This is a genomic window from Mangrovimonas sp. DI 80 (assembly GCF_001975575.1).
Taxonomy (GTDB): Bacteria; Bacteroidota; Bacteroidia; order Flavobacteriales; family Flavobacteriaceae; genus Mangrovimonas_A; species Mangrovimonas_A xylaniphaga.
This window is the reverse complement of the sequence record NZ_MSDT01000008.1, coordinates 57672-115342: the sequence shown is the minus strand read 5'-3', so window position 1 is coordinate 115342 and position 57671 is coordinate 57672. Positions and strand designations below refer to the sequence as shown.

Genomic DNA, 57671 nt, shown 5'->3' with positions numbered 1-57671 from the left:
CAAGGATGATTCCCGCAATACCCGCCGAAGCAAAGACACTAAGCCCAAATTTTCTAACGCCTTCAAAGAGCATCAATCCAGAGCCTATGGCAATGGTGATAATCACAAAAATGATGATGCGCTCCAAAATGTTGAACTGTGTATAAAGCTTTCGGGCCTGTAGGTTGTCTTCTTGGTTGAGGTCGTAATTTTCAAGATAATTCTTTTTAAAAACCCTTAACAATACAATAATGGTCCATGTTATGGCGATGATGAATAAGATGGAACTAATTTTACGCATTACGTAATGGACATTCTCTGAATTTTGAATAAACGGTAGGTTGAACTTTGGAAGGAATATCGCTAGTAGAATAATTAAAAACGGAGTAATGTAACGTCTTATAAAAGTCATATAGTTGATTTTTAGAAATATAAAATACGGGTAATGTTAGAGAGAGGAAAACTTTTGAATTCCTTTCTTTCCCTTTTTTGAGAATTGATAATTAAATCGTGATATAATTTACTATTTCTAAAATATGTTTGCAAAGGAAGATTGTTTAAGATACGTTTTGAGGTTTAGCATTAAAAGGACAAGCTAATTTTGAAATCATCCCATTGAAAATGAACAAGTGAAAGGGGAGTACGCTGTACCAATACAATCTTCCCGCAAGTCCTCTTGGCCTGAAGGTGGCCGTTTGTTTAAGGATATTGTTTTCAATCTTGAATTCAAGCCAAGCTTCTCCAGGAAGACGCATTTCGGCATAGAGCAATAATTTCATTTTATCTTTATCTGCGAAAATCACACGCCAAAAATCCAAGGCATCGCCAGTATGAAGTTCGTCGGGATTAGTACGCCCTCTTCGAAGACCGATACCTCCCGCTAGTTTATCTAGATATCCTCTGATATTCCATAGAAAACTTCCATAATACCAGCCTGTTTCACCACCAATGGCCCAAATTCTAGACAACGTCAGTGGGATGTTTTGTACTTTACGCTCCTTATAATCTTTAAAGCAGCCAAATTTTGGAACGTTGATATATTTATGTGAATTGCTTTTTAGCTCACCACTGCTTATAAATGAATCTTTCCAACTGGAGAGAATACTGTTTTGTTCAATCTTTTCAAATGCCAGTGTCACCGCTTCTTTGTAGGTAATCGGGTGAATATTTAAAAGCGTGTTGATGTTGCTGGGTTTCCCTATGATGGGCACGCCCATGCTATCCACCAAATTACAGGCAAGTGTGTAGGAGGTGGACGTGACAAAATACAGCCAATAGGAAGACAATTTTGGAGTCATTACCGGAACGGTTAAAATATACCGTTTTAGCTTTCTCACTTCAGCAAACTGCAGCAACATTTCTTTGTAGGTCATGATTTCTGGACCGAAAATGTCATAGGTTTTATTGTATAATTGTGTGTTGCCAAGACTTTTGGACAGGTAAGCCAACACATCCCGAATGGCTAGTGGTTGCGTTTTGGTATGCAGCCATTTTGGGGCTACCATAACCGGTAGTTTTTCCACCAAATCCCTAATGATTTCAAAGGAGGAGCTTCCGGATCCCACAATAATTCCAGCCTTAAAAATAGTTGTAGCGTATTTGTTAGATTTAAGAAGATCTGCCACCTGTTTTCTGGAACGCAAATGTTTTGAGAGATTCTCATCGTTGGAAATTCCACCTAAAAAAATAACTTGTTTAACTTGAGTGGTTTCTAAACGACTTTTGAAATTTATGGCACATTGGGCTTCCAGTTCTTCAAAATCACTTGAAGAATTAGACATGGAATGGATTAAATAATAAGCAGCTTCAATGTTGTTTGGAATATTTGATAAAGTATCAGGTTTAAGGAAGTCTACTTCCACAACTTCTATGTTGGGATCCTCCAAGTAATGTTCATCCACACGATAGCGGTCCCTTACAGCACAAACCAAATGATGCCCCTGTTCCAAAAGGATTGGCATTAAACGTTTGCCTATATAGCCCGTTACGCCGGTTAGCAGAATTTTCATGGGTGTTTTAGTGTTTCAAAATTGGAGATCTTCACATTTTTTGCCTTCAGATCAAACATCAAGCTATAAAGTCCAAAAAAGGTTCTGTTGATATAGATGAAATGTTGGGAGCCTCGGTTGCCATTCATTTTTCGTAAATCAGTGTTTTTGGCATAGGACTCTCCAAGATTGGCAATTTTTCCAAAGAAGTTGGCATCGGAAAAATCGAAGGTTTCAGATTGTAGGGGCTGTGTAAACAATTGCAGAATGTCATGGAACATGGCTGTGAAAAATTCCATTTCTTCTTTCGAATCTTCTGGGCGTAATATTTCAAGTTCCAACATTTTTGCTTTAAAACTTGTGGAATCATTCAATATGTTTGGATCTGCCAATTCAAAATAGGGATTGTAAAAATCTTCTGGAATGGTTTTCATACATCCAAAATCCAAAGCAATCAGTTTTCCGGTTTTGGAAACCAAGAAGTTTCCAGGATGCGGATCGGCATGCACCTTTTTTAGGGTGTGGATTTGAAACATATAGAAGTCCCAGAGTGCTTGCCCAAGGGTGTTTGCCAATTCTTGATTGCTGTTTCCTGAAATGAATTCCGAAAGGTGTTCACCTTCCATATAATCCATGGTGATGATGCGTTCCGAAGAAAGTGCTTCGTAATATTGAGGAAACTGAAGGTTTGGAATATTCTGGCAGGCTTTGGCCACTTCCTTGCTTTGTTGCAATTCAAGGATATAGTTGGTTTCCTCTATCAATTTGCCTTCCACTTCCTTGAAATATTTATCGGAGTCCTTTCCTTTAATGTTGAACATTTTAATGGCAATCGGTTTCACCATGGCCAAATCTGATTGAATACTTTCCGCCACTCCGGGATATTGAATCTTAACGGCCAGTTTTTTACCATCTTTTTCGGCTAAATGTACTTGGCCAATACTGGCAGCGTTTACCGAATTGGGGTTGAACTTATCATAGATCTCGTGAGGTGATTTTTTAAAATAGGTTTTAAAGGTTTTCGTAACCAAGGCAGGGGAGAGCGGCGGTACAGAAAATTGTGCCAATGAAAACTTCTCTACATAGGCCTGTGGCAGGATGCTTTTTTCCATGCTCAACATTTGGGCAACTTTCAGGGCACTTCCTTTAAGTTGCTTTAAACTGTCATAGATGTCCTCGGCATTATTTTGATCCAATCTAGATTTGGCTTCCTGGTCTGTTTTGGTGAGCTTGTCACCATAGTATTTTAGATAGTTTACGCCAACTTTAGCTCCTGTGGCAACCAATTTGGAAGCCCGTTCAATTTTTGATGTTGGAATTTTATCAATGGTCTTCATAGTCTTATTTGGTTTGGAAGCGTTCTTTAAAAATAAATTTCCCAAAATCCATGAGACTGTTTATTGGGGTAGTATCAATGATGTCGAAACTTGTATTGATGGACTTTTCTATATAGATATCAGTTTTACTGAAACTAGCAGAAGTATCTTCCATCCAAAATTTTAAGGTGAGCAATAGCTGCACCCAAGCACCTTCTTTCATGGCTTTGTTTTGAATTTTAAGAAGTTGACCTTTTACCATATCCGGTTTTTGGATGTCAAGTTCGTCTATGTAATGGGTAAACACTTCTTTTAGTGGCTGAAGGTGTTTTAGCTGTTTCAGGTTGGCTTTGTATTTTTCCAAGACATACATTACAAAACTCCTATTGGCTGTAAGGTTTTCAAAAAAGGTAAAGTAGAAACTGAGCAGTTTGTTCTTGGCATCGTAAGTTTCGTATTCTGCACTGTTGTGAAGTGTTTTGATGGTATGCTCAAAAAAGGCCTTGAAAACGTAAGCTTCTATGGCGTCAAAAGAGCTGAAGTGTTCATAGAATGTGCTTTCTTCAAAGCTGTTCAACTTTGAGAATTGATATACGGACTTGGGAGGTGCATTATGTTCTAGGACATAATCCATGTACAAATCCACTAAGTCCATTTTTTTGGGAGTCTTCTTTTTAGCCATAGCTCTATTTTTTATAAAATTACAAAATGTCTAACTATTTAAAATTAAAATTAGACAAAATTAACATTTTATTGAGTTTTTAGATTTTTTGAGGCCTATTTAATTTTGAGAATTTAAGTTAGAAATTATTGTAATTCAAGAAGATAGTTTTGTGTATATTTAACAGGAAGATTAGTTGGCAATTTTAATTTAAGCTTTTGTTAACAAATGCCAGTTTATCTAATTTGTAATTTTAGTTGCACATTTTAAACATTAAATCAATTAAACCATGAAAAAATTATTACTTATTGCGTTGATATTAACGACCTCCTTTCATTTGAGGGCACAGGTTACAACGCCACAATCCAGTCCAGCTTGTAAATTGGAACAAAAGGTAGGTTTGACCGATATTTCCATTCAATATTCCAGACCAGGAGTAAAAGGTAGAACCGTTTTTGGCGATTTGGTGCCATACGACAAACTGTGGAGAACTGGAGCCAACAAAAATACCATTATCACTTTTAGCGATGATGTCACTTTTGGAAACCAAACTGTAAAAGCAGGTTCTTATGCACTTTTTACAAAACCGGGAAAGAGTTTATGGGAAGTTTATTTATACAGCGATACCGAAAATTGGGGAACTCCTCAAAAGTGGGATGAGAGTAAAGTGGCAGCCATAATCAAGGCGAAGGCTTCTCCAATGTCTTTCAATGTGGAATCCTTTAGTTTTGATATCAACAACATTACCAATAGCAGTGCTACTTTGGAAATTTTCTGGGAAAAGACCTATGTGGCAATTCCTTTTGAAGTACCAACAGATACTAAAGTTTTGGCTTCCATTAATGAGGCTTTAGCTGGATCGCCAAAAGCAGAAGATTATTTTGCGGCGTCTGTTTATTACTATCAAGAAGGGAAAGATATCAAGCAAGCTAAAGAATGGATTGATAAATCAATGGCTATGAGCAGTGAACCTGCATTTTGGCAATTAAGACAACAGTCCTTGATTTATGCTAAGGCCGGTGATAAAGATGGTGCAATTGCATTGGCAAAAAAATCTATGGAAGAAGCTAAGGCTGCTGGAAACGACGATTATGTAAAAATGAACATGGACTCACTGAAGGAGTGGGGCGCTATGTAAGATTCAATACTGTGGCGATATAGTTTCTTAAAAGCACAACTTCGGTTGTGCTTTTTTGCTTTTTTATAGGGAAAAAGAGCTTGGCAATTTTTTGTATCTTAGACGTAGTCCCTTTTTTTGAAAGTTTGGGTTTTTTACCAATTAATCGATTTAAAATTAAACGTATGGCTGGTCAGGTATCTATGGATCAGGCTTTTGTTGAAAGGTTGAATAATATCTTAATCTCCAATTTCACGAATGAACATTTTGGTGTTCAGGAATTGGCAGATGAGGTGGGTATGAGCCGTTCGCAAATGCACAGAAAACTCAATACGCTATTAGGAAAATCCTCTAGCCAATTTATAAGGGAATACAGATTGGAAAGGGCTTTGGAAATGCTCCAAAATGAAGAGGCCACCGCCTCAGAGATAGCCTATCGGGTGGGTTTTAATAGTCCAACTTACTTCAATACCTGTTTTAGCGATTTCTATGGCTACACGCCTGGAGAGGTCAAATTCAAAAAAACAGATGAGCTTAAAAACGGCATAGCTCCTAAAATTCCTGCTTCAAAAGCAACAGCAACACCTAAAAAGAAGAAGAAAACATTTACACCCTTGTTTTGGGTTAGTGTAGTGGCTCTGGTAATACTTATAGGCTATTCGTTTTATCATAATTCAAAGGCTGAAATTGACATTGAAGATGTGCCGATACATTTAAGGGAAGACAAAACCATCGCGGTTCTACCCTTTCAAAATTTAAGCGATGACAGTGAAAACCAGTATTTTGCAGATGGGATACGGGAGGACATTATCAATCACTTATCGAAGGTTCAGGAATTTATCGTGAAATCGCGTCAGTCTACAGAAATGTATCGGGATTCGCACCTATCTTCCCAAGACATTGGTTTTGCTTTGGACGCTAATTATATATTGGGAGGAAGTGTTCAAAAACATGGTGATAGAATTCGTGTTAGGGTGCATTTAATCAACTCCAAAACAGATGTGCAGTTGTGGTTTAGGGATTTTGATAGAGAGTATCAAGATATTTTTGAACTTGAAAGTGAGATTTCAAGATTGATAGCTTCCGAATTGAACGTGGTATTGTCTCCTCACGAATTGGAACTTATCGATAAGGTGCCTACAGATAATCTTGAGGCTTATAGTTTATATATTAAGGCATTATATTCCTTGTATTATGATGAAAATGTAGATTTAGCACGACGGTATTTCAATTTATGTATTGAAGAAGACGCTGGTTTTGCTTTGGCGTATTCAGGTTTGGCAGAAAGTTATCTTTGGGAAAATTGGCCAACACCAACCGTAAAAGATGCGGAACAAGTAAAGCAATTAGCCATTAAGGCGATGGAATTAGATAAAAGCTTGTCTGAACCGCATCGGGTAATGGCTTATGTGAGTGAAACCTACGATTGGAATTGGACCAAGGCCGAAAAGGAGTTTCAAGAAGCTATCAAGTTGAATCCCAATAATTATTATGCGATAAGTGAATATGCTATGTATTTGCAGTATGTATTGGGGGATTTTGAAAAGGCTCGTGAAATGATTGAGTTGGCGCAATTGGTGAATCCCAACTCAGCATTTACCGCAGTGTTGAGTGCCGAATTTTACCTGCATGAGGATAACTTCAAAAAGGCTTTGGAGGAAACCAAAAAAGCTAAAGAGTATGCTCCTAAAGGGATGTGGGCATATTGGGTGGATTTTAAAATCTATACGGAATTGGGTAATTATGATCAGGCTGTGAGGCAATTGGAAGAAAGTTGGGGATTTGTTGAGGCCTTCGAGTTGAACATACCTCCAATGTTGGAGGCTTATGAGAAGGACGGAGTTAAAGGTGTTTATAGAATGATCAATGATATGGATATCAATAACGCAAATTCGGAGGGCGTTCAGCATAATGCCTATTGGATTGCTCAAAAATTTGCATTTTTGGATGAACCTGAAAACGCGCTAAAATGGTTGGAAATTGCCTTTAGAAGAAAAAATGCCGAATTATTTATGATCAAATATGATCCTTATTTTGAAAATTTACGATCCAACTCTGACTTTTTGGAAATCTTACAAAAAATGAATCTCGGCAATTACCAAGGTGGTCTCAAACTATAGTCTATTGATAACAAGTAACTTTTGTGAAGTTTTAAGAAAACTGTACTTGTAAGGATTTTTGTATATTAGAGAGAGGGCCTACTTCTAGTTTTTGGTCCTCAACCAATTATTACATTTAATTTCAACAATATGGCTGGTCAATTATCCATGGATCAAAACTTTGTGGAAAGGCTACATATAATTCTAGAATCCAACTTTACCAATGAGCATTTTGGTGTTCAGGAATTGGCTGATGAAGTAGGCGTGAGCCGTTCCCAAATGCATAGAAAGCTCAATACTATCCTAGGAAAATCGTCAAGCCAGTTTATTCGGGAATACAGATTACAAAGGGCTTTGGAAATGCTCCAAAATGAGGAGGCTACAGCCTCCGAAATTGCCTATAGGGTGGGCTTTAACAGTCCTACTTACTTCAATACCTGTTTTAGTGATTTCTATGGTTATACTCCCGGAGAGGTTAAATTCAAAAAAAGTGAAGACTCTAAAAATGATCTTGTACCAAAGCCTTCTTCTGCAAAATCTATAAAGACAAATCTTCCTAAGAAGCGAAAATTTACAACTTTGTTTTGGGTTAGCGGTTTTATTTTTGCTTCTATTTTGGGCTATTTCATTTATCATAATTTGGAAGCTAAAAACGAAGAGTTTAAGGAACTTCCCTCGACCGAATTGGATAAAACCGTTGCCGTACTTCCATTTAAAAATTTAAGTGATGATTTAGAAAACGTCTATTTTGCAGATGCCATTAGAGAGGATATTATCAATAATCTCTCGAAAATTGAACAGATTATTGTAAAGTCTCGTCAATCTACAGAAAAGTATAGAGATTCAAAGCTTTCTGCTAAAGAGATAGGTGAAGCTCTTGATGCGAATTATATTTTGGGAGGAAGTGTTCAAAAGTATGATGACAGGATTAGGGTTAGGGTTCATTTGGTTAATGCCAAGACAGATGAACAGCTATGGTCTCAGGATTTTGATAGGGACTATAAAGATCTTTTTGAATTGGAAAGTGAAATTTCCAAACAAATAGTAGCGGAATTGAATTTAGTATTGTCCCCCTTTGAGTTGGAGCTTATTGACAAGGCTCCAACAGATAATCTTGAGGTGTATAATTTGTACATGAAGGCAGTTTATTATGGGGTTTATGCAGGAGATATACATTTGGCCAGAAGTTATTTGAATTCATGTTTGGAAATAGACCCTAATTTTGCAGTTGCTTATTCAGGGCTTGCTATTAGTTATTTATGGGAGAATTGGCCTAATCCTACTGAAAATGATATCTTACGAGCCAAGGACTATGCTGAAAGAGCTATCAGTTTAGATAAGAATTTATCAGAGCCGCACAGGGTGTTGGGGTGGATACATATGACCTATTATTGGGACTGGGAAAAGACTGAAGGTCAATTTGAAGAAGCAATTAGCATAAATCCAAACAACTATATTGCGCTTTACATGTATGCGCAATATTTGCAATATACTTTAGGAGATTTAGAGAGTGCTCGGAAAATGCTAAATAGAGCGCAGTTGATTGCTCCTGATTCATTCCATGTTTCAATTTTGAGTTCAGAGTTATATTTACAACAAGGTGATTTTAATAATGCTATGAGGCAAGCAGAAAGGGCGGAAGAGCTAGAGCCAAAAGATGCTTGGCCATTTTGGATTAAATTTAAAATATATTCCGCTCAAGGTAAAAATGATTTAGCATTTAAACAGTTGGAAATTAGTTGGTCATTTGAAGAGGAAGGAAAAGAGCGGGTGCCAGTGTTGTTGGAGGTCTATAAAGAATCTGGGATAAATGGAATTTATGCATGGATTAATGATATGGATATTGAGCATCTAAAATCACAGGGAACCTTATATAATAATGCGTATTGGATAGCTCAAAAATTCTCTTATTTAGAGGAAGGCGAAAAGGCTATAGGTTGGCTTTATATTGCTTATGAGCGCAAAAATGCCGAGCTCTTCAAGGTGAAGTATGATCCGTATTTTGAAAAATTACATGACAATCCCCGGTTTTTGGAATTTTTGGAAAAAATGAATCTCGGTTCCTATAAAATCAAGTTGTAGGATTGAAAACACTATAAACACTGGGGTTTTACGATATGGTCTCAACATAATTTCAATCCTTTAAATCATTTTTTAAACACATTCCCATAGAAGTTAAATCAATTACAACATGGCTGTTAAGCCTTGCATGGCATCTATGATGATCTTTGTATTGCAATCAATCATTAACTGTAATACAAGTAATTATGAAAACTTTAATCTTTTGGGTTTTATGTATAGCCCTCGGTAATTTAGGCTTTTCTCAAACGGGCCTAATAGAAATTGATCTAGCGGAAATGAATGTAGTTTCCAACAAAACCATTCACATGGATTATCTTAAGGAAATCACTTATGACAATACCGCAAAATATATTGTCGATCTGGAAAGTAAGGTGGCAAAATTTAATATTAACACTTACGATGAATTTGAAAGACCTTCAGAAGACAATACTTATGACGTGAATTTTAAATCTGAAAAAGGAAGCATAATTGTGTCTTATGATAAAGATGGCAATATTGTTTCTACAGATGAACATTTTGAAGACATTAAGTTGCCTCAAGAAGTAAGAGAAACAGTATTTAAATCACATCCGGGATGGTTCCTTTTGGAAACAGACTATTACGTAAACTACGACTACAACGAGCCTACTCACAAATATTATAAAGTGAAAATAGGCAACGGAGAAGACAGGTTAAGCGTAAAAGTAGATCCAAGCGGGGTTCTTCATCATCATTAAAATCTAGTATTCCAATCCAATTATCGAAGCGACTTTATCCAAAGTACCAATGAGCTGTTTGCTGAACTCATAGGTCATAAGGTCGCTTTCTTTTTTGCGTTGTCTTATCAATTCATTAAAGTGGATTGTTTCAAAATTATAACCAATGGTATTGTAATTGAAATCTAAGGTTTCAGTTTCTCCTTCATTTGGAATTAAGGTAACAGTAGAAGGCGCATGAAATTGACCGTTGATTTTAATGAGGCCTTTTTCACAATGGAATTCCGCAACGGTTGGGGTTGCTTCCAAAAGGGTACTTTTTAAATGGGCTTCTACACCATCCTCATAATGAAACACCATAGAGCAGGAAGAGTCGGCACCATTTTCAAAAAAAGTAGCAGAAGCGTCAATCGATTTTGGTGCCCCTAAAGTAGTCAAGGCCGAAAAGATAGGGTAGATGCCAATGTCCAACAAACTACCTCCACCAAGCGATTTTCTAAACAATCGGGATTCATTGTCAAAATCTCTATGGAATCCAAAATCGGCATTCATTTTTAGCAGTTTGCCATAGGTGTTTTCCTTAAGCATTTTCAAAACATGTTGGTAATGCGGTAGAAAATAGGTCCAAAGGGCTTCCATCAACAAAGTATCGTTGGCCTTTGCCGTAGCAATCATTTCCATGACTTCTTTAGAATTCATTGCAAAAGGCTTTTCGCAAAGCACCGCTTTTTGATGTGTTAGGCACAAGATACTGTGTTCTTTATGGTAGCTATGTGGTGTGGCAATATACACCGCATCAACATTAGGATCCTCGGCAAGTAGTTCGTAGCTATCATAGGCTTTTTGTGCTCCGTAGGTTGCTGCAAAGGCATCAGAGCGTTCTTGGTAACGAGAAGCAACCGCTACAAGTTCGCAGTTTTCCACAGTTAGTAAATCTTGAGCAAATTTGTTGGCAATTTTACCAAGGCCTATAATACCCCATTTGATGACTTTATCGGACTGATTCATTGATGTTTCGTGTGTTTTGAATGAAAAAAGCAATTAGGATGACTAAAATACAACCAAATAAATTGAGCCACAAGTACGGCATCCATTCATACCACCAGCCTATGATCACGATTCCTTGCGTGATTAGGGCGGCGATAAATACGGCATGGCCTTTAACGTATTTAAAGAAAAATGCCAAAAGGAAAATACCGAGCACATTTCCGTAGAAAATTGAGCCGATGATGTTTACTAATTGGATAAGGTTGTCCGCTAGATAAGCTACACAAGCAATGAGAATGGCTAAAATTCCCCAACCAAGGGTAAACCATTTGGTAGCCTTTAGGTAGTGGGTTTCATCCTTGTCATTGGCGAAATTTCGTTTGTAAATATCCAAAGCGGTGGTAGAGGCCAAGGCATTGAGTTCTCCAGCGGTGCTGGACATGGCAGCACTAAGAATAACGGCCAAAAGCAGGCCAATAAGACCTCTGGGAAGGTTATTCAAAATGAAATGAATAAACACATAATCCTTATCATTGGTTTCAATACTGATATCATTGTCTTTGGCGGCCTTTTGAATCAATACTTTGGCAGCATCACGGTTTTCACGGTCCTTTATATTTAGTTTTTGAAGTTCTTCAGAATAGGTGTCGTTTCCTGTGGCCACATAGTTTTCAAGAACCGATTGTTTGGCATTGAAAATATCAAGTTGGTCTTCTTCCAAGCGTTGGTAATCATTTGCATATGCCGAATTGCTTACCGTATTATGGGCAGCAGGATTAAAGTTGATAGGCGAATTGTGAAACTGATAAAAAACAAATACCATTACCCCGACCAAAAGGATGGAGAACTGCATAGGCACTTTTAAAAGTCCGTTAAAGATGAGCCCCATTTGCATTTCTTTAACCGATTTTCCTGAAAGGTAGCGCTGTACTTGACTTTGGTCGGTGCCAAAGTAGGAGAGGGCCAAAACGGAGCCCCCTATCAAGCCACTCCAAAGGGTGTATCGGTTTTCGAAATCAAAATCGAAATTGAGGATATTCATTTTGCCACTGGCACCAGCAATATCCAAGGCTTTTGTAAAGGTGATATTCTCTGGCAGATAGCTGATAATTAAACAAAATGCAATGAACATCCCTAAAAAGATAACGCCCATTTGGTGCTTTTGAGTAATGCTTACCGCCTTGGTACCTCCCGAAACCGTGTAAATAATCACCAAAGTTCCTATGATGATGTTAAGGTAGGTAAGGTTCCAATGTAAAATAGCCGAAAGTATGATGGCAGGAGCATAAATAGTAATTCCGGCCGATAATCCACGTTGGATAAGAAATAAGGAGGCGGTTAAGGTTCTTGTTTTGCCATCAAACCTGTTCTCCAAAAATTCATAGGCTGTGTAAACTTTAAGTTTGTCATACAATGGAATAAATACCATACAAATGACAATTATGGCAATAGGCACTCCAAAATAAAACTGAACAAAGCCCATACCGTCGTGAAATGCCTGTCCTGGAGTTGATAAAAACGTGATGGCGCTGGCTTGGGTTGCCATTACCGAAAGGCCAACCGTCCACCAAGGTGCCGAATTACCTCCCTTTACAAAGTCCTGTACATTTTTGCTACCTCTTGTTTTCCAAGTTCCGTAACCAACAATGGTCAATAATGTTGTGGCCAAAACAGCCCAATCCAACCAATTCAATACCCCCATACTAAAATGCTTTCATGATAAGGTAAAACGCAATAATGTAGATGACGTTGGCCACTAATACCAGTGTGTAGGATTTTAACCAAGGCTGTTTTTGTGGTGAATGTTCTGTCATGTTAGTCGTTCAGAGGGTTATCGGTTTTAATATCTTCCTTGCCAATAGATAGCATGTTGGCAAATAAACGGTAGGCTCCAGGAACTCCCGCCGGAAATTCCCTGAAGAAACTAAGGCCCGTATAGATATAATAGCCTTTGCCATACTTGGCTACCAATAAACTTCCCTTTTTCTTGGAGTCACCTTTATCATGCATTTCAAGGATAGGGGTGAATTCTTTACTCCAACTGTTTGGGAAATAAAGACCGCGTTCCTGTGTCCAACCTTCAAAATCGTGTTCATTGATTTTATTTGGGAAGTTCAGTAGTTCGTGTTTAGGCTCCAAAAAGGCAACTTCGGCCAATTCATCCGTTACACGATCTCTTGATAATTCCAATTTATATGGCGCCAAATGATCTGTTTTTAGGCGGTGGTTGGTATTGTATTGTACAATCATATTGCCACCATTGGCAACATAATCAAATAATAATTGTTGTTTGAACTTTAAAGCATCTACAGTGTTGTAGGCTCTTACGCCAACGACAATAGCATCGAAATATCTCAAAGTTTCTTCTGAAATATTCTCAGGGTTGATGGTAATGACATTATAACCTATTTGTTGTAAACTTTCAGGAATTACATCGCCAGCACCTTCAATATAGCCAATGTTCTGTCCTATTTTTTTAATATCCAATCTCACAATTTTACTTTCACTAGGAAGTAACACGGTTTGAAAAGGAATATGGTCGTAATCTATTTCAATCAATTCTCTGGTGTAGATTTGATCTCCAACATGCACCATAGGCGTAATTAATCCTTCATCTTGATGTTTTGGAGGAATGATGGTGAAAACCACCGTTTGCTCTGCTCCTTTATGCTGAATGTTTACTGTTTGTTTTTCTGGGAAAACCGTCCAGCCTTTTGGATGTGCCAATTGAACCTGGCCTTTTAAATTGTTGATGCCAGATTTCACAATTACCGAAACTTGTTTTTCTTCATCATTGTCAAAAATGATAACTTTTTCGGCCACCTTGGCAGAAGCCTCCGGAATAATTTCAAACGGTTTGTACACTTCTCCCTTTACAGGATCGTTAGTTTTATAAATCACAGGACGCGTAAAAGAAATAGGTGTTCCTTCGATAGTTAAATTAAAGGTGACGTTGAAGGCTCTTGGTGTTTCAGGCTTTCCTATTAAAGATTTGTCATCCACTTGATACATGCCCAAAGTCCCTTTGCTGGTAAGCCAATATGGGGTAGTGGGCTGTTGTAGGTTGTCTATGGTTAGTGACTCTTGGAATTTCTGGTTAACGTTGTTCGCTAACTCAACATTTTTATCAGTTTTTGTATTGTTGATGTTGAAGCTTTGAAGATTTATGTTGGCATTACTGCGATTGATGGCTTCAATATTCAACTGAACAGAACTTCCGGCAGTGGCATGATTGGTGTCTGCAGCAGCTTCAAGATACAAACCTGCACAGGCAGCAATAATTTGTTTGATTTCTTCTGTTTTGATGGTTTTCCAATGGGTGTCTTCTAGGTTTTGGATGAGTTTGTAAGCTTCCATTAATTGAGGAATCGAGGCCGAAGGATTTTGAAAATTGTAGTGCTCTTCTACGTTTTTCAAGATATCTCCAATGGCTTCGCCTCCTTTTACCCGTGTCCAAGAGGTATTGATACCTTCAAAAATGTTGTTTACATCGTTGGGCATATCGCCTTTAATGAGTTCAATGTATTCCATTTGGGACCCTCGGGTTCCTGTGTTTCCAAAGCCTTGCGATTTGTGCTGGCTACGGCTAAGGGAGGCAATTTCGGTATTGCTCAATCCTTTGGATGGGTAATAGGTTCCAATATCAAAGGACAACAAATTGCTTTTATTGGCTTTTTCAAACTTTTCTTCACTCCCGTAAAACCACCAAGAGGTGTTAAAAAATAAACGTTTGGGTTGCCAAACGGTTGTAGAATTCAATTGCTCCTGATATTTGGAAGAATCATTTACCAAATCAAAAGCTTCAACGCTCAAGATGGCAGAACTTGTGTGGTGACCATGGGTACTGCCCGGGCTGCGATGGTCAAATCTGTTGATGATGACGTCGGGTTTGAATTGTCGAATGGCCAAAACCACATCGCTCAATACTTCGTCTTTATTCCAAATTTGCAAGGTTTCATCTGGGTGCTTGGAATAGCCAAAATCGTTGGCTCTGGTAAAGCGTTGTTCGCCACCGTCTATTTGCCTTGCAGTAAGTAATTCCTGTGTACGGATAACTCCCAATAGTTCCCTTATTTCAGGGCCAATTAAGTTTTGACCGCCATCGCCTCTGGTCAAAGAAAGATAGGCTGTGCGTGCTTTTACTTCATTGGACATATAGGAGATGAGACGTGTATTTTCGTCATCTGGATGCGCTGCTACATATAAAACCGATCCCAAAAAGTTGAGCTTTTTGATGGATTCATAAATTTCGGAGGCATTGGGCTTTTTGGGTTGTTGGGCGTATAGGCCAAGACAGGTGGCCAATGTGAGAAAAAATGCAAGTAATTGTTTCTTCATGGTTTGTTTTAATTGCCCATAAATATAAAAATAAAACCAGCCAAAGGGCTGGATTTAGAATTTCTTTAACGGTTGAGGGGTGAATGAATCACAACCACTTTTTCCGTTTAAAATAAATCACCATGGCAATGAACACCGCAATCATCACAATCCAAACAGTGTAATAGCCATATTTAAGGTGAAGCTCAGGCATATGGTCGAAATTCATTCCGTAAATCCCGGCAATGAAGGTCAAGGGAATAAAAATGGTAGCGATTATGGTTAGGACTTTCATGACTTCGTTCATACGGTTGCTGATGGTAGTCATGTACATGTCCATTAAACTCCATATCATCTCCCTGAAAATATCAATATTATCAGAGAGCTGGATGACGTGGTCATAAATATCTCTGTAGAATTGAATGGATTTTTTATCTATAAGAGGACTTTCGCTTTTTTCGATACGGCTGATGATTTCCCTTAAAGGAAAAATAGCGCGTCTTACTTTTAGTAGTTCCTTTTTCAGCATCAATATTTGAACACTCATGCTGTCCTTCATACTGCCTTCAAACAAGGAGTCTTCAATGTCTTCAATTTTATTGCCCAGCATTTCGCTTACCACATAATAATGGTCTACCACAGCATCTACAAGGGCATATAGCAGATAGTCGGCTCCCATGCCTCTAATACGGCCTTTTCCGGAACGGATACGTTCCCTTACATTGTCAAAAACATCACCTTCGGCTTCCTGAAATGTCAAGACATAACGGTCTCCCATCACAAAACTCACCTGCTCAATGATGACATTTTCGTCGGCATCAAGGTGGAGCATTTTAAGGGAAATAAAGATGTATTCGTCGTACTCGTCGATTTTTGGACGCTGCGAAGTATTTACAATATCTTCAAGAATCAAAGGGTGCAGGCCATAATGGTCACCGGCCTTTTCAATAGCTTCAATATGGTTAAGTCCGTTGATGTTAACCCAAGTGATGGATTCTGTGGTTTTGTAGCCAAAGACATCCTCAATATTTTTAAGTTCCTTTTCGGTGACGCCCTCAAGATTGTAATCGAAAGATTCAATAAAAAGTTGTTGGCTGTTTTTTTCACCAGTATAGATAAGGGTTCCCGGTGCTTTGGCGATGTGCTTTTTATACTTTGAGGTTCGTTTCTTTCCCATACATAAAAGTTGACCTTATAAATATAGGCAATATTTATAAAGCGTCATGACCATCGTCGATGGCATCTTTTTTTATAAGTGTTACTGGTTTTTGAAGAATGAGGTTGTTTGGGTAGGTGATAAGGTCGCCATTGTCCAAACGCAAATGTAACTGAAAGGCCCTAATGTCTTCGATAATGGCTTCAATGGGAAAATCCTTATCGTGAATTTGAATTTTATCTCCAACTTTATACGGAAAGGAGAAAAACATAATCACCCCTGAAGTGATATTGCTCAAAATAGACCAAATGGCAAATAGAGCGATACCAATTACGGCAAACACCGAGGAAAATACCAAAGCCATATCCTTGAATTCCACTCCAAAGATAAACGCCCCAAACAGCAAGCTTATCAATACCAATGATACCGTAGTGTAGCGATTGATAAGGTGGATTCTAGCCTCATTAATACCACTGTTTCTACCAATTTTGGTAATGCCAGTTTTCAGGGCAGCCCTAATAATCAACAGGATGATGAGGAGAATAAAAACCTTAATTAATTTGTCTTGGTAAGCTTCAAAAAACATAGTGTTAAGCAATGAAATTTCTTAAACAAAGATAGATGAGAAATTGAAATAATTACCTAAAAGAACCGCCTATTTCTATGCTATTAAACTAAGCAGCGTTTTGTAAACAAGATGGGTTGGGAGGCCTACTACATTAAAATAGGAACCTTCAATTTTAGTGATGCCAATTTGTCCAATCCACTCCTGGATACCGTAGGCGCCTGCTTTGTCAAAAGGTTGACAGGTGTTGATGTAATAACGTATTTCTTCTTCGGAAAGCTCTTTGAAAGTAACTTTGGTAATAGCGTTTACTGTTTTTTGAACAGTAGGAGTAGTAAAGCATACTGAGGTGATGACTTCATGGGTTTGACCACTCATGGAGCTTAACATCTCAAAAGCTTCCTGTTTATCTTTTGGTTTACCCAAAGCCTCATCGTTGTGCCAAACAATGGTGTCACTGGTAATAAGGATGGTATTGTCTTTAAGATCTTCCTTAAAGGGAATGGCTTTCAGTTGGGCCAAATAATCACTGATTTCATAGTGTCTTAAGCGCAGCGGATATTCTTCTTTTACAGGCTTTAGAATGATTTCAAAATCCAATCCAAGATCCTTGAAAAACTGCTGGCGTCTGGGAGAACCAGAAGCCAAAACAATATGGTATGGTTTTAATTGGTCGTTCAGCATTAATCGAGAAGGCTGTATTTGTAAATAATCAAGGATAACATTCCCAGTAGCATGACCAATTTAATCATATTGCTGATAAAATGAAACTCCTTTTTGGTTTCTGCCATAAAGATCTTGATAACAATATAAAGCATTGGAGCAATGATGGCTACAAGGAAATACACAACAGCAACCATATTTCCGTACAAATAGTTGATTAAATAATAAATAGCGCCTCCAAGCGGAATAAAAGAAACAGCAAAGGCTATTTTTTTTGCACGCTCACGGCCAATGGCAATAGGCAAGGTGTTCATTCCTGCCTTGTGGTCGCCATCAATATCTTCAATATCTTTGATCATTTCACGCAATAAATTCAAGATAAATGCGAAAAGGGCATAGTCCCATAAAATGGTAAAAAAGGTTAGCTGGGTTTCTTGGTTGCCAGGGGTAATGGCCGGAATTAATTCAAATAAACCAACAATTATAATGCTTAAAGCCACCATAGCCGAAATTACCAAATTGCCAATCAAGGGCATGGGTTTTAAATAGGAAGCATATACATACAGTAATCCCGATACGATGATGAAGGTTGCAAAAAAAGCACTTTTACCAACCAAGTGCGACAGATAGAAACCAATACCAACTCCAATCACATTAAAAGCAATAAAAAGGTTGTTGGCGGCTTGTTCCGAAATGGTTTTGCCAACAATTACTTGATCTGGTTTGTTAATCAAATCGGTTTCCACATCATAAATATCGTTGATTACATAACCTCCGGCAGCAATACACAAAGTAGCCAATACCAAAAGAGAAAACCCAAATAGGTTTAAAGTGATGTTGACTCCAAACGGCTCAAAAAAAGCATATTTAATAAGGTATTGCGTCAAGGCAATCATTAGGAGGTTCTTCCAGCGAATCAATTTTAATATTTCCAAGTTAGTGTTGTTTAGTTAGTTGGGATTTGTTGGTGTTAATCGTATTTAGCGCTAAAATTACTGTTCCATTTGCCCTGTACCTTCAAGACTTGCTCAATCACATCGCGAACGGCTCCTTTACCTCCCTTTTTATGGGATACATATTTGGAAATGGCCTTTATTTCCGGTACGGCATCCTGAGGACAACACGGTAAGCCTGCCAAAGACATCACTGGGTAATCTGGGATATCGTCTCCCATATACAACACATTTTCTATGTTGATATTGTTCTTTTCAAGGTATTCGTGGAGCTTTTCAATTTTATCATGAGTTCCCAAATACACATCTTTAATGCCCAATCCGTTCAATCGTACACGAACCCCTTCGTTAGACCCTCCTGAAATAATACAAATATGAAAACCCGCATCTATGGCCGTTTTCAAAGCGAACCCATCTTTAATATTCATGGTTCTTAGCATTTCGCCAGAAGTAGTTACGGTAATGGTACCATCGGTAAGCACACCGTCAACGTCAAAAATAAAGGTGGTGATGTGTTCTAGGTATTCTTTATAGCTTTTATCTTCCATGGGTTTTCTTTATTGAACTGGTAAGCAGTTTGTAGATGGCTTCGTGCTGCGGATTCTCCAGTAATTTTAAATGTTTTTGAATTGTTTTTTTGTCGTTGCGCTTGGCAGGACCTGTTTGTGCCATATATGGGGACATGTCCTGAACTTTTTTGGCTGTTTCTATAATAAGCGGTTTCAGGATTTCAAACTCCACACCTTGGCTTTCGGTGATTTCATGGGCAACACGATACAGTTGATTGGTGAAATTGTTCACAAAAACAGCGGCTAAATGCAAAGCTCTTCGTTGATCGCTATTCACTTTATAAACATTGGAGCCAATAGCTTCGCCTAGTTTTTGTAAAAGGGGAAGGTTTTCTCTCTCCAAAACTTCAATACAAATGGGCACATCGGCAAAATCTACGTCAGCCCCTTTGGTGAAGGTCTGTAAAGGATAAAAGACGCCTCTTTGATGTTTTTTGTCCAAATCGTGGATGCCCACACTTCCTGAAGTATGCACGACCAATCTGCCTTCAAAAGGTAAGTTGGAAGACAATTTTGCCACGGCATCGTCACTTACGGCTATAATGTAGACATCACTTTTGGTAAGCTGCGAAAGGTCATCGGTTATGGAGACTTCATTTCTGTAGGTTTCCAATGGCGCCAAATGCCTATTGTACCATTGGTTTACAGATACTGATTTTGACTTTTCAAAAGCCTTGTATAAATGTGTGGCCACATTGCCGGCACCGAGTATGCTAACTGAAATCATGCTGCTAAATTAAATAAGTCTAGCATGATAAAAAAGAGATATGGTCTATCTTTGTTTCATGTCCAAAAAAGATATTCAAAACAGAGCCGATATTCATTTATTGGTCTCGACGTTTTACAAAAAAGTAAGAACCGATGAGGTTTTAGGGCCTTTTTTCAATCCAATCATCAAAGATTGGGAGGCTCATTTTGAACACTTGACTAGTTTTTGGGAGTCGAGTTTGTTTCTAAAGACCAAATATTATGGCAATCCGTTGGAGGTCCATGTAAAAGTTGACCGAGAAACCAACCACAGTATTACCGAATTACATTTTGGACTATGGCTCAATTTGTGGGTGCAAACCATAGACGAACTGTTTCAAGGCGATTATGCCGAAAACGCCAAGCATAGAGCCCGAAAAATGGGCACCTTTCTCTACCTGAATATTTTTCAGGCCAGACAAGCACCATAAAAGTTTCAGGTATTTTAACATAAGTAAGTAAAGTAAATACCTTAAATTTGCGCGAGCTAAAATAAGAGTCTCATATTATGCAAAATAAACTTGCCAAAATTCTATTTTCAACACGACTTACCGCTATTTTATTTATTGTTTTTGCCGCAGCCATGATTACGGGGACCTTTATGGACCGGAACATGGGGACTTCGCCAACACCGTATTCTAGACAGTTGATCTATAATGCGTGGTGGTTTGAGGCCATTATGGGGGTGTTCGTGATTAACTTTATCGGGAACATTTTTAGATACAGACTTCTTTCAAAGGAAAAATGGGATACTCTGTTGTTGCATTTGGCGTTTATCTTTATTCTTTTAGGTGCTTTTGTAACGCGTTATATTGGGTATGAAGGGATGATGCCTATTAGGGAAGGTGCTACCGAAGATACGTTTCTATCTCAAAAAACATATGTCACGGCCTATATTGATGGCGACATGGTTGTTGATGGGCAAGCACAGCGCAGGGTTATTCAAAAGGAAGTGGATTTTTCACCACGTTTAACCAATAGTTTTAGTGTAAATACCGATTATGACGGACAGCCGGTTTCCATAGAATTGGAGAAATTTGTGGCTGGAGCTGAACAAGATATTGTACCCGATGAATCTGGTGAAGAATATTTAAAGGTGGTTGAGTCTGGTGGCGGTGCGCCACACAATCATTTCTTGAAGAGTGGGGAAGTACAAAGCATCCACAATACGCTGTTTTCACTGAACAAATTTGTTGATGGTGCTGTGAACATCACTTATAATAATGGAGAGCTTTTAATTCAATCGCCATTTGAAGGGGAGTATTTAACCATGGCCACTGGTGCCCAAGGAACATTGGTTAAGGATAGCATTCAACCTCTGGCTTTGCGTTCGCGTTACATTATTGGAAACATGCAAATGGTGTTTCCAAAGCCGGTAATTAAGGGAGTATTTGATATTGTTGAAAAACCTCAAATGCTGAAAGGAGATGCCGATGGTTTGGTATTAAAAGTTACAACAAACGGTGAAACCGAACGTGTGAGAGTTTTGGGAGGAAAAGGAAGTGACAATTCTTTTGAACAAATAAAAGTAGGCGGTTTGGACGTAGCTGTAAAATACGGTTCCAAAAGAATTAAATTGCCATTCAGCATCAAGTTGAACGATTTTATTGCAGAACGTTATCCGGGTACTGAAAACAATTATTCATCTTATGCTAGCGAAATTACCGTTTTGGATAAAGAAAATGGCGATTTCAATTACCGTGTTTTTATGAACAATATTTTGGATCACGAAGGATATCGTTTCTTCCAAGCTAGTTTTGATCCAGATGAAAAAGGAACCGTGTTGTCTGTAAACCATGATTTCTGGGGAACTTGGATTACTTATATCGGGTATTTTTTATTGTATTTCGGGCTATTGGCCATCTTGTTTACTAAAGGGACCCGTTTTGCCGATTTAAGAAGAATGTTGGATAAGGTGAAAACCAAAAAAGCAGCATTAACGGTTGCGATTTTGTTATTTGGTCTACAAGGATTTTCACAAGAACATTCTGAAGGGGATGGGCATGACCATGAGCGTCCAACCAAAGCACAGATAGATTCTGTGTTACGTGCCAATATCACGCCAAAAGAAGAGGCTGCTAAGTTTGGAAGAATGGTCATTCAGGATTACAGTGGGCGTATGATGCCTATGAATACCTATGCTTCGGAAATGTTGCGTAAGTTGAGTAAGCATGATACTTATGAGGAGTTTGATGCCAACCAAGTGCTGTTGTCTATTCAGGAGAGCCCAATGCTGTGGTACAATGTGCCTGTGATCTTTTTAAAGCCTAGAAAGGCGGATTCCATCAGAAGTATTATTGGAGTACCAAAGGACCAAAAATATGCGGCCTTGGTGGACTTTTTCAATGAAGTTGGAAGCTTTAAGCTGCAACCGTATTTGGATAAAATGACCAATGTAAATGAGTTGAATGCCTATGAAAAGGAGTTTAAGGAAGCCGAGCAACGTGTGTATTTGTTGTACAATGCCATAGAAGGGCGTTCCATGAAGATATTCCCGGTGCCTAACGATCCTAATAATAAATGGATTTCCTCTTTGGAATTCAGGGAAGAAGGCTACCGACAAAAAATTGAAGATTCCTTATATGGAAACTTTATCAACGTAGGGTTCAGTGCCTATTTAATGAATTTGCATCAGGCCAAACAAACCGGCGACTTTTCCAAAGCGGATGAAATGTTAGGGGCTTTCAAGAAGACACAACATCGTTTAGGGGAAAATGTGATGCTTTCTGAAAAGAAAATTGATGCCGAAATTACCTATAACAAATACGACATCTTTAAGAAATTGTTCAGCTGGTACATGTATGCGGGTACTTTCTTGTTCATAGTAATTATTGTGCAGATTTTTAATGAAAAGAGCAAAGCTTTGTCTGTATTGGCAAATGTGTTTAAGGTGTCTATCATCGTGCTTTTTGTACTGCATACTTTGGGGTTGGTAGTACGTTGGTATATTTCTGGCCATGCGCCTTGGAGTGACGCCTACGAATCCATGATTTATGTGGCATGGGCAACCATGTTGTTTGGATTGATTTTCGGTAGAAAAAGTGATTTGACCTTTGCGGCCACAGCCTTTGTGACCTCCATGATTTTAATGGTAGCCCACTGGAACTGGATGGATCCGGCCATTGCCAACCTGCAACCTGTTTTGAACTCTTATTGGTTGATGATTCATGTGGCAGTAATCGTGGCTAGTTATGGTCCGTTTACCCTTGGAATGATATTGGGAGTGGTGTCTCTTTTATTGATGATTTTCACCACGGAAAAGAATAAATCCAAAATGTCTTTAAATATTCAAGAGCTGACCATCATTAATGAAATGGCTTTAACGGTTGGTCTTGTGATGCTTACCATAGGGAACTTCCTTGGAGGAATGTGGGCCAACGAAAGTTGGGGACGCTACTGGGGATGGGATCCAAAAGAAACTTGGGCCTTGATCAGTATCATGATTTATGGATTTGTCATCCACATGCGTTTAGTACCAGGGTTACGTGGTAGATATGGGTTTAATCTAGCATCAATCGTTGCCTTTTCAAGTATTTTGTTTACCTATTTTGGTGTGAATTTCTACCTGTCAGGGTTACATTCCTACCAATCGGGACAGCAAATTGCCAGTTTGAACATTATTGCTATCGCAGTTGGGATTGTAGCGCTTTTGGGTGCTTTGGCTTATAGAAAATATGCAAAGTATTATAAGAAATAAGATTCCTGGATTTATAAATAAATAAAAGGCGCCAACTTAGTTGGCGCCTTTTATTTTTACAAAGAGTATGCTTACAACAATGTTAGAGCAAATTTATAGGCCATACTGAACATAATGGCTAGACCAAAGCTTAAGAGGGTGCCTATTAAGATATATTCAGTCAATTTTCGGTCTTTGGCTTTGGAAAGGTCTCCAAATCGGAATACGGACTTGGCAGCAATTAAAAAGCCAATGCCGGCCCAATAACCCATTAATATAAAGGCAAACACAAACAGACGCTCCAATATGCCAATATAGGCACCGGCATTTTCCAAGGATTCGTCTATGGTGTCTTCTTCCAGTTGCCATTTGGCGGTCACCGTTTTCATGATAACGGAAGAGACAGAGGTTATTCCCAATAAGCAGGAAATAAAGAGAAGTACTTTACTATTGAATAAGTCACTAAGGTCAAACGGAACAGGGGCGTAGGCGTAGGCTACCACTGTAATTACTGCAATGTGTGCCAATTGGTCCAAAACAAATAGGAGGCGGTTGTTCTTTTCATTTCTGAATTGCAGTTTTAACAAATCGATGAGGTAATGGGATATGGTAATACTTAAAATACCTATCCAGTAAGAGCTATTGGCTTTCAATAATAGGATGAGCAGTGCAAAATGAATGGCAATATGCCAATAAAGGTATTTAGATTTATAGGTTTTGCTTTCCTTGTCGGCCACCCATTTGGCAGGTTGCAATACAAAATCCCCAAGAATATGGGCAAGCATTAATTTGATAAATAAGTGAATCATAGTTGTGTGATTTGGGACTTGTAGTAATTTATGAGTTTTGTGATTTCGTCATGTCCAGCGCGTTTTAATCCTTGACTGATATTGCCTTGCGTGGTACTAAAAATCTCGGCCAATTCTATTTGGTTCATGTTAGGGTGTTCTAATGCGGCCCTTAACAATCTGGCAGAAGTTGGCGTCCAATTGTTCATGGTCAGCAATGCTAAGTCAAACATGATATTCAAGGTGTTGTCCAACTCAGGAAATGTCGATTGGATAGCCAAGGTGTTTTTCTTTAATTGCTCAAAACACTTTCCGGAATTGATAAAGGCAGTACCATTGGATTCGGTGATTTTATTAGCAGTATAGTTCTTTTCACCGATACCAATGGCCAACCTGGCATCCATTTTTTTAAATTGTTTTAAGGAAGCTTTAATTAAAATGGCGGCTTCAAGTGCTTTTTCAGGAGTAACTTCCAGTTGAAAGCTATCCCCTCTGTAAACTTCCCATTGTTGTGGTGCTTTTCCGTATAGATTCAACACTTCCTTGAGTGAAGGCATCCACTCGTTGGGCTCTAGGCTTCTTGAATTGATAATATCGCCGGTGATGATACTGGTCATGATTGTTGTTTTGGATATTGGTATATCACTTTAAAAGCTAATATACGAAGATATCATCTTAAAAACTAATAGTATTCAATATAATGTTTGTAGCAAATATTCTTATACATTTATATTGTGCAATATGAGCAAGGAAAAGTATATTCTTCAACTAAAAAATGTAGCAAATGAAATTAATAAAAGAATTTAAGGAATTTGCCGTAAAGGGAAATATGATCGATATGGCTGTAGGTATTATCATAGGGGCCTCCTTCAACAAAGTCGTGGATGTTTTGGTTAAAAAGGTGTTCATGCCGCCATTGTCTCTGCTTTCACATGGTATCAATTTTGAAGACAAACGGTTGGTGTTACGGGACGCCATAATTGATGCTTCAGGCAAGATAGTTTCTGAAGAAGTAGCCATAGGTTATGGGGCATTCTTGGAAACACTGTTGGATTTTTTAATTGTTGGATTTACTGTGTTTATTGTGGTGAAATTTATGAACCGTCTCCGCAACCGCGCTCAAAACACTGCCGATAAAACTGTGGCAACTCCTAAGGATATAGAGCTGTTGTCTCAGTTAAATACACTCATGGAAGAGCAGAACAGTCTTTTAAAATCGCGATTGAAAGATTGACGACAAATAAAGGTTTTAAGTAAAAATAACTACTTTTAAATCATGAGAAAACTAATAGTATTGATGTTGGCAGTTATGCTTATGAACTGCAAGCATACCGCAGAGCAGCAGGAAGCTGTAACTGCTTCAGTAGAAGAAAACCAAGTTGAAACTCCTATGGAAAAAGAACAGATTTACCAGTTTAAGGTTGAAGATTTATATGGCAAGCCATTTGATTTTGCCTCTTTAAAAGGGAAGAAGATCATGATTGTCAATACGGCTAGTGAGTGTGGTTTGACGCCTCAATATGCCCAATTACAGGAGTTGTATAATGAGTTTAAGGATGAAAACTTCATCATTGTAGGTTTTCCAGCTAATAACTTTGGAGGTCAAGAACCAGGAAGTAACAATCAGATTGCTACCTTTTGTAAAGAGAATTATGGGGTGACGTTTCCTATGATGGGGAAAATTTCGGTGAAGGGAGATGACATGCATGAGGTGTACCAATTTTTGACCCAAAAGTCCAGAAATGGCTTGGAAGATTCGGAAGTGCAATGGAATTTCCAAAAGTATCTTTTGGATGAACAAGGCTATTTGGTAAAGGTGGTTTCTCCTCAAACTTTGCCTGTAGATGAATCCATTATCAATTGGATTCAGGGACAGTAGGGTAACATAAAATTAATGAAAACTTAAACACTTTAGCCCTTAAAAATCAAGGGCTAAAGTGTTGGTTGTGTGTTTTGTTTTGTAATTTTAGATTCTAAAATTCAGAATAATATGTCACACGATAATTTAGGACTCAACACAACTTGTGTTCATATAGGAGAAGTCAAGGACGAGCAATTTAAAAGTGCCATTTCACCTATTTATGTATCTACATCCTATGCGTTTCAAGATGTAGATCAAAAGCGTTATCCGCGTAGTTTTAACACGCCTAATCAGGAGGCATTGTCCAAAAAGTTGGCAGCTTTAGAGCATACCGATAGGGCCCTGATTTTTGGTTCTGGGATGGCTGCGGTAAGTAGTATGTTGTTTGCTCTGTTGGAAGCAGGGGACCATTTGGTGGTTCAAAACACTATTTATGGAGGCACCAGTAATTTTATTAGGGAAGAATTCCCAAAACGTGGCATTGAGTATACTTTCACCGAAGGTTATGAAGTAGCCGATTTTGAAAAGGCTATACAATCCAATACCAAAGTTATTTATATAGAAACACCTTCCAATCCCTTATTGACCATTACCGATGTAAGAGGCGTGGCCCAATTGGGAAAATCCAAAGGCATCATCACAGCCATTGATAACACCTTTGCAAGTCCCGTAAACCAAAACCCCATAGATTTTGGAATTGATTTGGTGATGCATTCGGCAACCAAATATTTGGGAGGCCATAGTGATATTCTGGCAGGAGTTGTTGTAGGCCCTAATGATCTTATGGAAAAAGTATGGAGAGTGGGTAGAAATTTTGGAGGAAACCTTAGCGATTTTACTGTATGGATGTTGGAGCGCAGTATTAAAACCTTGGGATTGCGTGTAAAGGCACAAAATAGAAATGCCAAAAAGATTGCCAAGTTTTTGGAAGCTCATGAGGATGTGAAACAGGTTTACTATCCAGGCTTGAAAAGCCATCCGCAATATGCCTTGGCAAAATCCCAAATGAAAGGTTTTGGCGGTATGCTTTCTTTTGAATTGGCAGATGGTTTGGATGCTTTGGAATTCCAGCAAGCCTTACAACTTATAAAGCCTTCGTTAAGTCTAGCAGGGGTGGAGACCACAACCCTTTCTCCTCATTTAACGTCACATTCTCTTATGACTGCTGAAGAGCGTGCAGCTATTGGCATTAGTGATAACCTTATCAGATTTTCAACGGGTATTGAATGTAAAGAGGATTTGATCAAGGATTTGAAACAGGCATTAGCCAAAGTAAAAGGAGAAAACGTGATGGCTTGATATTTTTGAGTAATAAAGAGGCTAGGATTGGGTTTTGTAAAAGAGAAACAATTCGTAATTTGTCCTCTTAAAACAAAGCTTCATGAAACTAGATATACTTGCTATTGGGGCGCATCCCGATGATGTGGAATTGGGATGCGGTGCCACTATAGCCAAAGAAATAGCCAATGGGAAATTGGTGGGAATTATTGATTTGACCCGAGGCGAATTGGGGACTCGAGGCACAGCCGAAACTCGAAAGGAGGAAGCTCGCGTTTCTGCCGAGATTTTAAGGGTGTCCCTACGCGAAAATCTTGGCTTTGCCGATGGCTTTTTTGTAAATGATAAAGAGCATCAACTAAAGCTTATTGAAGCCATTAGGAAATATCAGCCAGAAGTGGTGCTTTGCAATGCTATTGACGATCGGCATATAGACCACGGAAAAGGGAGTAAATTGGTGAGCGATGCTTGTTTTTTAAGCGGCTTGATGAAAATTGAAACCGAGGCCTTTGGAGAAAAGCAGGAACCATGGCGTCCTAAGTTTGTCTACCATTATATTCAGTGGAAAAACATTGAACCAGACTTAATTGTGGATGTTACTGGTTATATCGATGTTAAAATAGATGCGGTAATGGCTTATAAAACACAGTTTTATGACCCTAAGGCCAAAGGGCCGCAAACGCCAATTTCCAGCAAGAACTTTACCGATAGTATTGAATACCGTGCTAGGGACCTAGGTCGTTTGATTGGTGCAGAACATGGGGAAGGTTTTACTGTAGAGCGTTGTATAGCAGTAGATAGCATTTTTGATGTAAAATAAATTGAAAAAAAGTTTTGCAGTAATGATGAAATCGTTTACATTTGCAAACCAATTAAAACGGTGGTTGTAGCTCAGTTGGTTAGAGCGCCTGATTGTGGTTCAGGAGGTCGTCGGTTCGAGACCGATCTTCCACCCAAAATTACCAAGCCTTTCTTTTTTAAGAAAGGCTTTTTTTGTGTTTTGAAGTTTGTTAGTGTTTTTTTAGATTTTGAAATTTTAGAAGAATAATAACTTTACTCAATGACTTGGTAGATGGTTACGGGTTCACTTTTATTTTTTAGGGAAATGCTTCCTATTTTTTCACAGATAAAGGACTCTTTTACTTTTTCGTAGCAATCTTCGCTAATGATGATTTGGTTTTCTTTGGCGATATCTTGTAATCGGGCGGCAGTGTTTACGGCATCTCCAATAACGGTATAGTCCAAACGTTTTAAACTAGCCGATCCAATATTCCCTGAAATCACTTCCCCGCTTTTAATCCCTATGGATACTTTAGGTGTAAAGGTAAGATCGTTGCTCATCTGTGGTAGACTGTTGATTTTATTTCTTACCGCCAAGGCGGCATCTATAGCGCGATCTAAATGATATTCCCCTCTAAATACAGCCATAATAGCATCCCCAATAAATTTATCGATATAGCCATTTTGTGCCATGATTTCCTTTACCATTTCATCAAAATAGGCGTTTATTAGTGACACTACCGTGTTGGCTTTTGCATTTTCGCTAATAGCTGTAAAGCCACAGATATCAATAAAAATGGTAGTGGCTTCAATGGTTTCGTTATCCATGATGGTGACTTCAAATTCACGGCTATTCATAAAGTTGAGGACACTTTCATCCACGTACATTTTTAAGATGTTGTTTTCCTTGACGGCTTGTATGGTTTGTTTAATGTAGCGGGCATGGTCAAGGGTTTTCTCCATGGTTAGCGTGAGATCTTCGAAGTTGATAGGCTTGGTGACAAAGTCAAATGCACCACGGTTCATGGCGGTACGGATGTTTTCCATATCACCATAGGCCGAAACAATCACAGCTTTAAGAAGTGGTTTTTGTTCGCTTAATCTTGAAAGCAGGGTAAGACCATCCATTTCAGGCATGTTGATATCACTCAATACAATATCCAAATCCGGTAAATCGCCTATTTTTTCAAGGGCATGATTGCCGTTTTGCGCAAAGTAAAATTCATATTCCTTTTGCCTAATTTGCTTTCTGAATTTTTGCTTTATCAGAACTTCTAAATCCGGTTCGTCATCTACTACCAATATTTTTGACATAACTAATTAGGTTTAAATCCGTAACTTTTAATTGGTTGTTCTACAGTTGATATCATGATATTATTTTTATAATGTTCCATCTACTTAATGAAGATCTTCCCTCGTTTTGATAGTATACCTCTTATTTTTGGACTGTATCTTCATTGTTTATAGGTAAAAGAATGGTGAACATGGTTCCCTTGCCTAGATCTTTTTCTGATACATTGTTAATGTTTATCGGTTTACCGTCACTGGTTTTAACAGTTAAGGTGCCGCCATGGGTTTTAATGATATCATAGGATAATGATAATCCTAATCCTGTTCCTTGACCACTAGGTTTTGTGGTGAAAAAGGGCTGGAAAATTTTATCCACCACCTCCGCCGGGATTCCATGACCATTATCGATAATATTGATTTCAATTTGGTCGCCCACTTGTTTGGTTGCAACAGTAACCTTTGGTTTATAATCGGGAGGGGCTGTTTTTTTCTTTTCATTTACGGCATAAAAAGCGTTGTTGATGAGGTTTAATAATACGCGACCAATATCTTGGGGAGCGACCATTATTTTGGGGATTGCGTCGTCCAAATCCATGTGCATACCAGCCACAAAGGACTTGTCGCGAGCCCTAAGACCATGATAGGAAAGACGCATGTATTCATCTGCCAATTTGTTGATGTCTGTCAATTCTTTGTCCGAACTACTGTTGCGGCTATGCTGTAGCATGCCTTTTACAATGGCATCGGCTCTTGTGCCATGGTGCCTAATTTTTTCCTCATTGGCGGCGATGTCCCTCATGAGTTCTTCTTCCAGTTCAAGGTCTCTTTCCATTTCCGGTTTTTGCCTTTCGGCTTGGAGTTCTTCTATAAGTTCGGTGTTGATTTCCGAAAAATTGTTGACAAAATTGAGAGGATTTTGTATCTCGTGGGCAATACCCGCAGTTAACTCTCCTAGACTTGCCATTTTTTCGGATTGGATAAGTTGGGTTTGGGTGGCTTCAAGGTCGTGAAGGCTTTTCTCCAATTGGGAGGTGCGATGTTTTACGCGCTCTTCAAGGATACGGTTTTCCTTTTTTAACCATTGGGAACGGTAATTGCTAATGCTGTAAAGGATCAAAGCAAACAAGGTTATATAGGCCAAATAGGCCCACCAGGTTTTCCACCAAGGAGGAATAATGCTGAAACTTAATTTTACAGGCTTACTCCATACATTGTTATAACCCTTCGCAATGACTTTAAAAGTATAATCCCCAGGGGGAAGGTCTCTGTAATTTTCACTTTTTGCTTCGCTGATGATATTGCTCCAGTTTTTGTCGATGCCCTCCAAAAAATAACGATAAACTACTGAGTTTGGATTAGAATAGGCCAACGCATTAAAATTAAAACTGATGTAATTTTGATTATAGTGCAGTTGTAATTCTAAAGGTAAATTATAAGGCCCTTCAATATCGTTGTATTCAATATTGGGATCTAAAGTGCTGGAGGGGCTATTGCTATTTAAGGAATTACTTTGATCCAAGGGTGTTGGTAAACCTTGTTTTTCGCTGTCAAGAATTTGGGAGTCACTTTTAAAGTTAATGGTTGTGTCGTAGAGGTTGATGCCAGTAATATAGGTTTTTACAGGAATAGTGTCCAGTTTCATTTCATCCATTATAGAAAGAATCTTGCTTTCAATCCCGATCCATAACCTACCCTGATTATCAATCATAGAGCTACCCATGCTCACATCCAAATATTGTAAGCCTTGTTCCTCTGCTATAGTGGTGACCTGCCATTGTTCATTTAAAGAATTGCCCCTTTCCATTTCTTCCAAAATGTTGATTCCTCTGAGGGTGCCAACATAGATTTTGTTGTTATGACTGTTAATATCGAAAATTTCATTGGATACCAAACCTTGTTCTTTCTGGAAAATTTTAACTGAGCCGTTGCTGGGATTAAAGAGATAAACACCGCGATCTGATGAAATCCAAAGTTGGTTTGAATTTGTAATATGGATGAAGTTTAAGTTATCTGTTAAAAATCCATTTTCAGAGGTAAAGTGTTCAATTGTGTGTTTTTTAGGGGCAATTCTATAAATACCTTGACCGTATGTAGCAACCCAAATGTTATTATTGGCATCTTTGCTTAAAGAAAAAATATTAGTATTACTTCCAACCGTATCTAATTGAATTGTTTTTGTCTCTGTTAATTCTTTATTTAGAAAGGTAATATTGCCATCAATGCCACCTAACCAATAATTACCATTTTCATCTTCAATAAATCTGAGATAGTTATGATTTAAACCTTCTTTTTTGGTAAGATATTTAATGTTTTGGTTGCTTGGGTCGATAATGGAGATTCCTTGAATTCCCAAAGACCAAATTCGATTCTTAGAGTCTTTACGTAAAATATGATTGCTGGTCTGTAATAAATTGTCTTTAATGCCAAGGTTTTTAATAGTCTTTGTTTTAGGATTGTAAAAGTCTATTCCTCCTCTTGAGCCAATCCAAATACTTTTATCATCGAGCATCACGTTACTCCATATACTATCATTTGATAAGCCATCAGTTGAGGAGTAATTACTAGCTCTTCCTTGTAGTGTGTTTAATTTGAATATTCCACCGGTAGCCACAAATTTTTTGGTGGACCATATATTGCCTTGATAGTCTTCCACAATGGATGCGATCGGTCGGCGCCCCTTAGAATTATCTAAAATAAATTTTTCAATAGTCTGGTTGGATGGATCGTATTTTAAAATGGAGCCAATTCCTGTACCTAGCCACATATTTTTATGTTTGTCTTCATATGTGGTGGCGATGCCAACCCAATCTTCTATAAATTTAGAAACAGGTAGTCTGTTGTAAGTTTTATTTTTTTTGTCGATAAAAGCAACGCCATCCAGTCCTCCTATCCATAGGTTGCCTTTGGAGTCTTCTTCAATAGAAATGATTTTATTTCGTAAGCTATCTTTCTCTTTTTTAAATACTATAAATTGATTTGTACCTTTCTTAAGATTAAGGATATTCATGCCATTAAACGAGGAAAGCCATACAAGACCTTCTTTATCAGTTAAAGGTGAAATATAAACCGAAGGAGTAGATTTCATTAATCCTTCTTTTGGAGTGATATTTTTTATGGTTTGGTTTTCCAGATTTATTACATGGTAGCCAAAATTAATAATGGAGTACCAAATATTTCCATACTTATCTTCTGTAAAGCCATATCCATCTCTTAGAGGAATGTCAGTAATAATTCTATAAGCTAATTTATGTGATGGGTCTAAAATCCAAAGACCACTGTTACATTGTATCCAGATACGGTCCTTAGAATCGATAAACTGGCAAAAGGCATAAGATAAATCCAGACCTAGGTCAATTCCATAAAACTCAAATTTATGGGAGTCATAGCGAGCAATCCCTACTTGGGTGCCAACCCACAAAAAGCCATTGTTGTCTTTTATAATATTGTTTGGCGAGCCCGTTAAACCAAATGCTTGACCTCCCGATTGAACCCCTCTAGAGGTACCACTTATATTTGCTAAAGGCCCTGCCTCGATGATGTCAGGCTCCCCTAAGGTTATGGTATCCAATTCAAAGGTGAACGTGGGGAGGGAATCCAAACTGAAAGGAGTAGAGGGGAGTTCGTTTAAATCAAGGTGTTCAGACTCTATTTGCCCCTCAATGTTGGTAATGTCATCTATTACAAAAGGTTTGGAAGGGATGCTCTCTAAGTCTAATTTCTTTGTAGGTAAGGGAGCAAGTTTAATGGTGGGGATGGAGTCCCAATTGATGGTGTCCTTTTTTGGAAAGGTTATTTTTTTCTCTATCGGGGGAAGGTATTCCATGTCCCATTTTGGTAATGGAGGCGCAGGAACTTTTTGTTGGCATGAAAAGAGCATCAAGCTTATGATCACGCAATAGAATCCGATTAAGAATATTGGTTTTTGCTTATACATGGTCAGCTGTTCTGGATATTGAATGTTATAACATTTGATGGATTTCTTTTCTTAGGGATTCAAAGTCGATTGGTTTTGTGAAGAATTCCTTGGCACCGGATTGTATGGCTCTATTGAAATTGTCACTGTCGCCGTAGGCTGAAATCATGCTTACGGTGATGTTTGGGAATTGTGATTTAATCTTGTCCAGTAATTCCAAGCCAGTCATTCCCGGCATGTTGATATCGGAAAACACATAAACCACTTTGGGAGGGTTTTCCCGTTCCAATATGTCCAAGGCTTCAGAACCAGAAAAGGCGAATAACAATTCTAGATTTTGGTTTCTTACTTCTCTTCTGAATTTTTGACGAAACAAGGTTTCAATATCTCTTTCGTCATCTACAATCAATACTTCCATAAGGCTGTTATTTGTTGGTTACATATTCATATACAGGATAAGTGGCATCTGCTTTTCCCTACTTTTTAGGCAGTGAATAGAAATGTTTTTTATGGTTGTGATGTTTGGGGTTTCAGCTTGAATAGCTTTTGTTCTTAGGGAACAGTCGGTTTTATTTTGGGAGGAATTGGGGATTATGATGAAATCTTATTTCGTAAAAAACGAAATTTCTTCATTAAGCCTTACTAAATACGATGTAAAGACTTCATAACTAATATACAATAAAAATGATAATGAAGTGAGGCTAAGTGAAATAAGTTGGAGTTGTGATGCTTCTTAGTGGGTAAAAGAAAGGGAGAATACGCTTCTCAAAAGGAAGGGAACCTAGTTTTAATTGTGTTCAATTATTCTTGGTTCCCTTGATAATGGAACATGTGGTCAAGTAAAGTTTTTAATAAACTCCACGAATAAACTCATGTACGTTTGATTTGTAAATTTCAGCAAGGGTTGCGTGTAGTTCTTTTGATAACGGAGGTAGTTCAGATGCCAAGACATTGGCTTGTGCTTGATTTGGGGAACTGGCCCCAGGAATGATGGTCGAAACTGCTTTATGATCTAAAATCCATCTCAATGCCAATTGCACCATTGTCATGCCTTCAGGTACTAAAGGCTTTAGGACATCAGCCAATTCCACACCCTTTTCAAACGGTAATCCGGCAAAGGTTTCACCTACATTAAAGGCATTACCATCCTTATTGTAGTTTCTGTGGTCTTCTTTTTCAAAGGTGGTGGTTTTAGTGAATTTACCAGCCAGCAAACCACTGGCTAAAGGTAGACGGACAATAATGCCCACCTCTTTGGCTTCGGCTTGAGGCAATAATTCATTCACCAATTTTTGTCTGAAAATATTAAAAATTACTTGTAAAGATTGAATGCCTTCTTGCTCTAAACACAACAGTCCTTCTTCAATAGACTCGACACTGGCTCCAAAGGTTTTGATGAGTCCTTCCCTTTTAAAATCACGTAACCAATTGAAAACGTCTCCCTTTTGCATTTCAGCAGTTGGGATGCAGTGCAATTGTAACAAATCTAAGGCATTTACACCCAAGTGATCTAGGGAATGCTCGATGGCCTTTCGCATGGCATCTTTGGTATAGGAGGCTGGATAGACATCGCCGCCGCGGCCAAATTTGGTAGCCACTTTAATGTCTTTATTGGTTTGTTTTAAAAACTCCCCGATAAAGCTTTCGCTTTGTCCATTGCCATAGACATCGGCAGTATCAAAAAAGGTGATGCCGTTTTGTACCGCTGTATTTAAAATATCCAATGCCTTATCTGTAGAAAATTGCTTTCCCCAATCGGCACCAATTTGCCAAGTTCCCAAGCCTATTTCACTGACTTCAAATCCGTTTTTTCCTAAGTGTCTTGTTTTCATTCCAATTGTTTTAAGCTTGTTTGCTTCCAAAATTACGTGCTTTTATTGAACAGCTTTATCTGCCACAATACGTTGCTCTTGGTTGGCCAATTGCCATGCAGTGTAGAAAACCAAACGAGTTCTGGTTTCCAATAAATCGTAGGCTATTTTGTCTGGTGTATCTGTTGGTTTATGGTAATCAGCATGGGAACCGTTGAAATAGAAAATTGACGGAACATTATGCTTTGCAAAGTTGTAGTGATCTGATCTGAAATAGAAACGGTTGGGATCGTTCTCTGCATTATAAGTGTAATCAAGATCTATTTTGGTGTATTTTTCATTGGTAGCTTCAGAAATTTGGTGCAGTTCTGTGCTCAAGCGATCTGCTCCAATCAAGTACACATAGTTTGGGTTATCTGTATGTTTATCATCTACACGGCCAATCATGTCGATGTTTAAATCGGCTATAGTGTTTTCCAAAGGAAATACAGGATTGAAATCGGTGTAATACTTAGAGCCCAATAGGCCTTTTTCTTCTCCAGTTACATGCAAAAATAAAATGGAGCGCTTAGGTCCTTTCCCTTCTTTTACGGCTGTTTTAAAGGCTTCTGCAATTTCCAAAAGGGCCACTGTCCCTGAACCGTCATCATCGGCACCATTGTAAATCTGTCCATTTTTGATACCCTCATGGTCTAGGTGGGAAGAAATTACCAAAATTTCTTCTGGTTTTTCGGAACCTTTGATAAATGCCAGTACATTTTCGGAATTAATGTTGTTTGATTCCGTGGTAATATCTATTGTTACAGGTGCTTCGATAGTTTTGGAGTGATTGTCTGTAAGGATGTTGGTGTAAATTTCTTTACCAACCATGTCGTTGATAATGAAATGCGGAACATTTATCCCGTCTCCTTGAACCGCCATGGTGCCATGGTTACTTTTGGTTGCTTGCTTTTGATAGTAATTGACCACACGATCAAAGGATTCACTATCCATATAGATAACGGCTTTGGCTCCTTTCGTAATGGCAACGTCCCTTTTTAAGTTTCTTGCACCGCGACCAGAGGTCCAAATGGTAGGTTTTTCGGTTCCCGAGGTGATATAGGTGCCGTCCTCGTTTTGTGGTTCCCCAGATTTCATAAGCACAATCTTGTCCTTTACATCGAGGTTGTTGTAGTTGGAGTATTTTTCTGATTCAATACCGTAAGCCACATATACAATGTCTTGCCCATCTATATGCTGAGTAGAGGACGTTCCTAAAGGAGCGTAGTCAACAAAACAGGTCAAGGTTTTTCCGTTTATCGAGATGTTGGTTTGGGATGTTCCCTTTATTTCCAAAGGAACATTTTGAAAGTAAGTGTCTCCCATAGGTGAAGGCACTTCCATGTCTTGATATTGTTGGGCCAAGAATGCTACGGCTTTCTTTTGTCCTTCAGTACCAGTTTCCCTTCCTTGAAATTCGTCAGAGGCATAGGTGTAAAGTAATTCTTTGAGTTCTGCGGATGTAATCGTATTGGCATAAACCGTGGGATCTGTAGAGGTAGGGGTTAGGTTGAAATGTTCGTTTTTCTTGGAACTGCTACAGCTAGATATTAGCAACGCAAGGCTGCAAAGGGTAATCAGGTTTTTCATTAAGCGCAAAATTAAAGCTATACTGAATTAAAATTAGAAAAATTATCCTGCGAATGTAATAATTAAGTTAAACAGAATGGTTTAAAATAAAAGGCTTTAACACAGTTTTATTCCTGGTCTAGAGTCAATTTATGTTTGGAATTGGCCAAATACCAGGCCGTGGCAAAGATTAATTGGGTGCGTTTCGCCAAAAGGGGATAGTTCAGTTTTTCTGCGGTATCTGTTGGTTTGTGGTAATCTTCGTGTTCTCCATTAAAATAAAAGATGACAGGAATTCCGGCTTGGGCAAAGTTGTATTGATCGGATCTGGAGAAGTAATGGTTGGTGTCATTTTTGTCGTTGAATCTGTAATCCAAATCCAATTGGGAAAAGGTAGTATTGGCGGTTTCCGAAATAAAGTATAGCTCCTTACTGAGTCTATCAGCTCCTATAACGTACACATAATTTGGGGTGTTCATGTGTGTTTCATCAACTCGACCAATCATATCAATATTCAGGTTGGCAATGGTTTTTTTTAGGGGAACAATTGGGTGTTCTACATAGAATTTTGATCCGATCAGGCCTTCTTCTTCCCCAGTAAGGTGAAGGAACAGGATACTTCGTTTAGGCCCATTTCCATTTTTTTTGGCTTCGTTAAAGGCTTCTGCCATTTCCATTAGGGCAGCAGTTCCAGAGGCATTGTCATCGGCGCCGTTGTAGATTTCACCGTTTTCCTCACCTTCATGATCTAGATGCGCAGTAATGATGATGGTTTCCTTGGGGTGTTTGCTGCCTTCAATATAAGCAACCACATTTTGGGAGCTGTTAAGGCTATCTGTAAAAAAAGATTTGGGAACCGGTTGAAAATAATTTTGATTGCCGAAAGGGGATGGAATGCCTTGGGCGATATAGTAATCTTTAAGATAATTGGCTGCTTCCTTTAGGCCTGTTTCGCCGGTTTTTCGACCTTGGTATTGGTCTGAGGACAATTCGTAAACATAGTCCATCAATTCTTGCGAGGTAATGGTACTGGCGTACTGTTCTACAGTCTGTCGGTCTTCAAAAACAATGCTGTTCTTTAGGTCCTCAATGCGCTCACTATACTTTTTTGTGGCACAGGATCCAACAATGGAAAGAACAGAAGTGAAAATGAAAAGCTTCATTGTACTGTGTTAATTGTCAGTCAAATAAAGCGAAAAAAAAAGGAATACCGAAGTATTCCTTAAAATTTGTGGGAAGTGAATTATTCAAATTCTATATCGTCAACTTCTTCGATATCAATTTCTTCAGTATCTAGATCGATGTCTTCTATTTCCAGATCCTCTTCGTCAATGTCCAATTCTTCCAGAATTTCCTTAGAATTTTCTTCCGATTCTTTCGCACGTTCCTGCAATTCTTCGGTATTGCCAACTTCTACCGTATGGAATACCGATTTGTAGATGGAGATACCCAAAGTGATGATGGTTAACAGGAAAATATACTGCACCACTTTTTTGGACTTGTTCTGTTTTTTGGAAACAAAAAAGATGGAAAGTCCCAATAAAAAAGCCAATATAGCAGGGATAAACGCTAGATTGGATAGTGGGGTCAAGGCTAGAATAACAGCCAATAGACTAGTGATAAATCCTAAAATGATCAATACTTTTCTCATGCTCTTAGTTTTTAAGGCCTGTGGCCGATTTTATTTTTAACTCACCATTACCTACTGCAATCTTAAATTTGGCATATACCGGAATTTTAGTGGCATCGGCTGTCAACCATAATAAGTTGTCGTTGGTACCTTTTAGGACATCGCTGTTGTTGATGGAAATAGCCAATTTGTAGCAGGTTTTTTGCCCAAGGCTAGTGTTGATAGTTTCGGTACCCAAATATTTAAAATTGACAATGTTTTCTTTGTTGTCAAACAATACTTTGAACGATTTGGTTGCCCCTGTTGATAGACTAGCAAGATCCAAAGTACGCAGCTTGTAAAGTGTGCTTACCAAATCCCGGGTAGTACTGCTAATGGAGACCGTGGTATTTTCTTCGTTAAAACCGCCGCCTTTCTTTTTCTTCTTTTTAAGGCTTTTTACAGTGTTGGTTTTATGGCTGTATTTGTATTGCATAAACTTGTAATAGCCACCTTCGTCTATTTCTCTTTTGTATAGGTAAGGGGAAAGGGTTTTAGGGCTTACATAGCTTTCATATAGGTCTCTAATTTTAAAGAAATTGTCCCATTTGCTATAGGTTGCCGCTGTACATTTTAAGCGAAGTAAGGTCGCTTTGGAAGTGTTCACTTCACTGGTTTCCATTTTTACTTGGGCAAGCTCCGTTAGGATTCCAGACATATTGTAAGAAGCTGAAAAAATAAGGGTTTCCCCGGCACCAACGGCATTGTTTTGGGCAAAAGACAATACTGAAACCAAAAAAGAAAAGGCCAGTGCTAAGCGAATTTTGTTCATAGGGCTTTATTTAAACTTTAAATGCTTTTAACATTTATTGTGCCAAATGTATTATTAAGTTTTTAGATTGAAAAAAGAATTTTTGGAAGCTATTTGAGTTCTTAAAATATAATTGGTTTTAGATAAATTCCTTTTGATTTTGAAAAAACGATCTTTTTGTTATCACTTTGGTTTATTTTTGGAGAGCACCATATTTGCATGTTATGATCACAACTATTGCATTTTTGTTACTGTTGGCTTTTGGAGTATATGCCCTGTCCAAACTAAAGCGTAAACCCGTAGAGCCTTTTCCGAAGCATTGGCACAAATTGCTCATGGAGCATGTGGAATTTTATGAAGGTCTGCCTCCAAAGGAACAGCAACGTTTTCAAAAACGGATGATGGAGTTTTTAAGTGAGGTGTATTTGGAAGGTGTTAAAGTAGAACTCGAAGAATTGGACAAAATCCTGATTGCCGCCAGCGCCGTGATTCCAGTTTTTGGATTTCCAGAGTGGCATTACACTAATTTAAGTGGGGTATTGCTATATCCCGATAACTTTAATGAAGATTTCGAGTTTGAAGACAAAAAGGGCAACCGCATTATTGCAGGAGTTGTTGGCACCGGCCGATTGGAAAAACAAATGATCCTTTCCAAAAAAGCGTTGCGACATGGGTTTTCAAAAAGCTCTTCCAAAACCAATACGGGCATCCATGAGTTTGTGCACCTCATTGATAAAATGGATGGAGTGACAGATGGGGTTCCGGAGCGTTTGATACAGCACGCTTATGTGATTCCTTGGTTAAAAATGATTCATAAGGAAATGGAAGCCATCAATGACAATAAATCGGATATTAGAAATTATGGAGGCACCAATGAGGCAGAATTTTTCGCTGTGGCTTCTGAGTATTTTTTCGAAAATCCCGAGCACATGAAAAAAAAGCATACGGAATTGTACAAGATGCTAGAAAGTTGTTTTTACGGATCTTCAACTGCAGAGAAGTAAGGTACTTTAGCTATCGTGGTCGTCTCTCTGTTTGCCGTTAATGGCGTCTATTTTGATGACATAAACTACGGGAACATCGCCAAGATGGATTTTACTGGAAAACTCACTAAGGAAGTCTACATCCTTGTGCTCTTTCATCATAATCAAATCTTTTACTCCTAAAGAGAAACTGTGCAATTGAGCTTTGGCGTAGCTACCTGTAAGCTCCTCATAGGTCCCATGAACCAACACAGATTTCCATTCGTTTACCGAGTTTACTTCTTCTACCTGTAGGGCCACGTCTCTGTGTTTTCGCATGGCATTGATTTTATGACCTTCGGCCGCATATGCCAAAATCCAATGGTTGGCTGTGTCATAAAAATACGTAATCGGAGCAATGAAGGGTTGGTGGTAAAACATATAAGCCAAATGACCAATGTAGTTCCTCTCAAGCACCATATAGCATTCCTTTTGGTTTAATGTCTTGATCATGGCTGTGATGTTAAAACGTTGGTAATGAGTAAATTTATTTAAAATTAAACTAAAATGGAATGATATTTATCATTAATGCTTATTTTAAATTAATCTTGTTAATATATTGATAGTCAGTGTTTGTGGCTGTTTTTGCGGTGTGTTAGAGATTTTTGATGTTCAATATAAGTTTTTGGAATGTAAAAATCTCTTGTTCAGTATTTTGTGGGTGATTTTTGTCATAGTTTAAATGCGCTAATTGTCTTAAATTTAGGGGAAATATCCTTAAAGGGTTTGATCATGGAATATCATGTATTAATACCGACAGACTTTTCTGATAACGCATGGAATGCAACCGTCTACGCCATGAACCTTTTGGCCGAAGAAGCGTGCACATTTTATTTCCTAAATGCCATGAATGCCAAGATTTCGGCCATGTCAAATATGTCCAAAAAATTTAATGAGGCCATGAGCGAAAGTGCCATTAAGGAACTGAGGGATTTAAAAGCGATGGCGGAAGCGGCCCATCCCAAGGAGAAACACCGTTTTGAGATCATTTTTAGTAGCGAAAGCCTAAATGACGCCATTGCCACCAGTATTAAAAAATACAAGCTCAATTTGGTGGTTATGGGCACCAAAGGGGCAACCGGTGCCAAGGAAGTCTTTTTTGGAAGCAATACGGTGGGCTTGATTTCCAAATTGTCATTATGCCCATTGATTATTGTTCCAGAAGATTGCCAATTTAAAATTCCGAAGCAAATAGCCTTTCCAACAAACTTTATAAGACCTTATCGTGCGGAAGATTTGCAGCCGTTGTTTACCATGTCCCAACAATTTGGTACAAGAATTAGGGTAGTACACATACAGGAAAAAAGTAGGTTGAGTGCCGAACAAAGAAATCATTATACATTGTTAAAAGAACTTTTGGAAACCTATGAGCACAGTTTTCATTGGATGCCCATTTACGCCAGTAAAACTCACGAAATCTTTGATTTTATAGAAGAATTGGAGATTGATATGTTGGTGATGATTAATTATAAACACAGCCTTTTGGAACGATTTACGAGGGAACCTGTCATTAAGAAAATAGGATACCATCCTGCGGTTCCTTTTATGGTAATCCCAGATTGAGCCCACAAACGTCTTGGTCTGTCAACTAACAACACAAATAATAACTTTTAAATTTAGAAGTCATGAGAAAAAAAATATTGTTACCAACAGACTTCTCCAAGAACGCTTGGCAAGCTATGAACTATGCCATTGAACTCTACCAAAACGACCATTGCGATTTCTATGTGCTTAATGTGTTTACGGCCACTAGCAATATTTTGAAAAGTTTGTTGAACATGGAACCCGGAAGCGAACTCTACGAAACGGCAAAGTCCAATTCGGAAGAAGGCTTGGCGGAGGTGATGGATAAATTGGCATTTAAGTATGATCACAATCCAAAGCACCATTTTGAGACCATTTCAACCTTTAACAATCCAATAGAAGCCATTAAGGAAATTGTGGAACAAAAGGATATCGATATGATTGTCATGGGCACCAAAGGCGAAACAGGCTCCGAGCATGTAGCCTATGGAAGTACCGCAGTTTACGTAATGGAAAAGGTACGCAATTGCCCTGTAATTGTGGTGCCTGAAGCTAGTAAGCTGGCTATGCCCAAGGAGATTGTGTTTCCTACCAGTTTTAAAACCCATTACAAAAAACGGGAACTTGCCTATTTGGTAGAATTGGCTCAAAAGTGTCAGGCGACAGTCAGTATTCTGTATGTTTCAGATGATGACTTATTGGACGTGAAACAGGCCGAGCATAAGCAAATGTTGGAAGAGCAGTTGGAAGATGTATCTTACGAATATCACACCTTGCATTACAAGGCAGTCGAACCCGCAGTGAATATGTTTGTAGAAAGTAGGGATAGTGATATGGTGGCCTTCATCAATAAGAAACACTCTTTTTTCGGAAGTATTTTGAGCAATCCCATGGTGAAAAATATCGGGTTCCATTCAAGGGTTCCTATTTTGGTCATGCACGATTTAAGGAATTGATTTGCATTGGGTCTAAAATAATCAAGCATGGTAAATCACAATTTGGATATTACAAAGTCTTCAGGGGAGCGGGTGAGTTTTTCAATGCCCAAATTGAAGGCCTCGCTAAGACGCGTAGGGGCTAGTGATGAGGTGGTCAGCCAAATTATTGATAAGGTTCGGGATGAACTCTACCAAGGAATTTCTACTAAGGAAATATACAATAGAGCCTTTGCCTTGCTCAAAAAGAAAAGTAGGTATTGGGCCTCCAAATACAAGTTGAAGCGGGCCATCTATGAACTGGGGCCAACGGGGTATCCATTCGAGAAATTTGTAGGTGCTATTTTAAAATACTCTGGTTATGATACAGAAGTGAGCCAGATTGTACAGGGAAAGTGCGTGTCACATGAAATTGATGTGGTAGCCCATAAAAATAACGAAACCACCATAGTAGAATGTAAGTTCCATAGCGAGCAGGGACAAAATTGTAATGTCAAGATTCCTCTGTACATCCATTCCCGATATCAAGATGTGAAAGCACATTGGAATACCAATGTAAACAACAACTCCATTTTAACCGATGGCTGGTTGGTTACCAATACGCGTTTTACCTCAGATGCTTTGCAATTTGGAAAATGCTGTGGATTGTATCTGCTTAGTTGGGATCATCCAGATGGCAATGGCTTAAGGGATAGGATTGACCGTTTGGGACTGTACCCAATTACGGTGTCCTCATTGCTTACCAATCGAGAAAAACAATTTCTGTTGAGTAGGGATGTGGTTTTGTGTCGGGACCTAATGGGAGATTCCTTTTACTTGGATCACCTAGGTGTTTCCGAATCCCGAAAGGAGCGCATTTTAAAGGAAATTGAACAACTATGTAATTTACCGCATGAAGAATGAAAAATTATGCAAACATCCATTTTTTGGGAGCCTCAGGTGTGGTAACCGGCTCTAAATACTTTTTGGAAACTTCCGAAGCTAACATATTGGTAGATTGTGGTATGTTTCAAGGGCTAAAGGAATTGAGGCAGCTCAACTGGGAAGAATTGCCCATTGATGTAGAAACAATAGATGTGGTGCTGTTAACCCACGGCCATTTGGATCACGTAGGCTATTTGCCTAAGTTGATTCAGAAGGGGTTTTCGGGAAAAATTATTGGAACGGCGCCAACCTTGGCTATTGCGGAAATCATTTTAAAAGACAGTGCCAAGATTCAGGAAGAAGAAGCCGAAAAAGCCAATAAAGAGCATTATACAAAACACCATCCCGCCTTACCTTTTTATACAGAGAAAGATGTGGAGAGAACCTTGCGATTTTTTCAAGTAGGGATTCAGGATATCTGGTTGAACCTTTCGGAACATATTACCTATAGGTTTCGGTACAACGGGCATATCATAGGGGCAACTTTTATTGAATTGGACATTAATGGGAAACGCTTTGTGTTTTCTGGTGATATAGGGCGTTGGGATGATTATTTGTTGAACGATCCTAAAACTCCGGAATGGGCCGATTATTTGTTTGTGGAAAGCACCTATGGGAACAAATTGCATCCAGAGGAAGATGTAGAAGACATCCTGGCCCAATTGGTCTTGGATACTATAGAAAAACAAGGGAATCTCATCATTCCCAGTTTTGCTGTGGAACGTTTGCAGACCCTGATTTACATTCTTTGGAAACTTTACAAAAGCAACAAAATTCCCAATATTCCCATATTTATTGACAGCCCAATGGGCAACAATGTGTTGGAAGTTTTTAAACGCTTTCCAAAATGGCACAAATTGCCCATGCAGGAATATGATGCCATGTGCAATCATGTCAACATTGTGCAATCCTTTGGTGAAACTTGGGAAACCATTGATGATCCAAGGCCAAAAATAATTATTGCGGGCAGTGGGATGGTAACCGGAGGACGGGTGTTGACCTATTTGCAACAATTTATAGATGTGCCCAGTACCAATGTATTGTTGGTGGGATATCAGGCGGAAGGGACCCGTGGGCGCCAACTGAAGGATGGGGCCCATGAAATTAAGTTTTATGGTAGGTATTATCCTGTAAAGGCTACTGTAAAATGTTTGGATAGTCTTTCTGCCCATGCCGATCAGGATGATTTGCTTCATTGGTTGCGCACCATTAAAAACATTCCAGAGAAGGTGTATTTGGTGCATGGAGAACCACCGGCCTTGGACGCCTTTAGGTTGAAAATAGAAAGTGAATTTGGCTGGAAGGTCACTATTCCAAAATTATTGGATACCGAAAAAGTGATGTTGTAATCTTCAAAAATAAGGTCGATTTTTTGAAAGGAAATTCCTTTAAAATTAGGTTGCAAATATTGTAACTAACTGATATATATCATTTTATTTTTCGTGTGATATCCTTACATTGGGGTTGGTAAGTTTAACCATTAAAATTAAGGTCATGTCACTTATTAAATTTAACAAAAGAAACCGATTACTCCCATTTTGGGATGATGAGGGTTTAAAATCGCTGTTGGGCTCTGATGCTTTTTTCAACAACGATTTATTTGACGAGGACAATTCAATGCCTGCGATGAATGTTACCGAACATGACAAAGACTTTGAAATTGAATTTGCGGCTCCTGGGTTCTCTAAAAAGGACTTCGAAGTGACTATTGATGACAATGTGCTACGTGTTTGTGGCAAGAAGGAAAATGAAGTAGAGGAAAATGAAGAACACGGCTACAAGCGTAGAGAATTCAACTATAATTACTTTGAACGCTCTTTGAAATTACCAAAATCTGTTGCTATGGACCAAGAGGTTAAAGCAAAATACAAAGATGGTATTTTAAAGTTGAACCTTCTAAAAAGAGAAAACGCCAGCGAGTCTCTAAAAAAAGTTATTGAGGTTAATTGATAGTGAAAAAGGCAGAAAGTAAGGGATAACCGCTTTCTGCTTTTTTTTGTTTGTAAAAGTCCGTAACTTCAAATAGTTAAAGCCCCTAAACCCAATGCTATTGTTTTTTTAATGTTGACCAAATACCTCCCAATTTTTGTATTGCTTTCTCTGCTTGCCGAAGTTTTAGGGACTATTGGTGGGTTTGGATCTTCGGTGTACTTTGTGCCTATTGCCAATTTTTTCTTCGACTTTCAATCTGTTCTCGGGCTTACCGCCTTGTACCATTTGGCAAGTAATACCAGTAAAATTGTTTTGTTCAAAAAAGGGTTTGACAAAAAGCTGGTTTTAACATTGGGTATTCCAGCGGTTATTTTTGTGTCCGTGGGGGCATATTTTAGTAAATATTTTAATCCTAGGGTATTAACGTATGTGTTGGGGGCATTTTTAATGCTCATGAGTTTAATTTTTTTAATCTTCAGCAAACTTCGTGTCATTCCCAATAAGAGAAATGCCATTGTAGGAGGTTCCCTTTCTGGATTGAGTGCAGGCCTTCTAGGGACCGGTGGCGCTATTAGAGGAATTACCATGGCAGCCTTTAAAATGGATAAGGATAAATTTATTGCCACTTCTGCGGTAATCGATTTAGCGGTGGATTTTAGCCGTACCATTGTGTACTATTTCAATGGGTATATGCGCAAGGACTTTATGTATTTGATTCCAATTTTGATTGTGATAAGTGTTGTAGGGACTTGGATAGGCAAAAAAATCTTGGAGCGCGTATCTCAAGAGCAGTTTCGGAATTTCGTTTTAATTCTCATCTTTCTTATTGGTATTGTAAGTGTGGTGGCCAATAAATAAGGCTGCTTAATGACTATGGAATATCAATAATGGCAGGGTAAGATTGTTGCTAATTCTTGCTGTAGATGAGGTGGATAAATAGCGCTCAAAAAAGCGTTCCCTATGTGTGATTAGCGTCACCAGATCGATAGGGTTGGTCTGTATGTAACTATGGGAAGCATAATACACGGGAACATTGTTTATTACATGATATTGATAATTGATAGGACTATCAAGTGTTTGGAGTACTTTGAGATCTTCTTCTTTTTTTAAATCTATCCGTTTTGGATTGTGGGGGTGGATTCTTAAAACATGTAGGGAGCTCTCAAAGGTTGATGCAAAGCTTAAAATACCCTTTTTGAAAGCGGGATCATTCATAGAAGTGTCTTCGTCCAAAGGAAGAATGGTGTTTTTGGGAGGACGGTATTCAAAGCCTTCGGGGATCACCAAAGTGGGGCAGTCCACTTTTCTGATAACATTAATGGTGTTACTTCCAAAAATGACTTCTTGGGCACCTGTAGCTCCGTTGGTACCCATAACTACCATATCGATATTTTTAGAGGCAATGACCTGTTGTATGGCATTGGTGAGAATATCAAAATCAACCAAATATTCTATACTGTTGTCGCTAAGCTCAAATTCGCGTTGAAGAGTATCCACTAAGGCAGCAAGGCGTTTTTTGGCGGGGCTTATCAGGGCTTGGTAAATGGGCTGCCCGCCAGCCACCATTAAATCGTCCGAGGTGAAAGCGGTCGCACTTTTCACATGTAACAAATAATACTGTATGTTTTTGCCTTTGAATAAATTTAAGGCGTAACGAATAGCATTGATAGAGTTCTGCGAAAAGTCTGTTAACAGTAATATGGTTTTCATTGCAGGATTATTTGTTATTTATAAAGATACCCAAGAATTATGATAAAGCTTATGATATTTCTCATAAAGACTTGATTTTGAGTATTGATTTAGGAGTGTTAGACAAGCATAATATTAATCAACAAAACCATTTGTGAGAGATGGCTGATAAATGTCATTGTATAGCGAACTAAATTGTTTTAATTTTATAGGGTAAATTGACATACATCAACACTACTAAGATCATGAAATACCAGATATTATTGCCGACTGATTTCTCTGATAATGCGTGGAATGCCACAGTTTATGCGCTTAAATTATTAGCTGAAGAAGAATGTACTTTCTATTTGCTGCATTGCAAGAATGAAAAGATTTCTGCCATGGCCAATATGTCCAAAAAGTATAATGATGTGATGCGGGAGAGCAACCTCAAGGAATTGACCAAGTTAAAAGAAACTGTGGAGGCTGCCAACACAAATCCAAATCATTCATTTGAAATCATTTTAAGTGCAGGAAACCTGGGAGAATCTGTTGAGGCCTACATAAGAAAATATCACATCAACTTAATTGTGATGGGAACCACAGGTGCTACAGGTGCCAAAGGCATGTTGTTTGGCAGTAATACGGTAGGCATTATTGGTAGAATAAAGAATTGTCCAATTTTGGCTATTCCGGATAAAAGTGAATTTGTGCCCCCAAAACAAATTGCTTTTCCAACCGATTACAACCGTTTTTACAGTCCAACCGAAATGGGAGCAATCAAGAATATTGCCGAGTTGTTCAACTCCAAAATAAATGTGGTACACATCAATACTGAATCGAAGCTTACTGAAATACAAACCTATAATGTGAACGCTGTTAAAGAGTATATGCAGGACTTAGACCATAGCTTCCATTGGATGCCGCATTATGCCAAAAAAGCTACTGAAATTAATGATTTTGTGGACGAGCACAACATAGATATGTTGGCTATGGTGAGTTACCAGCATAGTTTATATGAAAGTTTAACAAGAGAGCCTGTAATTAAAAAAATAGGGAGCCAATTAAAGGTGCCTTTCCTGATCATACCTGAAAGTAAGGATTAAGAAATTGTATGCTGTTTCTCGTCTGTATTTATAGGATGAATCAGAAGTTTGCAAGACCTTTTTTACTGGCAATCTAGAGATAAGGTAATATTAACGTTCACTTTGAATTGGCTAAATTTAAAAGCTTTAAATTTAGCTTGTTAATCAAAAATAATGAGCATTATGGACAGCCTTAAAAATCTTCAGGACGAATTATTGGAGGAATATCACATCACCCAAAAGTTTTTCAAATTGTACCCCAACGATAAGAACGACTATGCCCCTCATGAAAAGAGCATGAAAATGGGACATTTAAGTACCCATATAGCAGAAATATTTGGATGGCCAGAAGTAGTGTTGACTACGGATGAATTGGACTTTAAAGAAGGGGACGGACCAAAATTGAAGGAAAACGCCCAGGAGTTGGAGCAGACCCTTAATGAGAAGTATGAAAAAAACATAGCCGCGCTTAGAGCGGCCAACGAAGCCGATTTAAGTGATGTCTGGGCATTGAAGATGAAGGGACACACCATAAAGGAATGGTCTAAATATGGAGCCATAAGGCATTCCCTCAATCAAATAACCCATCATAGAGCGCAATTGGGTGTGTATTACCGTTTGTTGGGAATTCCAGTTCCAGCTAGCTATGGACCTTCTGCCGATGAACAGAATTTTTAAAACCAGGAGCCTATGTTTGCCGTAATTTATTCATTTAAAGTAAAAGAAGGTTTGGAAGCTACTTTTGTAAATGGTTGGAAAGAACTTACCGAACTTGTCCATCAGTACGAGGGTGGTTTGGGGTCTCGACTGCATAAAAAAAACGATTCGCATTATATCGCTTATGCCCAATGGCCCGATTATGAAACATGGCAATCGGCAGGCAAGAACCTTCCGGAGAGCGCCAATAAAATTAGAAAATTCCTTAGGGATTCCTGCGATGAATTTGAAACCCTGTTTGAATTGGATGTAGTTGAAGATTTGCTAAAGGATCAACCTTACGAGGTTTAGTCCTTATGAAACTTATAATAGAGCGCTCACTGTACAGTGGGCGCTTTTGCGTTAAAAACTAAGCATGTGACAAAAAGGCTTGGTAACCTAAGTTACTGACAACCCTTTTTTTCAAATGTATTTTTGTCCCAACATTTAAGAATACATTATGAAGCATCGTTTATATATTTTTGTAATAACGCTGATAGGCTTACAGTTTTCAGGGAATGCCCAAACCGAAGTGCCTATTGCTAAATCGGAGGTTTTGGATGCCGTGGTTGAATCCAATCACAGCCTTAAAATTTCCGAAGAACAGTTCAATGCCGCTAGGGCAGATTTTAGGCAGACCAATGCTGTCTTTTTGCCAAACATTACGGCTTCGCACACAGGGATCTCTACAACAAATCCTTTAATGGCCTTTGGTTCTAAATTGAACCAAGAAATAGTAACGGCCGCCGATTTCAATCCAGATCTTTTAAACGATCCACAGCAAATTCAAAATTTTGCTACCAAGTTCGAGATTCAACAACCCTTGATCAATGTGGATGGTTTTTACCAACGTAAGGCTGCTAAATCCAAAATGGAAGCCACGGCACTACAAAGTGAACGTACCAAAGACTATCTCACGTTTGAAGTGGACAAGGCCTATATGCAATTGCAATTGGCTTATAAAGGCGTAGAGGTGTTGGAGCAGGCTTTGGAAGCTGCTTTGGCCAACAAGCAATTGGCAGACAACAGTTATGCCCAAGGCTACTTGCAAAAATCGGATGTGTTGGCCGTTGAGGTTCGTGTAACCGAAGTGAGAAACCAATTGCAAACCGCCAAGAGTCAAGTGCAAAATGCCTCAAACTACATTTCTTTTTTAATGAATACCAGTCAGGATGTGGTGTATCTTCCAACAGATGCGCTTGAAGCGGAGATGTTTACGGAAGAGAATGCCTTGATGATTTCCAAAGAACGTTCGGATATCAAGGCGATGGAGTTGGCAAGCAATGCCTATGAAACCCAATACAAGGCTGATAAAATGACCTTTTTACCACGTCTAAACGCTTTTGGTAGTTATGAGTTATATGACGATCAAATTTTCCATGCCGATGCCGGTGGGTATCTGTTTGGGGCCTCTTTGAGCTGGAATATATTGGAAGGAACCAAACGTTTTGGAAAAGCTCAAAAAAGTAGAGCTGAGTTTGAAACTTCCAAACTTCAGTATGAACAATATGTCTCACAAAGTCAAATGGAACTCAACAAAGCCAAGCGCATGTTGAATGATGCCAAAAACAGATTGCAACTGTCCAAATTGGCCTTGGATCAATCAGAAGAATCTTTGCGCATCAGAACCAATCGTTTTGAGGAAGGCCTAGAGAAAACCACCGATTTGTTGATGTCTGAGACACTATACGCCCAAAAGCAATTGGAATATTACCAAACTATTTTCGAATATAACTATGCACAGGCTTATGTGCAGTTTCTAACCAAATAAATTACTAAGCAAGACAGATATACATATGAAAACATTATACACATTATCAATCGTAGCTGTAACAGCATTGTTTATGAGCTGCGGAAGCAAGGACGCCAAACAGGAAGCGCAAAAGGGACCGGCAGTTGCTGTATCCGTAAGTCCTGTTAAGGCAAATGGAAATAGTACTTTTTTAAGTGTTAGCGGGAAAGTACAGGCCGTAAACAGTGCCGATTTGAGCACCCGTTTTATGGGGTATGTAAACAGTGTCCCTGTAAAAGTGGGAGACCAAGTTAGAAAAGGGCAATTGTTGGTGGCAATTAATAACAGTGACCTTGAGGCTAAGCGCGCACAAATCAATGCGGGAATTACCCAAGCCACTGCAGCGTTTAAAAATGCCGAAAAGGATTATAACCGCTACAAAAACCTATTTGCACAAAACAGCGCAACCCAAAAGGAATTTGATGATATCACGGCCAGATATGATATGGCAGCGGCCAATCTAGAGGCTGCTAAACAGCAAAAAAATGAAATCAATGCCCAAATGGCTTATACCAATATTACAGCGCCTTTTAATGGAGTGGTAACAGCTACTACAGTAAAGGCAGGAGATATGGCGAATCCAGGAATGCCATTGGTATCCGTGGAAGGTCCTGGGAACTTTGAGGTTATTGCCATGGTGCCAGAGTCGGATATTTCAAAAGTGGCCAAAAATCAAAAAGTAGAGGTATTGGTAAAAGCAACCAATAAAACCTATGAAGGGAATGTAACGGAAGTAAGTACTTCAGCAAAACATACCGGAGGGCAATATGTGGTAAAGATAGCCTTGCCTAAAGCAGATGATAAGATTCTGTCGGGCATGTTTGCCACAGTACAGTTCCCTATGGAAGGCACTACCCAAAAACAAATGGTTTTGTTGCCAACTTCAGCAATTGTTACCAAGGGACAATTAACAGGCGTCTATACGGTAAGCCAAAATAACACAGCAGTATTACGTTGGTTACGATTGGGCCGTACCTATGGAGATCAAGTAGAAGTATTGTCCGGTTTGGATAGCAGCGAAACTTATATTGTTTCAGCTGAAGGTAAATTATACAACGGAGCTTCAATAACCATTAAATAAGCAGAACAGATGAAAGAAGGTTTAGCAGGAAAAATAGCCAAGAGCTTTATAGGCTCTAAGCTTACAGTGCTCCTTATGATTGTGTTTATGGTCATTGGGGTCTATAGTTCATTTTTAATTCCTAGGGAAGAAGAGCCACAAATTGATGTGCCTATGGCCGATATTTTTGTGGGATACCCAGGCGCTAGCCCAACAGAGGTTGAGTCGCGTGTGATCAAGCCCTTGGAAAAATTGATTAGCAATATCAAAGGGGTAGAATATGTGTATTCTACGTCTATGAAGGAACAGGGAATGGTGATCGTTCAGTTTTATGTGGGCGAAGACATAGAGCGTTCTTTTGTAAAGCTGTACAATGAGATCAATAAGCATATGGATCAAATGCCGCAGGGAGTAACCATGCCTTTGGTGAAAACGCGTGCCATAGACGATGTGCCTATGTTGGGATTGACCTTGTGGAGCGAAACCTATGATGATTACCAATTGGGGCAAATGGCCCAAGAGCTTCGAAATGAAATTGAAAAGGTAGGCGATGTTGCCATTACCCATAAAATTGGAGGGCGAGACAGACAGCTTCGAGTGGTCTTGGATAAAGATAAGTTGGCTGCTAGTGGATTGGACTTTTTGGAAGTATCCAAAATGATTCAGGCCAATAATGCCCAAATGGGAGCAGGAAGCTTTGATAAGAACGATGCCGAGTTTTTGGTGAGCTCTGGAGATTTCCTAAAAACCGTGAGCGATGTTGAGAACTTGGTAGTAGGTGTTCAGGATAACAAACCTATTTACCTAAAGCAGGTTTCTAAAATTATAGACGGGCCAGAAGTACCCGTAAACTATGTGAGTTTGGGATTTGGGCAAGGAAGTGAAAAAGCAGCTGAGTTTCCTTCGGAATATTCAGCGGTAACTATTTCGGTGGCCAAAAGAAAAGGTGCCGATGCCATGAAAATTGCTGATGTGATCCTTGACAAAGTATCGCATTTGGAAAGAACCTTGATTCCAGACGATGTGCATGTGGAAGTCACCCGTAACTATGGAGAAACCGCTTCACATAAAGTATCGGAATTGTTATTGCACCTTATTGGTTCTATTATTGCAGTAACCTTTGTGGTAATGTTGGCCATGGGATGGCGTGGTGGTTTGGTAGTATTTTTATCGGTGCCTATCACTTTTGCCTTGACCTTGTTGAGCTACTACATGCTGGATTACACATTGAATAGAATTACGCTTTTTGCCTTAGTATTCGTAACAGGTATCGTGGTGGATGACTCCATTATTATAGCAGAAAACATGCATAGGCATTTCAAAATGAAACGCTTGCCGTTTAAGCAGGCAGCCTTGTATGCGATCAATGAAGTTGGAAACCCTACTATTCTAGCGACTTTTACGGTAATTGCTTCGGTATTGCCAATGGCCTTTGTATCTGGATTGATGGGGCCTTATATGGCACCAATGCCAATTGGGGCGTCTATAGCGATGATTCTGTCTCTATTTGTAGCCTTGACCATCACACCTTATTTAGGGTACATATTTTTACGTGAAAAGGATAACAAACAGCATAAAGAGAAAACAGAGAAGCCTCTGGAAGATACCTTTATCTACAGAATGTATAACAAATTTGAGCGTCCTTTATTGGAAAACCGTTTCAAACGTTGGTTGTTCTTAGGGTTTACATTTGCGTTGTTGCTAGGGTCTATGGGATTGTTTATGACGAATTCCGTAGCGGTGAAAATGTTGCCTTTTGATAACAAAAATGAATTTCAGGTAGTAATTGACATGCCGGAAGGCACCACATTGGAGCGTACCGCTATAGTGGCTCAGGAAATTTCACAATACCTTTCTACAAGACCGGAAGTGGTGAGTTACCAAAATTATATTGGGACTTCAGCGCCAATTACCTTCAACGGATTGGTAAGACACTATGATTTGCGTGGTGGTAGTAATATGGCTGATATTCAGGTGAACCTTATCGATAAAGGGGAGCGTAGTGCACAGAGTCATGATATTGCCAAGTTATTGCGTCCGGATATTCAAAAGATTGCCGCTAAGTACAATGCTAATGTAAAATTGGTGGAAGTACCGCCAGGACCTCCAGTATTGTCTACCATTGTAGCTGAGGTGTACGGTCCAGATTATGATGAGCAAATTGCCATTGCCGACAGCATTCAGACCATTCTCAAAAATACCGATGATGTGGTGGATATCGATTGGATGGTTGAGGCAGATCAGGTGGAGTATGAGTTTGTGATCAATAAGGAAAAGGCCATGTTGTATGGTGTGGCTCCTCAACAAATTACCTATACCTTGAATTTGGCCTTGTCCAATCGTGCGATTACCAATTTGTACGATGAGGATGCCTTCCGTCAAGTTGGTTTGGTGTTGAGTTTGGATGAAAAGGAGAAGTCCACCATTCAGGATATTGCCCAATTGCAGGTGAAATCTCAAATGGGAAATATGGTATCCATTAGTGATTTGGTAGACATCAATCCGGTAACCCGAGCTAAGAGTATCTATAGAAAGAACCAAAAGCGTGTGGTATATGTATTGGCCGATATGGCTGGAACTTTGGAAAGCCCTGCCTATGCCATTTTGGGTATGGAAAAGAAACTGAAAGAGATTGATTTACCTGAAGGCTATGCTTTGGAGGAATTATACATCAACCAACCCGAGTTTGAAGATGACTATACCGTAAAATGGGATGGTGAATGGCAAATTACCTTGGAAGTATTTAGGGATTTGGGAATTGCCTTTATGGGAGCTATCATCTTGATATACATTCTAATCGTAGGATGGTTCCAAAACTTTAAAGCACCTGTGGTAATGATGGTGGCCATTCCATTGTCATTGATCGGGATTATTTTAGGACACTGGATTATGGGAGCATTTTTCACCGCGACCTCATTTATCGGAATGATTGCCCTAGCAGGAATCATGGTACGGAACTCGGTATTGTTGATTGATTTTATCAACCTAAGAGTAGCCGAAGGCGTGCCATTGAAACAGGCGGCTATTGAAGCGGGAGCCGTGCGTACCACACCAATTTTGTTAACGGCAGGAACGGTAGTAATTGGAGCCTTTGTGATCTTATTCGACCCTATTTTCCAAGGGTTGGCAATCTCCCTAATGGGAGGAACCATTGTGTCCACAGTATTTACATTGTTGGTAGTGCCATTGGTATATTATATGATTGAGCGTAAAAAGCATAATTAAAAAACACAGGAAATGAAATTAGTAATAGTTACGGCTGTAGAAGACTTTCAAAAAGACGTCTTAAAGCTCTTTAGGCAAGCCAATATTGAGAGTTTTAGTAGTTCGGATATCGATGGCTATAAAAACGTACCCGCTGTATTGGCTACCAGCAGTTGGTTTCCGGGGGAAGCCAGTGGAAATGAGTCCATTTTGTTCTTCTCTTTTACAGAAGAGGCCAATATAGATCTATTGTTTAAGATGATTCAGGAATTCAACAGTAATATGGAAACCAATAACCCAATAAGGGCGATTGTTATTCCTATAGAAAAGAGTATTTAACACTAAAAATATAAAGTTATGATGAATAGATATATCCGTGTTATTGCAGGGACGTTTATAATTATTAGCGTATTGCTTGGCATGTTTGTAAACGAAAATTGGTTATGGTTTACCTTATTTGTAGGGGCTAACTTGTTGCAGTCTGGAATTACCAAATGGTGTTTGATGGAGGACATCCTCTCTAAGTTTGGAGTAAAGAAAGAAGGCGATTGTTGCGCTTCTAAGTAATAAAGGTTGTTTTTGGTTACTGCAAAACGCCCACTGTACAGTGGGCGTTTTTTTATAAAAGGAAGAGCTAGATAGATACTCTTGTTTTTTTATAAACTGAAAGCTTCTTAAACAGTTTCAATTTTTAAAGAGGTCATGGTCAATGAGCCACCTATGGGTTTGTCATTAAACAGGGTAACCTCTTCATTCTTGTCCTTTAAGGCCAAAGTGTAAAGCAGGGGTAAATAATGCTCTGGTGTAGGAATGGCCAAATCAAAGGCTTTTCCTTGGGATCTAAAATTGATAAGATTCTGATGATTATCATCCAAAATATAGCTTTTCATTTTTTCATTGGCCTCTAAAGCCCAATCATAGGCAAATTCTTCATTCAATCTATTCCAAGCTACCTTTCGTAGGTTGTGGACCATATTCCCGCTTCCAATAATCAACACCCCCTTGTGGCGTAGCTTTTGAATTTCCTTGGCCAATTCATAATGATAACTCGGTGGTTGCGAATAATCAATACTCATTTGTATTACAGGGATATCTGCATTGGGGTACAGATGTTTAATAACACTCCAAGCACCGTGATCCAATCCCCATTTTTCATCCAAACCAACGTTGGTTTTGGTTATTAGGTTTTTGGTTTCCTGCGCCAGTTCTGGGCTACCGGGTGCTGGATATTGCACGTCGAACAAAGCTTGTGGAAACCCACCAAAATCGTGAATGGTAGGCGGATGTTGCATGGCCGTAACAAAGGTGCCTTTAGTTTCCCAGTGCGCCGAAATACAAAGAATGGCATTGGGACGAATGAGCTCCTGGCCTAATTTTCTAAAGGCCTGTACAAACTCATTTTCTTCAATGGCATTCATGGGGCTACCGTGCCCTAGGAACAATACGGGCATTTTGCCTGTATTACCCAAGGATGAGGTCATTTTATTTAAATCTTTCAAATTCATGCTAGCACTTATTAAAGGTAATAACGCCAAGGATTTTAAGAATTTCGTTCTCTCCATTCCCTAAACAATTTATAAAACTTGCTTTACAAATTGCACTTCGACCATTATTTTTACATCTTCACCAACCAATACGCCTCCAGTTTCCAAAGCGGCATTCCAGTTAAGTCCAAAATCTTTTCGGTTGATTTTTCCTGTGATTTCAAAGGCCAGCTTTTCGTTGCCCCAAGGATCTTTGTTGGTACCTCCGTACTCTACATATAAACTGACGGTTTTGGTGACGTCTTTTATGGTCAGTAGGCCTTCCAGTTCGTAGGCATCATCCACTTTTGTAAAGGAGGTACTTTTAAAGGTAATGAATTTATACTGCTCCACATCAAAAAAGTCGGCGCTTTTTAAGTGGGCATCCCTTTCAGGATTGTGGGTTGAAATTGAGGCTGCTTCAATAGAAACTTCTAAAGGAGATGAAGAGAAATCTTCACCTTCGATACTTGCTTCATAATTGGTAAATGTTCCTTTTACATAGGAAATCATCAAGTGTTTTACTTTAAAACCTATGTCGCTGTGTGTTGGGTCGATAACCCATTTTGTTGTTGCCATTTGATAAAATTTTTAATTATTGTTTCTAGTTTATTTGATATGTTTTTTTTGTGTTATTGGGCAAGCCCTATTTGCTTCATAAAATCTTGATTGTCGTAGAATAAGTATTCTTCAATCATTTTGCCATCTTTCCAATGGCCTATGGTTGCCATTCTCAATTTAAATTTTTTGCCAGTAGGAGGGATGGTTTTTCCATCACCAATAGGCATGGGTTCTGAAAAAGTTCCTTCCAATTCACCTATTACCGCAGTCCAATCGCCACTGCCAAAGCGTACAGGATGCTTTTCAATTTTTGTGTCGGGAGCAAAAATGAACATGGGTTTTAAATCGGCAATATGTGATGGAAATAAGCCTTTGGTAGTACTTCCGTCTGCATTGTACACCACAATATCGTCGGTATGGCTATGG

At 38.8% G+C, this 57671-nt stretch carries 53 protein-coding genes and 1 tRNA gene (2 of these 54 cut by a window edge); 26 read left to right on the top strand and 28 right to left on the bottom strand.

What is annotated here, in order from left to right; all coding sequences use genetic code 11:
* The 4 genes from BKM32_RS15060 to BKM32_RS15045 all read right to left on the bottom strand — a co-directional run.
* On the bottom strand, positions 1-391 hold the 5' end (the start) of the coding sequence (locus BKM32_RS15060; RefSeq protein ID WP_076664848.1) for a mechanosensitive ion channel family protein. The gene continues 551 nt to the left of window position 1, outside the view; only the first 391 of its 942 coding nucleotides appear in the window; its start codon is at positions 389-391; its stop codon lies beyond the left edge, outside the window.
* A 145-nt stretch (positions 392-536) separates the two neighbouring features.
* On the bottom strand, positions 537-1988 hold the full coding sequence (locus BKM32_RS15055; protein WP_076664846.1) for an SDR family oxidoreductase: 1452 nt from the start codon (positions 1986-1988) through the stop codon (positions 537-539).
* Positions 1985-3304: an AarF/ABC1/UbiB kinase family protein gene (locus tag BKM32_RS15050; protein ID WP_076664844.1), complete on the bottom strand. Its 1320-nt coding sequence runs from the start codon at positions 3302-3304 to the stop codon at positions 1985-1987. The genes BKM32_RS15055 and BKM32_RS15050 overlap by 4 nt, the downstream gene beginning before the upstream one ends.
* A gap of 4 nt (positions 3305-3308) precedes the next feature.
* Positions 3309-3965: a TetR family transcriptional regulator C-terminal domain-containing protein gene (locus tag BKM32_RS15045; RefSeq protein WP_076664842.1), complete on the bottom strand. Its 657-nt coding sequence runs from the start codon at positions 3963-3965 to the stop codon at positions 3309-3311.
* Between the two features lie 268 nt (positions 3966-4233).
* Between BKM32_RS15045 and BKM32_RS15040 the strand changes: the two genes are divergently transcribed.
* From BKM32_RS15040 to BKM32_RS15025, 4 genes are all read left to right on the top strand, one after another.
* Positions 4234-5082 (top strand): DUF2911 domain-containing protein, encoded by an 849-nt coding sequence (locus BKM32_RS15040; protein WP_076664839.1) that lies wholly within the window; start codon positions 4234-4236, stop codon positions 5080-5082.
* A gap of 164 nt (positions 5083-5246) precedes the next feature.
* Complete coding sequence (locus tag BKM32_RS15035; RefSeq protein ID WP_076664836.1) at positions 5247-7181, top strand: helix-turn-helix domain-containing protein; 1935 nt, start codon at positions 5247-5249, stop codon at positions 7179-7181.
* Positions 7182-7310: 129 nt separating this feature from the next.
* Positions 7311-9242 (top strand): helix-turn-helix domain-containing protein, encoded by a 1932-nt coding sequence (locus BKM32_RS15030; protein ID WP_076664833.1) that lies wholly within the window; start codon positions 7311-7313, stop codon positions 9240-9242.
* Positions 9243-9427: 185 nt separating this feature from the next.
* A complete protein-coding gene (locus BKM32_RS15025) occupies positions 9428-9958 on the top strand; it encodes a hypothetical protein (RefSeq protein ID WP_053977278.1) in 531 nt (176 codons plus the stop codon).
* 3 nt (positions 9959-9961) lie between these two features.
* Here BKM32_RS15025 and BKM32_RS15020 read toward each other — a convergent pair whose 3' ends face one another.
* The 9 genes from BKM32_RS15020 to BKM32_RS14980 all read right to left on the bottom strand — a co-directional run bounded on the left by BKM32_RS15020 (position 9962) and on the right by BKM32_RS14980 (position 19874).
* Complete coding sequence (locus BKM32_RS15020; protein WP_076664831.1) at positions 9962-10945, bottom strand: Gfo/Idh/MocA family protein; 984 nt, start codon at positions 10943-10945, stop codon at positions 9962-9964.
* Positions 10929-12626: a sodium:solute symporter gene (locus tag BKM32_RS15015; protein WP_076664828.1), complete on the bottom strand. Its 1698-nt coding sequence runs from the start codon at positions 12624-12626 to the stop codon at positions 10929-10931. The genes BKM32_RS15020 and BKM32_RS15015 overlap by 17 nt, the downstream gene beginning before the upstream one ends.
* A gap of 113 nt (positions 12627-12739) precedes the next feature.
* Positions 12740-15262, bottom strand: coding sequence for a PIG-L family deacetylase (locus tag BKM32_RS15010; RefSeq protein WP_076664826.1), 2523 nt, complete (start codon positions 15260-15262; stop codon positions 12740-12742).
* Positions 15263-15350: 88 nt separating this feature from the next.
* A complete protein-coding gene (corA, locus tag BKM32_RS15005; protein WP_053977274.1) occupies positions 15351-16418 on the bottom strand; it encodes a magnesium/cobalt transporter CorA in 1068 nt (355 codons plus the stop codon).
* A 34-nt stretch (positions 16419-16452) separates the two neighbouring features.
* Positions 16453-16983: a mechanosensitive ion channel domain-containing protein gene (locus tag BKM32_RS15000; protein WP_053977273.1), complete on the bottom strand. Its 531-nt coding sequence runs from the start codon at positions 16981-16983 to the stop codon at positions 16453-16455.
* 75 nt (positions 16984-17058) lie between these two features.
* Complete coding sequence (locus BKM32_RS14995) at positions 17059-17646, bottom strand: Maf-like protein (protein WP_076664824.1); 588 nt, start codon at positions 17644-17646, stop codon at positions 17059-17061.
* Positions 17646-18560 (bottom strand): geranylgeranylglycerol-phosphate geranylgeranyltransferase, encoded by a 915-nt coding sequence (locus tag BKM32_RS14990; protein ID WP_076664821.1) that lies wholly within the window; start codon positions 18558-18560, stop codon positions 17646-17648. The genes BKM32_RS14995 and BKM32_RS14990 overlap by 1 nt, the downstream gene beginning before the upstream one ends.
* A gap of 35 nt (positions 18561-18595) precedes the next feature.
* Positions 18596-19126: an HAD family hydrolase gene (locus BKM32_RS14985; RefSeq protein WP_076664819.1), complete on the bottom strand. Its 531-nt coding sequence runs from the start codon at positions 19124-19126 to the stop codon at positions 18596-18598.
* The gene (locus tag BKM32_RS14980; protein ID WP_076664816.1) at positions 19116-19874 is read right to left on the bottom strand and encodes a Rossmann-like and DUF2520 domain-containing protein; all 759 of its coding nucleotides are present in this window, start codon (positions 19872-19874) and stop codon (positions 19116-19118) included. Before BKM32_RS14980 ends, BKM32_RS14985 begins: the two co-directional genes overlap by 11 nt.
* A gap of 58 nt (positions 19875-19932) precedes the next feature.
* Here BKM32_RS14980 and BKM32_RS14975 point away from each other — a divergent pair, with 58 nt between their 5' ends.
* Together BKM32_RS14975 and ccsA are read left to right on the top strand one after the other, a co-directional pair.
* A complete protein-coding gene (locus tag BKM32_RS14975) occupies positions 19933-20325 on the top strand; it encodes a group III truncated hemoglobin (protein WP_076664813.1) in 393 nt (130 codons plus the stop codon).
* A 77-nt stretch (positions 20326-20402) separates the two neighbouring features.
* The gene (gene ccsA, locus BKM32_RS14970; protein WP_076664810.1) at positions 20403-23591 is read left to right on the top strand and encodes a cytochrome c biogenesis protein CcsA; all 3189 of its coding nucleotides are present in this window, start codon (positions 20403-20405) and stop codon (positions 23589-23591) included.
* 71 nt (positions 23592-23662) lie between these two features.
* Here the strand turns inward: ccsA and BKM32_RS14965 are convergent, their stop codons facing one another.
* Together BKM32_RS14965 and BKM32_RS14960 are read right to left on the bottom strand one after the other, a co-directional pair.
* Positions 23663-24379, bottom strand: coding sequence for a DUF3307 domain-containing protein (locus tag BKM32_RS14965; RefSeq protein ID WP_076664808.1), 717 nt, complete (start codon positions 24377-24379; stop codon positions 23663-23665).
* Complete coding sequence (locus tag BKM32_RS14960) at positions 24376-24975, bottom strand: transcriptional regulator (protein ID WP_076664805.1); 600 nt, start codon at positions 24973-24975, stop codon at positions 24376-24378. The genes BKM32_RS14965 and BKM32_RS14960 overlap by 4 nt, the downstream gene beginning before the upstream one ends.
* Positions 24976-25142: 167 nt before the next feature.
* On the opposite strand from BKM32_RS14960, the gene mscL reads away from it, so the two are divergent.
* From mscL to BKM32_RS14935, 5 genes are all read left to right on the top strand, one after another.
* Positions 25143-25592, top strand: coding sequence for a large conductance mechanosensitive channel protein MscL (gene mscL, locus BKM32_RS14955; RefSeq protein ID WP_053977264.1), 450 nt, complete (start codon positions 25143-25145; stop codon positions 25590-25592).
* Between the two features lie 42 nt (positions 25593-25634).
* The gene (locus BKM32_RS14950; RefSeq protein ID WP_053992871.1) at positions 25635-26237 is read left to right on the top strand and encodes a glutathione peroxidase; all 603 of its coding nucleotides are present in this window, start codon (positions 25635-25637) and stop codon (positions 26235-26237) included.
* A 111-nt stretch (positions 26238-26348) separates the two neighbouring features.
* Complete coding sequence (locus tag BKM32_RS14945; RefSeq protein WP_053977262.1) at positions 26349-27518, top strand: PLP-dependent aspartate aminotransferase family protein; 1170 nt, start codon at positions 26349-26351, stop codon at positions 27516-27518.
* Positions 27519-27600: 82 nt separating this feature from the next.
* Positions 27601-28317, top strand: coding sequence for a bacillithiol biosynthesis deacetylase BshB1 (gene bshB1, locus BKM32_RS14940; RefSeq protein WP_076664802.1), 717 nt, complete (start codon positions 27601-27603; stop codon positions 28315-28317).
* A 59-nt stretch (positions 28318-28376) separates the two neighbouring features.
* Positions 28377-28452 (top strand) — tRNA-His (locus BKM32_RS14935).
* A gap of 98 nt (positions 28453-28550) precedes the next feature.
* Here the strand turns inward: BKM32_RS14935 and BKM32_RS14930 are convergent.
* The 8 genes from BKM32_RS14930 to BKM32_RS14895 form a co-directional block, all read right to left on the bottom strand.
* Positions 28551-29591: a response regulator gene (locus tag BKM32_RS14930; protein ID WP_076664800.1), complete on the bottom strand. Its 1041-nt coding sequence runs from the start codon at positions 29589-29591 to the stop codon at positions 28551-28553.
* A gap of 121 nt (positions 29592-29712) precedes the next feature.
* A complete protein-coding gene (locus tag BKM32_RS14925) occupies positions 29713-33501 on the bottom strand; it encodes an ATP-binding protein (protein ID WP_083702208.1) in 3789 nt (1262 codons plus the stop codon).
* Positions 33502-33526: 25 nt separating this feature from the next.
* Positions 33527-33898, bottom strand: a complete 372-nt coding sequence (locus BKM32_RS14920; RefSeq protein ID WP_076664796.1) for a response regulator — start codon at positions 33896-33898, stop codon at positions 33527-33529.
* 430 nt (positions 33899-34328) lie between these two features.
* Positions 34329-35312, bottom strand: a complete 984-nt coding sequence (locus BKM32_RS14915) for an aldo/keto reductase (protein WP_076664793.1) — start codon at positions 35310-35312, stop codon at positions 34329-34331.
* Positions 35313-35354: 42 nt separating this feature from the next.
* Positions 35355-36920 (bottom strand): M28 family peptidase, encoded by a 1566-nt coding sequence (locus tag BKM32_RS14910; protein WP_076664791.1) that lies wholly within the window; start codon positions 36918-36920, stop codon positions 35355-35357.
* A 107-nt stretch (positions 36921-37027) separates the two neighbouring features.
* A complete protein-coding gene (locus BKM32_RS14905) occupies positions 37028-38062 on the bottom strand; it encodes a M28 family metallopeptidase (protein WP_076664788.1) in 1035 nt (344 codons plus the stop codon).
* A gap of 80 nt (positions 38063-38142) precedes the next feature.
* Positions 38143-38550, bottom strand: coding sequence for an FUSC family protein (locus BKM32_RS14900; protein ID WP_076664786.1), 408 nt, complete (start codon positions 38548-38550; stop codon positions 38143-38145).
* Positions 38551-38554: 4 nt separating this feature from the next.
* Positions 38555-39340: a DUF3108 domain-containing protein gene (locus tag BKM32_RS14895; RefSeq protein ID WP_076664783.1), complete on the bottom strand. Its 786-nt coding sequence runs from the start codon at positions 39338-39340 to the stop codon at positions 38555-38557.
* A gap of 203 nt (positions 39341-39543) precedes the next feature.
* Between BKM32_RS14895 and BKM32_RS14890 the strand changes: the two genes are divergently transcribed.
* The gene (locus tag BKM32_RS14890; protein ID WP_076664780.1) at positions 39544-40323 is read left to right on the top strand and encodes a zinc-dependent peptidase; all 780 of its coding nucleotides are present in this window, start codon (positions 39544-39546) and stop codon (positions 40321-40323) included.
* Between the two features lie 6 nt (positions 40324-40329).
* On the opposite strand, the gene BKM32_RS14885 is transcribed toward BKM32_RS14890, so the two are convergent.
* Positions 40330-40794, bottom strand: a complete 465-nt coding sequence (locus tag BKM32_RS14885; protein WP_076664777.1) for a pyridoxamine 5'-phosphate oxidase family protein — start codon at positions 40792-40794, stop codon at positions 40330-40332.
* A 279-nt stretch (positions 40795-41073) separates the two neighbouring features.
* Here BKM32_RS14885 and BKM32_RS14880 point away from each other — a divergent pair, with 279 nt between their 5' ends.
* The 6 genes from BKM32_RS14880 (at position 41074) to BKM32_RS14855 (ending at position 46514) form a co-directional block, all read left to right on the top strand.
* A complete protein-coding gene (locus BKM32_RS14880; protein WP_076665038.1) occupies positions 41074-41904 on the top strand; it encodes a universal stress protein in 831 nt (276 codons plus the stop codon).
* 62 nt (positions 41905-41966) lie between these two features.
* Positions 41967-42821, top strand: a complete 855-nt coding sequence (locus BKM32_RS14875; protein ID WP_076664774.1) for a universal stress protein — start codon at positions 41967-41969, stop codon at positions 42819-42821.
* A gap of 27 nt (positions 42822-42848) precedes the next feature.
* Complete coding sequence (locus tag BKM32_RS14870) at positions 42849-43703, top strand: ATP cone domain-containing protein (RefSeq protein WP_076664772.1); 855 nt, start codon at positions 42849-42851, stop codon at positions 43701-43703.
* Positions 43700-45073: an MBL fold metallo-hydrolase RNA specificity domain-containing protein gene (locus BKM32_RS14865; RefSeq protein WP_076664769.1), complete on the top strand. Its 1374-nt coding sequence runs from the start codon at positions 43700-43702 to the stop codon at positions 45071-45073. Before BKM32_RS14870 ends, BKM32_RS14865 begins: the two co-directional genes overlap by 4 nt.
* 145 nt (positions 45074-45218) lie before the next feature.
* Positions 45219-45674 (top strand): Hsp20/alpha crystallin family protein, encoded by a 456-nt coding sequence (locus BKM32_RS14860; protein WP_076665036.1) that lies wholly within the window; start codon positions 45219-45221, stop codon positions 45672-45674.
* 111 nt (positions 45675-45785) lie between these two features.
* A complete protein-coding gene (locus tag BKM32_RS14855) occupies positions 45786-46514 on the top strand; it encodes a sulfite exporter TauE/SafE family protein (protein ID WP_076664767.1) in 729 nt (242 codons plus the stop codon).
* A gap of 6 nt (positions 46515-46520) precedes the next feature.
* On the opposite strand, the gene BKM32_RS14850 is transcribed toward BKM32_RS14855, so the two are convergent.
* Complete coding sequence (locus BKM32_RS14850; RefSeq protein WP_076664765.1) at positions 46521-47366, bottom strand: universal stress protein; 846 nt, start codon at positions 47364-47366, stop codon at positions 46521-46523.
* A gap of 224 nt (positions 47367-47590) precedes the next feature.
* Here BKM32_RS14850 and BKM32_RS14845 point away from each other — a divergent pair, with 224 nt between their 5' ends.
* The 8 genes from BKM32_RS14845 (at position 47591) to BKM32_RS14810 (ending at position 55728) form a co-directional block, all read left to right on the top strand.
* On the top strand, positions 47591-48430 hold the full coding sequence (locus BKM32_RS14845; RefSeq protein ID WP_053977243.1) for a universal stress protein: 840 nt from the start codon (positions 47591-47593) through the stop codon (positions 48428-48430).
* A gap of 162 nt (positions 48431-48592) precedes the next feature.
* The gene (locus BKM32_RS14840) at positions 48593-49087 is read left to right on the top strand and encodes a DinB family protein (protein ID WP_076665034.1); all 495 of its coding nucleotides are present in this window, start codon (positions 48593-48595) and stop codon (positions 49085-49087) included.
* A gap of 12 nt (positions 49088-49099) precedes the next feature.
* Positions 49100-49417, top strand: a complete 318-nt coding sequence (locus tag BKM32_RS14835; protein ID WP_053977242.1) for an antibiotic biosynthesis monooxygenase — start codon at positions 49100-49102, stop codon at positions 49415-49417.
* Positions 49418-49565: 148 nt separating this feature from the next.
* Entirely contained in the window at positions 49566-50876 is a 1311-nt protein-coding gene (locus BKM32_RS14830; RefSeq protein WP_076664763.1) for a TolC family protein, read from the top strand.
* A 25-nt stretch (positions 50877-50901) separates the two neighbouring features.
* Positions 50902-51978, top strand: coding sequence for an efflux RND transporter periplasmic adaptor subunit (locus BKM32_RS14825; RefSeq protein WP_076664761.1), 1077 nt, complete (start codon positions 50902-50904; stop codon positions 51976-51978).
* 9 nt (positions 51979-51987) lie between these two features.
* Positions 51988-55182 (top strand): efflux RND transporter permease subunit, encoded by a 3195-nt coding sequence (locus BKM32_RS14820; protein ID WP_076664758.1) that lies wholly within the window; start codon positions 51988-51990, stop codon positions 55180-55182.
* A 12-nt stretch (positions 55183-55194) separates the two neighbouring features.
* Positions 55195-55500 (top strand): hypothetical protein, encoded by a 306-nt coding sequence (locus tag BKM32_RS14815; protein ID WP_076664755.1) that lies wholly within the window; start codon positions 55195-55197, stop codon positions 55498-55500.
* An 18-nt stretch (positions 55501-55518) separates the two neighbouring features.
* Positions 55519-55728: a DUF2892 domain-containing protein gene (locus BKM32_RS14810; RefSeq protein WP_053977237.1), complete on the top strand. Its 210-nt coding sequence runs from the start codon at positions 55519-55521 to the stop codon at positions 55726-55728.
* A gap of 107 nt (positions 55729-55835) precedes the next feature.
* On the opposite strand, the gene ygiD is transcribed toward BKM32_RS14810, so the two are convergent.
* From ygiD to BKM32_RS14795, 3 genes are all read right to left on the bottom strand, one after another.
* Positions 55836-56666: a 4,5-DOPA dioxygenase extradiol gene (ygiD, locus tag BKM32_RS14805; RefSeq protein ID WP_076664752.1), complete on the bottom strand. Its 831-nt coding sequence runs from the start codon at positions 56664-56666 to the stop codon at positions 55836-55838.
* Between the two features lie 69 nt (positions 56667-56735).
* Complete coding sequence (locus tag BKM32_RS14800) at positions 56736-57263, bottom strand: YceI family protein (RefSeq protein ID WP_053977236.1); 528 nt, start codon at positions 57261-57263, stop codon at positions 56736-56738.
* 53 nt (positions 57264-57316) lie between these two features.
* Positions 57317-57671, bottom strand: partial view of an ester cyclase gene (locus tag BKM32_RS14795; protein WP_123812136.1) — the 3' portion only. The gene runs 197 nt beyond the window's last position; the window shows 355 of its 552 coding nt (coding positions 198-552); its start codon lies beyond the right edge, outside the window; its stop codon occupies positions 57317-57319.

Bases quoted from the DNA above. Each gene is read 5' to 3' on its own strand.
- mscL (WP_053977264.1), top strand. From the start codon at position 25,143: ATGAAATTAATAAAAGAATTTAAGGAATTTGCCGTAAAGGGAAATATG.
- BKM32_RS14850 (WP_076664765.1), bottom strand. From the start codon at position 47,366: ATGAAAACCATATTACTGTTAACAGACTTTTCGCAGAACTCTATCAAT.
- BKM32_RS15000 (WP_053977273.1), bottom strand. From the start codon at position 16,983: ATGTTTTTTGAAGCTTACCAAGACAAATTAATTAAGGTTTTTATTCTC.
- BKM32_RS14830 (WP_076664763.1), top strand. From the start codon at position 49,566: ATGAAGCATCGTTTATATATTTTTGTAATAACGCTGATAGGCTTACAG.
- BKM32_RS15010 (WP_076664826.1), bottom strand. From the start codon at position 15,262: ATGAAGAAACAATTACTTGCATTTTTTCTCACATTGGCCACCTGTCTT.
- BKM32_RS14840 (WP_076665034.1), top strand. From the start codon at position 48,593: ATGGACAGCCTTAAAAATCTTCAGGACGAATTATTGGAGGAATATCAC.
- BKM32_RS14870 (WP_076664772.1), top strand. From the start codon at position 42,849: ATGGTAAATCACAATTTGGATATTACAAAGTCTTCAGGGGAGCGGGTG.
- BKM32_RS14960 (WP_076664805.1), bottom strand. From the start codon at position 24,975: ATGACCAGTATCATCACCGGCGATATTATCAATTCAAGAAGCCTAGAG.
- BKM32_RS14900 (WP_076664786.1), bottom strand. From the start codon at position 38,550: ATGAGAAAAGTATTGATCATTTTAGGATTTATCACTAGTCTATTGGCT.
- BKM32_RS14825 (WP_076664761.1), top strand. From the start codon at position 50,902: ATGAAAACATTATACACATTATCAATCGTAGCTGTAACAGCATTGTTT.
- BKM32_RS14890 (WP_076664780.1), top strand. From the start codon at position 39,544: ATGATCACAACTATTGCATTTTTGTTACTGTTGGCTTTTGGAGTATAT.
- BKM32_RS15045 (WP_076664842.1), bottom strand. From the start codon at position 3,965: ATGGCTAAAAAGAAGACTCCCAAAAAAATGGACTTAGTGGATTTGTAC.
- BKM32_RS14995 (WP_076664824.1), bottom strand. From the start codon at position 17,646: ATGCTGAACGACCAATTAAAACCATACCATATTGTTTTGGCTTCTGGT.
- BKM32_RS15035 (WP_076664836.1), top strand. From the start codon at position 5,247: ATGGCTGGTCAGGTATCTATGGATCAGGCTTTTGTTGAAAGGTTGAAT.
- BKM32_RS15020 (WP_076664831.1), bottom strand. From the start codon at position 10,945: ATGAATCAGTCCGATAAAGTCATCAAATGGGGTATTATAGGCCTTGGT.
- BKM32_RS14885 (WP_076664777.1), bottom strand. From the start codon at position 40,794: ATGATCAAGACATTAAACCAAAAGGAATGCTATATGGTGCTTGAGAGG.
- BKM32_RS14865 (WP_076664769.1), top strand. From the start codon at position 43,700: ATGAAAAATTATGCAAACATCCATTTTTTGGGAGCCTCAGGTGTGGTA.
- BKM32_RS15055 (WP_076664846.1), bottom strand. From the start codon at position 1,988: ATGAAAATTCTGCTAACCGGCGTAACGGGCTATATAGGCAAACGTTTA.
- BKM32_RS14930 (WP_076664800.1), bottom strand. From the start codon at position 29,591: ATGTCAAAAATATTGGTAGTAGATGACGAACCGGATTTAGAAGTTCTG.
- BKM32_RS14800 (WP_053977236.1), bottom strand. From the start codon at position 57,263: ATGGCAACAACAAAATGGGTTATCGACCCAACACACAGCGACATAGGT.
- BKM32_RS14815 (WP_076664755.1), top strand. From the start codon at position 55,195: ATGAAATTAGTAATAGTTACGGCTGTAGAAGACTTTCAAAAAGACGTC.
- BKM32_RS14810 (WP_053977237.1), top strand. From the start codon at position 55,519: ATGATGAATAGATATATCCGTGTTATTGCAGGGACGTTTATAATTATT.
- BKM32_RS14965 (WP_076664808.1), bottom strand. From the start codon at position 24,379: ATGATTCACTTATTTATCAAATTAATGCTTGCCCATATTCTTGGGGAT.
- BKM32_RS14820 (WP_076664758.1), top strand. From the start codon at position 51,988: ATGAAAGAAGGTTTAGCAGGAAAAATAGCCAAGAGCTTTATAGGCTCT.
- BKM32_RS14855 (WP_076664767.1), top strand. From the start codon at position 45,786: ATGTTGACCAAATACCTCCCAATTTTTGTATTGCTTTCTCTGCTTGCC.
- BKM32_RS14925 (WP_083702208.1), bottom strand. From the start codon at position 33,501: ATGTATAAGCAAAAACCAATATTCTTAATCGGATTCTATTGCGTGATC.
- BKM32_RS15040 (WP_076664839.1), top strand. From the start codon at position 4,234: ATGAAAAAATTATTACTTATTGCGTTGATATTAACGACCTCCTTTCAT.
- BKM32_RS14845 (WP_053977243.1), top strand. From the start codon at position 47,591: ATGAAATACCAGATATTATTGCCGACTGATTTCTCTGATAATGCGTGG.
- ygiD (WP_076664752.1), bottom strand. From the start codon at position 56,666: ATGAATTTGAAAGATTTAAATAAAATGACCTCATCCTTGGGTAATACA.
- bshB1 (WP_076664802.1), top strand. From the start codon at position 27,601: ATGAAACTAGATATACTTGCTATTGGGGCGCATCCCGATGATGTGGAA.
- BKM32_RS14920 (WP_076664796.1), bottom strand. From the start codon at position 33,898: ATGGAAGTATTGATTGTAGATGACGAAAGAGATATTGAAACCTTGTTT.
- BKM32_RS15015 (WP_076664828.1), bottom strand. From the start codon at position 12,626: ATGGGGGTATTGAATTGGTTGGATTGGGCTGTTTTGGCCACAACATTA.
- BKM32_RS14905 (WP_076664788.1), bottom strand. From the start codon at position 38,062: ATGAAGCTTTTCATTTTCACTTCTGTTCTTTCCATTGTTGGATCCTGT.
- BKM32_RS14835 (WP_053977242.1), top strand. From the start codon at position 49,100: ATGTTTGCCGTAATTTATTCATTTAAAGTAAAAGAAGGTTTGGAAGCT.
- BKM32_RS14880 (WP_076665038.1), top strand. From the start codon at position 41,074: ATGGAATATCATGTATTAATACCGACAGACTTTTCTGATAACGCATGG.
- BKM32_RS14945 (WP_053977262.1), top strand. From the start codon at position 26,349: ATGTCACACGATAATTTAGGACTCAACACAACTTGTGTTCATATAGGA.
- BKM32_RS14895 (WP_076664783.1), bottom strand. From the start codon at position 39,340: ATGAACAAAATTCGCTTAGCACTGGCCTTTTCTTTTTTGGTTTCAGTA.
- BKM32_RS14985 (WP_076664819.1), bottom strand. From the start codon at position 19,126: ATGGAAGATAAAAGCTATAAAGAATACCTAGAACACATCACCACCTTT.
- BKM32_RS14860 (WP_076665036.1), top strand. From the start codon at position 45,219: ATGTCACTTATTAAATTTAACAAAAGAAACCGATTACTCCCATTTTGG.
- BKM32_RS14975 (WP_076664813.1), top strand. From the start codon at position 19,933: ATGTCCAAAAAAGATATTCAAAACAGAGCCGATATTCATTTATTGGTC.
- BKM32_RS15025 (WP_053977278.1), top strand. From the start codon at position 9,428: ATGAAAACTTTAATCTTTTGGGTTTTATGTATAGCCCTCGGTAATTTA.
- BKM32_RS14875 (WP_076664774.1), top strand. From the start codon at position 41,967: ATGAGAAAAAAAATATTGTTACCAACAGACTTCTCCAAGAACGCTTGG.
- BKM32_RS14915 (WP_076664793.1), bottom strand. From the start codon at position 35,312: ATGAAAACAAGACACTTAGGAAAAAACGGATTTGAAGTCAGTGAAATA.
- BKM32_RS15050 (WP_076664844.1), bottom strand. From the start codon at position 3,304: ATGAAGACCATTGATAAAATTCCAACATCAAAAATTGAACGGGCTTCC.
- BKM32_RS14910 (WP_076664791.1), bottom strand. From the start codon at position 36,920: ATGAAAAACCTGATTACCCTTTGCAGCCTTGCGTTGCTAATATCTAGC.
- BKM32_RS14950 (WP_053992871.1), top strand. From the start codon at position 25,635: ATGAGAAAACTAATAGTATTGATGTTGGCAGTTATGCTTATGAACTGC.
- ccsA (WP_076664810.1), top strand. From the start codon at position 20,403: ATGCAAAATAAACTTGCCAAAATTCTATTTTCAACACGACTTACCGCT.
- corA (WP_053977274.1), bottom strand. From the start codon at position 16,418: ATGGGAAAGAAACGAACCTCAAAGTATAAAAAGCACATCGCCAAAGCA.
- BKM32_RS15030 (WP_076664833.1), top strand. From the start codon at position 7,311: ATGGCTGGTCAATTATCCATGGATCAAAACTTTGTGGAAAGGCTACAT.
- BKM32_RS14980 (WP_076664816.1), bottom strand. From the start codon at position 19,874: ATGATTTCAGTTAGCATACTCGGTGCCGGCAATGTGGCCACACATTTA.